This window comes from Melioribacteraceae bacterium (assembly GCA_035362835.1).
Classification (GTDB): domain Bacteria; phylum Bacteroidota; class Ignavibacteria; order Ignavibacteriales; family Melioribacteraceae; genus DSXH01.
In genome coordinates, this window is the sequence record DAOSDY010000004.1 from 1 (window position 1) to 57,671 (window position 57,671).

Annotated in this window: 41 protein-coding genes, 1 tRNA gene and 2 rRNA genes; 32 read left to right on the plus strand and 12 right to left on the minus strand. The window is 40.0% G+C overall.

Annotation, left to right across the window (positions count from 1 at the left end; all coding sequences use genetic code 11):
* The 11 genes from PLZ15_12980 to PLZ15_13030 form a co-directional block, all read left to right on the plus strand.
* Positions 1-338 (plus strand): 23S ribosomal RNA (locus PLZ15_12980); the annotation flags it as partial.
* 100 nt (positions 339-438) lie between these two features.
* Positions 439-555 (plus strand): 5S ribosomal RNA (rrf, locus tag PLZ15_12985).
* 207 nt (positions 556-762) lie between these two features.
* A complete protein-coding gene (locus PLZ15_12990) occupies positions 763-1,323 on the plus strand; it encodes an RNA polymerase sigma-70 factor (GenBank protein ID HOI30664.1) in 561 nt (186 codons plus the stop codon).
* 89 nt (positions 1,324-1,412) lie between these two features.
* Entirely contained in the window at positions 1,413-2,411 is a 999-nt protein-coding gene (locus PLZ15_12995; GenBank protein ID HOI30665.1) for a FecR domain-containing protein, read from the plus strand.
* 158 nt (positions 2,412-2,569) lie between these two features.
* Positions 2,570-5,296 (plus strand): TonB-dependent receptor, encoded by a 2,727-nt coding sequence (locus tag PLZ15_13000; GenBank protein HOI30666.1) that lies wholly within the window; start codon positions 2,570-2,572, stop codon positions 5,294-5,296.
* 79 nt (positions 5,297-5,375) lie between these two features.
* Positions 5,376-7,274, plus strand: a complete 1,899-nt coding sequence (locus tag PLZ15_13005) for a TlpA disulfide reductase family protein (GenBank protein ID HOI30667.1) — start codon at positions 5,376-5,378, stop codon at positions 7,272-7,274.
* Positions 7,275-7,429: 155 nt separating this feature from the next.
* Positions 7,430-9,226, plus strand: coding sequence for a protein-disulfide reductase DsbD (dsbD, locus tag PLZ15_13010; protein ID HOI30668.1), 1,797 nt, complete (start codon positions 7,430-7,432; stop codon positions 9,224-9,226).
* Positions 9,227-9,378: 152 nt separating this feature from the next.
* Entirely contained in the window at positions 9,379-9,969 is a 591-nt protein-coding gene (locus tag PLZ15_13015; protein ID HOI30669.1) for an RNA polymerase sigma-70 factor, read from the plus strand.
* A 153-nt stretch (positions 9,970-10,122) separates the two neighbouring features.
* The gene (locus tag PLZ15_13020) at positions 10,123-11,169 is read left to right on the plus strand and encodes a FecR domain-containing protein (protein ID HOI30670.1); all 1,047 of its coding nucleotides are present in this window, start codon (positions 10,123-10,125) and stop codon (positions 11,167-11,169) included.
* A gap of 154 nt (positions 11,170-11,323) precedes the next feature.
* Positions 11,324-14,002, plus strand: a complete 2,679-nt coding sequence (locus PLZ15_13025) for a TonB-dependent receptor (GenBank protein HOI30671.1) — start codon at positions 11,324-11,326, stop codon at positions 14,000-14,002.
* Between the two features lie 27 nt (positions 14,003-14,029).
* Positions 14,030-15,202, plus strand: a complete 1,173-nt coding sequence (locus PLZ15_13030) for a TlpA disulfide reductase family protein (protein HOI30672.1) — start codon at positions 14,030-14,032, stop codon at positions 15,200-15,202.
* 458 nt (positions 15,203-15,660) lie between these two features.
* Here PLZ15_13030 and PLZ15_13035 read toward each other — a convergent pair whose 3' ends face one another.
* From PLZ15_13035 to lon, 4 genes are all read right to left on the minus strand, one after another.
* Positions 15,661-18,060 (minus strand): prolyl oligopeptidase family serine peptidase, encoded by a 2,400-nt coding sequence (locus PLZ15_13035; protein HOI30673.1) that lies wholly within the window; start codon positions 18,058-18,060, stop codon positions 15,661-15,663.
* Positions 18,061-18,169: 109 nt separating this feature from the next.
* Positions 18,170-19,822 (minus strand): DNA polymerase III subunit gamma/tau, encoded by a 1,653-nt coding sequence (gene dnaX / locus PLZ15_13040; protein ID HOI30674.1) that lies wholly within the window; start codon positions 19,820-19,822, stop codon positions 18,170-18,172.
* Between the two features lie 192 nt (positions 19,823-20,014).
* On the minus strand, positions 20,015-20,530 hold the full coding sequence (locus PLZ15_13045; protein ID HOI30675.1) for a GAF domain-containing protein: 516 nt from the start codon (positions 20,528-20,530) through the stop codon (positions 20,015-20,017).
* 39 nt (positions 20,531-20,569) lie between these two features.
* Complete coding sequence (lon, locus tag PLZ15_13050; GenBank protein HOI30676.1) at positions 20,570-23,023, minus strand: endopeptidase La; 2,454 nt, start codon at positions 23,021-23,023, stop codon at positions 20,570-20,572.
* Between the two features lie 248 nt (positions 23,024-23,271).
* Here lon and PLZ15_13055 point away from each other — a divergent pair, with 248 nt between their 5' ends.
* The 6 genes from PLZ15_13055 (at position 23,272) to PLZ15_13080 (ending at position 31,493) form a co-directional block, all read left to right on the plus strand.
* A complete protein-coding gene (locus tag PLZ15_13055; protein HOI30677.1) occupies positions 23,272-24,039 on the plus strand; it encodes an inositol monophosphatase family protein in 768 nt (255 codons plus the stop codon).
* Between the two features lie 208 nt (positions 24,040-24,247).
* On the plus strand, positions 24,248-26,482 hold the full coding sequence (locus tag PLZ15_13060) for a DUF5916 domain-containing protein (protein ID HOI30678.1): 2,235 nt from the start codon (positions 24,248-24,250) through the stop codon (positions 26,480-26,482).
* 124 nt (positions 26,483-26,606) lie between these two features.
* A complete protein-coding gene (gene cmk / locus PLZ15_13065) occupies positions 26,607-27,302 on the plus strand; it encodes a (d)CMP kinase (protein ID HOI30679.1) in 696 nt (231 codons plus the stop codon).
* A 64-nt stretch (positions 27,303-27,366) separates the two neighbouring features.
* Positions 27,367-29,199 carry a 30S ribosomal protein S1 gene (rpsA, locus tag PLZ15_13070; GenBank protein ID HOI30680.1) on the plus strand — a complete coding sequence of 611 codons (1,833 nt, stop codon included), beginning with the start codon at positions 27,367-27,369 and terminating at the stop codon, positions 29,197-29,199.
* A gap of 179 nt (positions 29,200-29,378) precedes the next feature.
* Positions 29,379-30,734 carry a tRNA (N(6)-L-threonylcarbamoyladenosine(37)-C(2))-methylthiotransferase MtaB gene (mtaB, locus tag PLZ15_13075; GenBank protein HOI30681.1) on the plus strand — a complete coding sequence of 452 codons (1,356 nt, stop codon included), beginning with the start codon at positions 29,379-29,381 and terminating at the stop codon, positions 30,732-30,734.
* 15 nt (positions 30,735-30,749) lie between these two features.
* On the plus strand, positions 30,750-31,493 hold the full coding sequence (locus tag PLZ15_13080; protein ID HOI30682.1) for a hypothetical protein: 744 nt from the start codon (positions 30,750-30,752) through the stop codon (positions 31,491-31,493).
* A 52-nt stretch (positions 31,494-31,545) separates the two neighbouring features.
* On the opposite strand, the gene PLZ15_13085 is transcribed toward PLZ15_13080, so the two are convergent.
* Together PLZ15_13085 and PLZ15_13090 are read right to left on the minus strand one after the other, a co-directional pair.
* On the minus strand, positions 31,546-32,775 hold the full coding sequence (locus PLZ15_13085) for a hypothetical protein (protein HOI30683.1): 1,230 nt from the start codon (positions 32,773-32,775) through the stop codon (positions 31,546-31,548).
* A gap of 15 nt (positions 32,776-32,790) precedes the next feature.
* Positions 32,791-35,724 carry a TonB-dependent receptor gene (locus tag PLZ15_13090; protein ID HOI30684.1) on the minus strand — a complete coding sequence of 978 codons (2,934 nt, stop codon included), beginning with the start codon at positions 35,722-35,724 and terminating at the stop codon, positions 32,791-32,793.
* 256 nt (positions 35,725-35,980) lie between these two features.
* Here PLZ15_13090 and truA point away from each other — a divergent pair, with 256 nt between their 5' ends.
* The 7 genes from truA to PLZ15_13125 all read left to right on the plus strand — a co-directional run bounded on the left by truA (position 35,981) and on the right by PLZ15_13125 (position 41,137).
* On the plus strand, positions 35,981-36,715 hold the full coding sequence (gene truA, locus PLZ15_13095) for a tRNA pseudouridine(38-40) synthase TruA (GenBank protein ID HOI30685.1): 735 nt from the start codon (positions 35,981-35,983) through the stop codon (positions 36,713-36,715).
* Position 36,716: 1 nt separating this feature from the next.
* Positions 36,717-37,466, plus strand: coding sequence for an SDR family NAD(P)-dependent oxidoreductase (locus PLZ15_13100; GenBank protein HOI30686.1), 750 nt, complete (start codon positions 36,717-36,719; stop codon positions 37,464-37,466).
* Positions 37,467-37,627: 161 nt separating this feature from the next.
* Positions 37,628-38,029 (plus strand): GxxExxY protein, encoded by a 402-nt coding sequence (locus PLZ15_13105; GenBank protein HOI30687.1) that lies wholly within the window; start codon positions 37,628-37,630, stop codon positions 38,027-38,029.
* Between the two features lie 151 nt (positions 38,030-38,180).
* A complete protein-coding gene (locus PLZ15_13110; protein HOI30688.1) occupies positions 38,181-38,633 on the plus strand; it encodes a DUF2231 domain-containing protein in 453 nt (150 codons plus the stop codon).
* Positions 38,634-38,645: 12 nt separating this feature from the next.
* Positions 38,646-39,233 (plus strand): hypothetical protein, encoded by a 588-nt coding sequence (locus PLZ15_13115; protein HOI30689.1) that lies wholly within the window; start codon positions 38,646-38,648, stop codon positions 39,231-39,233.
* A gap of 9 nt (positions 39,234-39,242) precedes the next feature.
* Positions 39,243-40,025, plus strand: a complete 783-nt coding sequence (locus PLZ15_13120) for an enoyl-CoA hydratase-related protein (GenBank protein ID HOI30690.1) — start codon at positions 39,243-39,245, stop codon at positions 40,023-40,025.
* Positions 40,026-40,105: 80 nt separating this feature from the next.
* Complete coding sequence (locus PLZ15_13125) at positions 40,106-41,137, plus strand: hypothetical protein (GenBank protein HOI30691.1); 1,032 nt, start codon at positions 40,106-40,108, stop codon at positions 41,135-41,137.
* Between the two features lie 41 nt (positions 41,138-41,178).
* On the opposite strand, the gene PLZ15_13130 is transcribed toward PLZ15_13125, so the two are convergent.
* Genes PLZ15_13130 through PLZ15_13140 form a run of 3 tightly spaced genes read right to left on the minus strand, consistent with a single transcriptional unit; the run spans position 41,179 to position 45,069 of the window.
* Positions 41,179-42,537: a pitrilysin family protein gene (locus PLZ15_13130; protein ID HOI30692.1), complete on the minus strand. Its 1,359-nt coding sequence runs from the start codon at positions 42,535-42,537 to the stop codon at positions 41,179-41,181.
* Entirely contained in the window at positions 42,534-43,799 is a 1,266-nt protein-coding gene (locus PLZ15_13135; protein ID HOI30693.1) for a pitrilysin family protein, read from the minus strand. Before PLZ15_13135 ends, PLZ15_13130 begins: the two co-directional genes overlap by 4 nt.
* Positions 43,800-43,857: 58 nt before the next feature.
* Positions 43,858-45,069, minus strand: coding sequence for an ectonucleotide pyrophosphatase/phosphodiesterase (locus tag PLZ15_13140; protein ID HOI30694.1), 1,212 nt, complete (start codon positions 45,067-45,069; stop codon positions 43,858-43,860).
* A gap of 360 nt (positions 45,070-45,429) precedes the next feature.
* On the opposite strand from PLZ15_13140, the gene PLZ15_13145 reads away from it, so the two are divergent.
* The gene (locus PLZ15_13145; GenBank protein ID HOI30695.1) at positions 45,430-48,714 is read left to right on the plus strand and encodes a carboxypeptidase regulatory-like domain-containing protein; all 3,285 of its coding nucleotides are present in this window, start codon (positions 45,430-45,432) and stop codon (positions 48,712-48,714) included.
* A gap of 69 nt (positions 48,715-48,783) precedes the next feature.
* Here the strand turns inward: PLZ15_13145 and PLZ15_13150 are convergent, their stop codons facing one another.
* Positions 48,784-49,281, minus strand: coding sequence for a YajQ family cyclic di-GMP-binding protein (locus PLZ15_13150; GenBank protein ID HOI30696.1), 498 nt, complete (start codon positions 49,279-49,281; stop codon positions 48,784-48,786).
* 201 nt (positions 49,282-49,482) lie between these two features.
* Between PLZ15_13150 and PLZ15_13155 the strand changes: the two genes are divergently transcribed.
* Both PLZ15_13155 and PLZ15_13160 read left to right on the plus strand, forming a co-directional pair.
* Complete coding sequence (locus PLZ15_13155) at positions 49,483-50,700, plus strand: YjbH domain-containing protein (protein ID HOI30697.1); 1,218 nt, start codon at positions 49,483-49,485, stop codon at positions 50,698-50,700.
* Positions 50,701-50,726: 26 nt separating this feature from the next.
* A complete protein-coding gene (locus tag PLZ15_13160) occupies positions 50,727-52,013 on the plus strand; it encodes a hypothetical protein (protein HOI30698.1) in 1,287 nt (428 codons plus the stop codon).
* 114 nt (positions 52,014-52,127) lie between these two features.
* On the opposite strand, the gene PLZ15_13165 is transcribed toward PLZ15_13160, so the two are convergent.
* Positions 52,128-52,379, minus strand: coding sequence for a GIY-YIG nuclease family protein (locus tag PLZ15_13165; GenBank protein ID HOI30699.1), 252 nt, complete (start codon positions 52,377-52,379; stop codon positions 52,128-52,130).
* A 7-nt stretch (positions 52,380-52,386) separates the two neighbouring features.
* Positions 52,387-52,461 (minus strand) — tRNA-Pro (locus tag PLZ15_13170).
* 87 nt (positions 52,462-52,548) lie between these two features.
* Here PLZ15_13170 and PLZ15_13175 point away from each other — a divergent pair.
* The 5 genes from PLZ15_13175 to PLZ15_13195 all read left to right on the plus strand — a co-directional run bounded on the left by PLZ15_13175 (position 52,549) and on the right by PLZ15_13195 (position 57,614).
* The gene (locus PLZ15_13175; protein ID HOI30700.1) at positions 52,549-53,643 is read left to right on the plus strand and encodes an OmpA family protein; all 1,095 of its coding nucleotides are present in this window, start codon (positions 52,549-52,551) and stop codon (positions 53,641-53,643) included.
* Positions 53,644-53,857: 214 nt separating this feature from the next.
* On the plus strand, positions 53,858-54,400 hold the full coding sequence (gene pyrR, locus PLZ15_13180; GenBank protein HOI30701.1) for a bifunctional pyr operon transcriptional regulator/uracil phosphoribosyltransferase PyrR: 543 nt from the start codon (positions 53,858-53,860) through the stop codon (positions 54,398-54,400).
* A 16-nt stretch (positions 54,401-54,416) separates the two neighbouring features.
* On the plus strand, positions 54,417-55,337 hold the full coding sequence (locus tag PLZ15_13185; GenBank protein HOI30702.1) for an aspartate carbamoyltransferase catalytic subunit: 921 nt from the start codon (positions 54,417-54,419) through the stop codon (positions 55,335-55,337).
* A gap of 15 nt (positions 55,338-55,352) precedes the next feature.
* Complete coding sequence (locus PLZ15_13190) at positions 55,353-56,642, plus strand: dihydroorotase (GenBank protein ID HOI30703.1); 1,290 nt, start codon at positions 55,353-55,355, stop codon at positions 56,640-56,642.
* 138 nt (positions 56,643-56,780) lie between these two features.
* Entirely contained in the window at positions 56,781-57,614 is an 834-nt protein-coding gene (locus PLZ15_13195) for a fibronectin type III domain-containing protein (protein HOI30704.1), read from the plus strand.
* Positions 57,615-57,671: the final 57 nt, after the last annotated feature.

Sequence of the window (57,671 nt, forward strand, 5' to 3'; positions counted from 1 at the left end):
TAAAGCGGTACGTGAGCTGGGTTCAGAACGTCGTGAGACAGTTCGGTCCCTATCCTATGCGGGCGTAGGAAACTTGAGAAGAGTCGCTTCTAGTACGAGAGGACCGAAGTGAACGCACCTCTAGTGTACCAATTGTCGCGCCAGCGGCAGCGTTGGGTAGCTATGTGCGGACGTGATAAGCGCTGAAAGCATCTAAGTGCGAAGCACACTTCAAGATTAGGTTTCCCTTACGCAAGTAACTAAAGACTCCTTGGAGATTACAAGGTTGATAGGCTGCAGGTGCAAGCCCGGTAACGGGTTCAGCCGAGCAGTACTAATAAGTCGTGCGACTTAGCCATTTAATTTTGTTTCAAGATAGTTGCTGGTTTTATGACTCAGTTCTTTCAATCTTTCATTTATTTTTTGACAGATCAGTTTCCGCTCCGCGGTAAAAGTTTTTCTGGTGGCTATTGCTAAGGGGAAACACCTCTTCCCATTCCGAACAGAGAAGTTAAGCCCTTATACGCCGATGGTACTGCATGCGCAGGTGTGTGGGAGAGTAGGTAGCTGCCAGGATTTTTTATTTTAATCCCTCTTCGTTCTTCGTTGAGGGATTTTTTTTGCTTTTAATTTACTAACTGTCAATCCACATAAGTTGTAAATAAATTTTTCTTAACCCTTTGTCGTTCTCCGATGAAGGGTTTTTTGTTTTAAAAATAATTATCTGATAGTTTTTTTATCCGATAATTAATAGATTCTGCCGGACTTAATTTAAAATTGGCGATGATACCCGACAGCATAATTGATCTAACCGATTCCGGCCTCTTTAACCTTGTTAAAAAAGGCGATGCTGTTGCATTTAAAGAACTCTTCAAACGCTACTGGTCCAAACTCTATATCTACTCTTTCAATATCCTTAATGAAAAAGACCTGTGCGAGGATATTGTCCAGGAGATCTTTACCGACCTCTGGCTAAGACGAGATGAAATTCAAATCGATGACCTCCGGAATTTTCTCTATCAGTCCGTGCGCAACCAGATATTCAAACATTTCCGAAGAAGCCGATATAAATCCGAATTGATTAATCAGTTAAATCTCTTCCTTGATGAAACCGGAATTGAAGAGAACTACGATCTCCGCGAACTCCGGGAAAAAATTGATCTTACAGTTTCTAAACTCCCCGAACAGCGGAGGATGATTTTCCATTTAAGCCGGAACGAAGAACTTTCTAATAAGGAAATTTCAGAAAAGCTGAATATTTCACTTCAGACGGTCAAGAATCAAATAACAAAAGCCCTCAAATTCCTCCGGAAATCAATCAATAACCTCAATTCTCTCCTCTGATATTTTTTTAATAAACGGGTAGTACCTTTTATCCTCCCGGGGTACTTAAGAATAGTTAATATAATTCTACTCTAAAATTTGGAATAACTATGGAAAAGAAGAACCTGACACTTCTGATTGAAAAATACCGGAACGGTAAATGCTCGGCTGAAGAGAAAATGATGCTTGAGAAATATCTGGACTCCTTTCAAAAAAGTGAAAGCGGCTGGAACGAAAATAATATGGGCAATATTCAGGAGGCCGAGGAGAGGATCTTGGCCGGTGTAATGAATAGAATCAGTTCAGCTAAACGCATCAATCTCTATTCACTCGCGAATTCAAACACACTTCTAAAAATTGCCGCTTCCATCGTTTTACTGGTCGGTGCGTTCAGTCTCTTTCTCTATCTGAACGGCGGTTTCTCTTCATCATCTTCAAATATTACCTGGAATGAAAAAATTACTAATACTGGCGAAAAATCGATCCTTACATTTCTTGACGGAACCAAGATAACTCTTAATGCCGGAAGTAAAGTAAGGTATCCCTCAAATAGCGACAGGGAGATTAGAGAAATTTATCTTGAAGGCGAAGCCTATTTCGATGTAGCTAAGGATCCTTCAAGGCCTTTCATTGTTTATTCCCAAAATATTGCGACTACTGTTTTCGGCACTTCATTCAATGTTCAGGCATTCCCGGACGAAAATGAAATTATGATCTCCCTGGTAGAGGGTAATGTTAAGGTCTCCAGAACCAATAATAACATTACGGAAGATCTCGTCTATTTAAAACCGGAACAGCAGTTAACCTACTCAAGAAAAGATGATATAAGCAGGATTGAAATTTTCGACCTCCAGGAATCGGTAGGCTGGAAGGACAACATTATTAAATTCAATGACGAACCTCTGTTAAAAGCTTTTACAAAATTGGAGAGATTCTACGGTGTTAAATTTGAACTCGATAATCAGTCTAAAGCAAATCTGAAAATAACAGCTAATTTTAAAGACGACTCCTTTAAAACAGTTGCCGAAGTAATAAAGAAATTGACAGGCCTTAAATACAAAACGGTTACCGAAAAAAATAATGTTATTAAGCGGATCGTTTTTTATTAATCGAAAATTAAAAGGAGGGCTTTTTATGAGAGTCGATTCAACATGAAAAATTTAAAAAGCCATGACAATGGGTAAGATTGCCATGGCTTAACAAAAGTAAACACCTGTTTCATTAGTTGTATAATTAACTAAGTGTTCACTACCACGGGAACAAAAATATGAAAAATAATATTCTGCGGATAGTTAAAATGACGGCACTCTATTCTTTCTGGGGGATTCTGCTTCAAACACTATTCATCGGATTTCTCTTTGCTTCTTCTCCGGCTGAAGGCCAGAATCTTAAAGATGTTAAAGTAACAGTAAAAGCTGTTAATGTTACTTTCCAGGAAGCACTTGTTATACTTGAACAGAAAACAGATTTTAATTTCAATTTTGTCAGGGAGGAAATTCCTTTAAAAGAAAATGTTACACTAAGTGTTACAGATGAATCCCTCTATAATATTCTCGAAGTTTTTGCTCAGGATTACGGTTTAATTTTTAACAGAATTAACAACCAGATTACTATTAAAAAAGCTGAAGGATGGGAAAAAGATAAAATAATCTCTACAGTAGAAAATGGTTCAATTAGGGGAAAAGTTACAGATGCTAATACTAAGGAACCACTGATTGGAGCGAATATTTTTATAAAGAATACAAGTATTGGAGTCACGACAGGAATTAAGGGGGATTACTTAATTGAAAATTTAAAACCAGGAGAATATACAATAGTTATTAAATATGTCGGTTTTTCTACTCAACAAGAAATTGTTACCATAAGCTCCAATAAGACTGTTGAGTTGAACTTCTCTTTAATATCTTCTTTGGTTAATCTTGACGAAATAGTAGTTGCCGGTTCATTAAGCAAAAGAGAAATTCGTGCAGTTGCAAACCCAATTACAACTGTTACCTCAAATGAAATTGTTTATCGAAATTCAACATGGTTGCCAGCGGTACTTGAAGCTATTCCTGGTGTCCAATTAACCTTTGGAGCAGAATCAGAATTAAGTGCACATAATATTATGAGTTATATTTCAATGCGTGGTGGAATTCCAGCATCATCTAGTTTAGTTAAGTTTTATATTGATGGTATTGAAGTGTCGGACGTAACATACTTAGAATTGTTGACTCCTAACATGATTGATAGAATTGATGTGCTTAAAGGACCAATGGCTTCAACACTTTATGGTTCGGGTTCAGCAGGCGGTGTAATTCTGATTACTACAAAAAAATCAACAAGTTCTAAAACAGTTGTTAATTTTCGAAGTATGTTAACATCAACTTCAAGTGATTATTTAACAGACATCCCATTGAAGCAGGATTACAGTTTAAATTTTTCAGGTGGATCAGAAAATTTTGGTTATCTCATTGGAGTCTCAAATAATCGAATTCCTTATTCACATTACCCGGTTACTAATGCAATTGATGATATTAAGTGGAGTTATGATGCAAATTTAAATGGAAAGATTGAAAACGTTGTTGCTAACTTGAAATTCCAGGTTGTACGAAGCGAATATGGCTCATATATCGACCCATCCAGGGACAAATATCTTTTATCAAAAGGGATATCACTAGCACCCGTATCATTCAATGACTTAAAAACGAAAACTAAAGGATTATTAGGCAGCCTTCATTTATCTCAAGTTATCTCTGACGATTGGTATCATGATTTAACTGCAGGGTATATTACAAATAATTCTGATGAAAACTCAAATACTCTTATCAGTGGCGGTTATCGGAACAATTTGAATTCTTATAATAAATACAATCTAAGATACTTCTCTAATTTTAAGTTCCCTTTAAGTACTGATATTAGCATTGATATAACAGGTGGTCTTGAGTACACATATACAACCATTACTACGGGTTATAATATTTTTAAAACTCCTTATAAAGATTACTTAGACCAACAACCAGTTTCCGGAAGTAAATTAGTTGTCCCTACTACAACAACGGGAATTTTTGGGGAGGTTGTCTGGGGATTCTTTAATGACTTATTCTTAACAACTGGTCTTAGATTGGAAAACAATTCTGGTTACGGAGAGAATGTTGGTTCATATCCGCAGCCAAGAATTGGATTAACATATAATTTTGCCTTCGATAGAATTAATATGAAACCAAGATTTTCTTGGGGTGTTTCTTCAAATCCCTTGCCGCCAGACTATGCAATAGGAAAGAATATGAATTTTCTTATACAACTACCCAATCCGGAACTAAAACCACAGAGACAATCTGGATTTGAAATTGGCGCTGATATCTATTACGGAGAAAATATTGTTTTAAATGCAACTTATTATAATCAAAAAGTTGAAGATTTGGTTTCGTTTAACCTGGTTGATAATCCAAATACACCTCAACTTGAAGCTCAATATCAAAACACAGCCGCTGTTGATAATAGTGGTTTCGAGTTATCAGGTAAACTTGTTTATGAACAATTTACTCTTGACTTATCTTATTCCTCGGCAAAAACCTTATGGGGTAAAGGAACAAAACCAATTCCTGGGGCTCCTTTCGTAAAAGAAGGGGAGATTTTTCCATATTTGCCCGATGGATCATTCTTTGTAAGATTATCTTATCAAATTCCAGCAATACTTAACTGGTCGAAAAAGGGTGGAAGCATCAGTCTGGAATACAGATATAATGGTAGCACACTCAATCCGGATTACTTAGAATATTATCGAGCGTTAAGTAAATGGACTCCACCTACTCCTTACCCAAATCAGAATTCCTATTTCAAACTATTTGATGGATATTCGAAAATTAATCTTCGTGCAAATTATTATACCGCTGATTTCTTAAATCTATTCTTTGATGTCTATAATCTGACCAATAATCAAGAACCAGCTTGTGGAAGTGTATATCCTTTCCCTGGTCGAAGTGTAAGTTTTGGTATAAATATTTCCTACTAAGCAATTCACTGTAACAAGGTGCACATTATTAATATGTGCACCTTGTATTCACAATTAATAAAATTTTATAGGTGCAATTATGAAAAGTCGGAACTTCTTATTAATAATTTTCTTTTCTTTCTATTCAATTGTTTGTGCACAAAATGCAACATTATTTCAATATACTCCGTTAAAACCTTTTGCAAAAGAAAAAATAGAAATCAGATTTAATACCATTGGGACTAGTTTTGCAAATGCAGACGCGTTAGAGGCCGAAGCGATGTTTTTTAGCAATAAGTTCGATAGTCTAAAAACGATTAGTCTTGCTAAGGATGGAAAAGGATGGAAAGGTTATTTTATACCAGATCCAAAAACATCTCTGATTGCTATGAAATTTATATCTGGTAATATTGAAGAATCGAACGGTGGGCGAGGATATATAATTGTTTTGAATGATAAAAAAGGTCGTCCCGTAATAAATTCATTTGTATCAAAAGCTTTGTTGTTTACATCAATCGGAGCCCTGGTTGGCATTGATGTAGATGTAAAACAAGCCAATAATATTTTCGAGGATACATTTAAAAAGTATCCATTGTTAAAATCTGAATATCTTAATGATTATTTAACAACATTAAGTGCAGTAATTCAAAATAAAGAAGAACTCGAAAACAAAATAAAAAGTGAATTAATCGTAATTGAAAAAAAGAAACATTTATCAGAAGAAGAAACATATGTCTTATCGACATGGTATGCCAAAATAAACGATACAGCCAAAACAAATTATTTCACAATCAAAGCATTGCGAGAATATCCTAATGGAAGAGTAGCTGCCAATATCTCATTGTCTAATATTAGCATTGAAAAGAATTTTAACAATAAACTTCTTCTCATTGAAAAATATTTAAATGAATTTGCAAATGCTGAAAACTATGAAGGTTCATTAAATCAAATCTTTTTTGGGATTCTTGGCCAAAATAATATTAAAGATGCTGTTGTGTTACTATCAAGATTTCCGAATACATTTAATCCGTCACACTACGTCAATTTAGCATCTTCTATGGTACGTTCAAATTATAATGCCGATTCAACATTAATATGGATTAATGCAAGCGTTCTACTCGCCGGGAATGAATTAAAAACACCAAAATATCGAAAACCGAAAATATTTTCGGATTTTCTCTGGTTAAAGATGAGAGAAAGCACTTATGCTGTTGCGTTGCAAACTTATGCGGAATATCTAGGAAAAAATAATCAAATTGCTGCTGCAATAGAGACTTATGAAAGATCTTTTAATTATCTCTATTCAAAATGGCTGGTTCCTCAATTCTTTTTAGAATATTACAAATTATTGACAAAAGAAAAAATGCATGATAAGGCACTACAACAAATCATCCACTTTATGGAACAGGGCTTGGTAAATGATGAAATAAAAGAATTGTTAAAACAAAATTATATTGGGAAAAATGGAAATGAATCGGGATTCCCGGAATTTCTGGACTCGACACTAAATATGTTCAAAAAGAAAATATTTCAAAAGTTAGAAAAAGAAATACTTAATCAACCTGCACCTCTGTTCACTTTATTAGATTTGGACGGTAAAGTAGTTTCATTAAAAGACTATTTTGGCAAGATTGTTGTGTTAGATTTCTGGGCAACATGGTGTGGACCGTGTATAGCATCTTTCCCGGCAATGAAAATCGCACTTGAAAAGTATGAAAAAAATGGAGACGTGAAATTCTTATTTATTAATACTCAAGAAACAGTCGAGAAAAAATCAGAATACGTAAAAGAATTTATGTCAAAAAAGAATTTATCATTTCATGTATTAATAGATGAGAGTAATGATGTTATGTCAAAATATAAGGTTATTGGTGTTCCAACTAAATTTGTAATTGATAAAAAAGGTACAATTAGATTTAAAAGTACAGGATACTTTAGTAAGCCCGACGAATTCGTTGAAGAAATAGGTGCCATGATTAATATTGCAAGCAAATACTAGATTTTTATTAATACTAACATACAAATAAGATCTTTTTACCTCTTCAAGTAGATAGTGAAACTTTGGAGAGGTTTTTATTTGTTCCTATTTTTGGATAGTGGTTTTCTTATTTTCAGTTGTCTTAATACTAAAGAATAAATTTATTGAGGTAATCTATGACGTTAAAGAATCTTCTTGTTAATTCATTTTCCTTACTTTTACTCTCATCTGTTCTTCTCTTCTCCCAGCCCCAGGTTGTAAGTGTAAGTCTGGATAAAAATATATTAAAAGCTCAGGCCGGTTCAAGTTTAAAAGTGGTACTCAATGCTAAGATTGATAATACATGGCATATCAATTCTAATAAACCGAACGATGAGTTCCTTATCCCCAGTGTAATAGCCGTAAAAGGGAATGGACTAAAACTCTCATCCGTGAAATACCCGGTTGCTCATGATATCAGCTTATCATTCTCCGATACTCCGGTCTCTGTCTACGAAGGTGACGTAAAATTCGAGCTTACTATTGCCGTCGATAAATCAGCCGCTCCCGGCAAACAGAATGTCGAAGTCAAGCTCAATTACCAGGCATGCAACGACCAGTCCTGTCTTCCTCCTACTTCTGTAAAAGCGGATCTGGAACTTGAGATCCTTCCCGCTGCAAATGCCGCAGTAGAGGAGCCGAGAGTAATCGACCAGACTGAAGAACCTGTTCAGTCTATTGAACCGCCGGTTACTCAGAAAGTAGAAGAAACTATTCTTCCTCAGGAAGAAATTAAAAAGGAGGAGGATTCTCTCGCCTCTACACTCGAATCGAGCGGAATTTTCTTAAGTCTCTTCTTCGTATTCCTCGGCGGGCTCGCATTAAATCTTACGCCGTGCGTCTATCCGCTAATCCCGATTACCATCGGTTATTTCGGCGGGCAGGCGGAAGGGAAAACGAGCCGTCTTTTTCTCCTCGGAATTCTCTACGTTCTCGGTATGGCGCTTACATATTCTGTTATCGGTGTAATAACTTCCCTAAGCGGTGCGGTATTCGGAACATTGCTTCAGAATCCGTTTGTAATTGCCGGTATTGCGCTCCTCTTTATCGTACTCGCGTTAAGTCAGTTCGGCGTTTATGAATTTAAACTCCCCGATAAACTCGTTATGAAAGCCGGCGGTGCTAAAGGCGGTGTAATGGGCGCTTTCTTTATGGGTCTAACAATGGGAATTGTTGCCGCCCCCTGCATCGGACCGTTCGTTCTCGGATTGGTTACATACGTTGCCGCTAAAGGAGATCCGTTCTACGGATTCCTTATGTTCTTTGTACTCGCGCTCGGACTTGGATTTCCGTACCTGCTTCTGGCACTCTTCAGCGGTAAGATTAAGAAATTACCACGCGCAGGCGACTGGATGGAAGGCGTTAAACATATCTTCGGTTTCCTTCTGCTTGGTATGGCGTTCTTCTTCGTCGATCCGATTCTCCCGAAATCTATTCAGGGCTATGCTTTGCCAGTCTTCGGAATTATTGCCGCCGTTATTCTCTTATTCGTCGATAAGACCGCTAATCAAATAAAGGGATTTAGAATATTCAAAACAGTTTTCTCTGTAATAGTTCTTGCAGTTTCTATCTGGGCTTTAATTCCTTCAGAGAAACTCTCCCCGGAATGGCAGCAGTTCAGCATCGCTTCCTATGAAGAATCTTTGAAGAACAACGAAGCAATGCTTATTGATTTTTACGCCGACTGGTGTATTCCATGTAAAGAACTGGATGCTTTAACATTCTCCGATCCGCGGGTCATAAAAGAATTGGAAAGCTACACTTCATATAAAGTGGATATGACTCAGATGACGGAAGCTAACGAGGAGCTCCGCAAGAAATTTAATGTTATCGGTATGCCAACAGTTCTTATTATTAACTCAAAGGGCGAAGAGGTTCACCGGCTCACCGGATTTGTTAATGCCGATGAATTCCTCAAATTGCTAACCGATTAAAATCCTTTTAAGCCCGGCACCTGTGCCGGGCTTTTTTATTTTTATACTCTCATTTTATTCACTTCTCTATCTCTTTTAATGAATATTTGTTAGATTTAACATGCCTTGTTAATCATTGCAATTTTTTAAAACCATTTACAATTCGTGGTCGAATGATTTTCCGTAAACAAAAAACAGATGAAGAGCTGTTGCTTCTTATAAGCCGGGATGATCACAAGGCGCTTGAAATCCTTTTTAACAGGTATTATCAGGCACTCTGCTTCTTTTCCAACCGTTTCCTTAATAATAAATACCTGGTTGAAGAAGCCGTCTCCGATGTATTCCTCAATATCTGGCTTAAAAGGGGAAGGATTCAGATTACATCGAGTATTAAAGCCTACCTCTATACAGCAGTCAGAAATCAGTCAATTAATTATCTCAAAAAGAAAGATTACAACTTCGAGGATCTCGAGGTTGTGGATAAAGAAAAGGTTATTGCTAGTCTCTCCCCCGATCATTTTATCTATCATGAAGAACTTAAAAACGAAATCGAAAAAATAATCCTCAACATTCCGGAAAAAAGACAAATCATTTTCAGGATGAACAGGATTGACGGACTGAGCTACAAGGAAATTGCCGAAGTCCTTTCAATTTCTGTCAACACTGTTCAGAATCAGATGGGGCACGCCGTTAAATACCTTGCAGAACATCTCCCCAGAATCAAAAAATTTTTTATCCTCCTTCTTGCTTCTTTACTCCGTTAATACGCACTTGTCAAACCCGGGTTCTCTTTTAAGCCTGGTTTTTGACCTATAATTATTCATTTTAATAATCAGGCTTTTTTAAAAGAGGATAGTAGGTCCCTGCAGCTTTACTTGTCTAATTAATATAAATCCTATTCATATACCGGTGAAAATATGAACGAAGAAAAATTTTATGAATTAGCCGCCAGGGTCCTATCTGGTGAAGCTTCTTTTGATGAACGCGATGAATTGAATAACCTTTTGAAGGATGAAAACTTTAAAGAAAAATTCAATCTGATAAGAAAAAACTGGAACGGTGATAACTTACCGGAAGGAAAAACTTTTTTCAGGGTAGAAGAGGGCTGGCAGAAACTTACAGGAAAAATCCGTAAATACGAACCCGGTATCGAAACTGAACCGGAAGGCCTTCCGGTCTGGCCAATGTTCCTTAAGAGCAGGTATGCTCAGGTAATGGCCTCAATACTCATCGTGGTTCTCGCAGGCTACTGGCTCCTCTCTCTTACCGGAGTTGTTTCGAACGAAGAAACAATAACATGGAACAGCAAATCGACCGTATCCGGGCAGATCTCTATAATCACGCTTTTCGACGGTACGCGTATTACTCTTAATTCCGAAAGCAGACTTAAATACCCCGGTAAATTCGGTACTGCATCGCGGGAAATTTTCCTCGAAGGGGAAGCATACTTCGAAGTTAAGTCCGATCCTTTACGCCCATTTAAAGTTCACTCCGATAATGTCTCCACTGAAGTGCTCGGTACAAAATTCAACGTGAAAGCCTACAGGGAGGAAAGTGAAATAAAGATTTCGCTAGTGGAGGGAAAAGTAAAAGTTAATAATGAATTTAAGAGTTTGAATAAAGAACCTGTCTATTTAAAACCGAACGAACAGCTCAGTTTCAACAAGTCGAACGGAATTGTTACTCTCGATAAATTCGCGTTGCTTCAAACTATAGGGTGGAAGGATAATATCCTCGTTTTCGACAACGAACCTCTCGCCAAAGTTCTGATTGCCCTCCGGCGTTCTTTCGGTGTCCAGTTTGAACTGGAAGACACCACTTTTAACAGGTTAAAGATCAAAGCCAATTTTGAGAATGAATCCTTCTGGACAATTATTAAAGTAATCAGGAATGCAACTAATCTTGAATATAGGACAGTAAGTAAAAATGACGAGCTGCAGAAGATCATATTTTACAACAAATAAAGGAGGTTAAATCTATGAGGGTTTTTACCGTTATAGGCGGTTAAAAAAAGCCGTGACAATGGTCGAGATTGCCACGGCTGGAATCGCTAAACAATCCCCCGATTAATCGGGGACGGGTAAATAACAATTGTTTAACAACAGACGGGTAAAAAATATGAAAAAAAACATTATACGGATAGTCAAAATGACGGCTTATTATTCACTTCTGGGGTTCTTTCTTCAAGGCTTTATTTTCAATCTCATTTTTGCATTCACCCCCAGTGAAGGCCAGAATCTGTCTCAAATCAAAGTAACCGTAAACCTTAATAAAGTATCTTTCGAATCCGCTCTTCAGCATATCGAAAAACAATCGAGCCTGAAATTTTTCTACGTTAAAGATGAAATCCCCGTCGATGAAAAAGTTACCATCGATGTTACTAATGAATCCCTCTACGATGTTTTGAAAACTCTTGCTTCTCAGTATAATCTCGTCTTCCAGAGAATTAACAGTCAGATAGTTATCAAAAAAGGAACAAGTTATGAAAGGGAAGACGAACTCGTTGTACAGGGGAATGGTGCCATTAGAGGCAGGATTACAGATTCCCGAACCGGCGAAGGTCTTATCGGCGCTAATATTTTAATTCAGGGAACGTCTCTTGGAACTACAACCGACGACAGAGGCAATTACCGCCTGGAAAAATTGGATGCCGGTACATATACCGTCGTTGTTCAGTATCTTGGATATCTGACGCGTACCGAATCCGTAAATGTCGTTGAAAATAGAACTGTCGAAATTAACTTCCAGCTCGAACAGTCTGAAATACAGATGTCAGAAGTAGTTGTTACTACAAGTACGGTTATTCCAACTCCTGTTAAGAAACTGCCGAATACAATCAGCGTTGTTACTGCGCGCGACCTCGAAAGAATGAATCCTACTAACGTTGCGGAAGTTGTAAGGCTTGCCGTTCCCGGAGCGTTCTATTCGGACGAAGGTGTAGGTACAACTTACGGCGCTTTTTCAGTTCGCGGTGTCTCATCTATTCAGGGAGCTGCCTCAACTCTTAAAGTTTATGTTGACGGAGTTGAAGTTTCCGATCCGGCTTATGTAACTTATATGGACCCGAGTTCTATTCAGCGTGTGGAAGTTGTGCCGGGTCCCCAGGCTTCAACTATTTACGGCTCACGTGCTATTAGCGGTGTTATGCAGATTTTTACAAAACAGGGTGTGCAGGGTAGAACGAGATTGTCTGGAAAGGTCGGCATGAAGACTATGGACGGCAAATATGTCGGAAATAAAACTCCCCTCGGTCAGGAAAGCTCTCTTAATGCAATGGGCGGCTTCAGCATTTTTAATTTTAATGCCGGTGTGAATTACAAGAATGAACCTCAATGGATCGATCTTTTTGAAGAACAGGCGCTTAATTTATCCGGCTCGGGTAGATTTAATACGGGCGATTTTTCAGGCGGGGTATCAATCACTTATTCAAAAAGAAATAATGTTAGCGGGTGGGATCCTTTAACCTATAAACGCGATAAAGAATTAAACCGGCCTTTAACCGCGCCAAACCGCGTTACGGAAAGTACATATGGAACTTACTCACTTAACTTAATCTATAAAGCTGCTGAAAACTGGACACATAACTTAACTGCCGGTTATAATGCATTATCCAGATTTAGCTATGATCGAAGTCCGAATGCTACTACGAAACTTTATTCGGTTAGTGAAAGCACCGATCAGAGATATTCAATGGCTTACAATACATCCTATCAATTTGATATTAATGAGATGTTCAATTCCGCAATAACAGCCGGTTTGGACTGGACAGAATATTCATTGCCTTTCTTCTCCGGAAACGTTGCGGACAGACAGAATTATGAATTTGTCGATTCGAATCCCGGAAAGAAGAAGAACTTCGGATTCTTTGCACAGACTCAGACTTCTTACAACGATTTCCTCTTTTTAACTGCAGGTCTGCGCGCAGATAAACGCCCCTCTGCTGCCGAGGAACCTTATACATGGTCGCCGCGACTCGGTTTGAGCGGTGTCTATGAGATGGAGGACTGGATGTTCAAAGGTAGAATTGCGTGGGGTCAGTCGGTTATCGTTCCGGATGAAAGATATATAGCCGGTGCAGAGACTGCAACTTCGGTTGTACTCCCTAATCTGAATTTATTGTCTCAGGTTCAAAGAGGATATGAATTAGGCGCCGATGTTTACTATATGAATCTTTTCACAGTAAGTTTAACTTACTTTGATCAAAGGCCGCTCGACCTTATTGAAATGGTTAACCTCGGACGGGATAGCCAGAACCGTGTTATGTATCAGTATCAGAATTTAAGTGAAGTTAAAAACCAGGGATTTGAAATTAAAGGAATCTTTAACCCTTTAAGCTGGTTAACCTTCAATGTTAATTATGGAAAAACAACAAGTACTGTATTAAAACTTGGTCCGAATTATACAGGTACGCTTAAAGTAGGAGGAGAAATAGTTGGACGGCCCGAATACACAATCTCCACAAATATTGAAATCACTCCAGTCGAAGGAACGACTATTACTCTTAGTGCATTCAGATTCGGTGAGTGGATCGCGGCTGACTTCTACGGATATCTCTATGATGTTTACGGCGGAAAATATAATGCTGCTGTAAAACCGTATCCGAACGGGTATTATATTACTTATCCGTCATTCACCAAGATTAACGCCGGTGTCACTCAAAGAATTTCTGAAACACTCTCCGGATATCTCCAGATCGATAATCTTACTAACGACGATAGCTTTGAGAGAATCAATACTGCGGTTACTCAGCCCCGGACAGTTACAATCGGTGTTATGTTTAACGGATTAACATTATAAGGAAGGGACTAATAGATGAGAACAATTATGATTAAAATTAAAAAGTTAAGTTTAGTCCGCTTCCTGCTGGTTCTATCAGTAATTATTTTGCAGGCCTGCGGTTCCGGTGATAGTAATAATTTTGTTATTAACGGAAAAGCATCGGGACTCGAAGGCGCAAATATCATTCTGCTTCATTCTCTTAAACCGGGAAAGGTGGACACACTTGGCCGGGCAATTGTTAAGGACGGTCAGTTTAATATTTCAGGAGAACTTCAATCCCCGGTCTTTGCACGTTTAGTTATCTCTTCTCCGCAATATTACTCATCCTTCTGGCTTCCTCCTTCGGAAGTTGAAATTGATCTTGATACCGCAAGGGTTGATGAAGGTATGGGCAAATCTTTAATTCCTCTTGTTAAAGGATCCGTTGAGCAGGAAGTATATGATTCTTTTTCAGATCAGTATGACCTGATCTCGCGGGATATCAGAAATGAAAGCAAACTGCTTCAAAAAACAACCGACCCTGAGGAAAAGAAAAAAATCACCGAGAAAATTGATAAACTCAGAGATGAACTGACTGAAAAATCGAACGGAATGATTCTCGATTTTGTAAAGAAGAATAACTCCTCTGTTGTATCTGCTTACTTAATGGCCAGAATATTAAATGACCAGTACCACAAAGTAGAAACTCTGCAGTCGGTTATGGATAATTTTACTCCTGAAGTAAAATTATCCCCGTATTATCTGGAGAATAGGGATGAACTTGACCTGCTGATGCGGATTCAACCCGGTAAACCTGCCCCTGATTTCTCGCTTCCCGATATGCAGGGGAATGATTTCCAGTTCTCTTCTCTAAAAGGCAAGGTCGTCTTGATCGATTTCTGGGCCTCCTGGTGTAAACCTTGTATCGCCTCTATTCCCGCAATGAAAAACATATATAATACGTACAAGGAAAAAGGATTTGAAATTCTCGGCCTCTCTAACGATAGTAAAAAAGATGCCTGGCTTAAGTCGATTGAAATCAATACAATTCCATGGAAAAACGTTGTTGACCGATTTCCTCAGCCGCCGGCTCCTTTCGGACCCGCTGAAGTAGCTACACTCTACGGAATTTCCTATCTCCCCACAACAATTCTTGTAGATAGAGAAGGAATTATTATTGCTAAAAACCTCCATGCGGAGGAACTTGAAACAAAACTGAAGGAGATTTTTAAGAACTAAAAATTCTTTTAATCATAAGGAGGTTTAAGGTTTATACTGTATTACCTTCTTTGCCCTCATACATCTCCGCCTCCTCGGAGTATTCCCCAACTCTGAGGAGGTTTCTTTTTATGAACAGTATTATGAACAATAATTTTGGATACTTTTTTCCGGATACATATATTTACTCCGCTTTCGTGGGAATATCATTTAATCTGTAGAGGACTGATTGAGTATTACTGATCCTGTTAATCAGAACGCAGTTGAATTGGAATGGATGAATCAATTCTCCTCCGGAGATAAAACCACTTAAAAACTATAATTTATATTCATACTTTTTTGCTCGAAAAATAGAACTGTTATGAAAATCTTTCATTAATTATATTTTACTAATTCCAACAAATTCTTCAAATCCTGTAGGATTAAGGAAAAGAAAAAGCCCATCAATGATGGGCTTTTTTTATAATCTCTTGTTGCCTCTACTTTTTATTCTTTACATGCTTATCGAACCACTCAAACATTTCGGCAAGCACATGAAGTACCGATTCTCTCGCGCGGTATCCGTGACTTTCGTGCGGAAGCATTACAAGCCGTGCTGTTGCCCCGTGTCCTTTAACCGCCTGGTAGAATCTCTCCGACTGAATAGGGAATGTGCCGGAATTATTATCGGCCTCGCCGTGTATCAGGAGTATCGGTTCATTCACTTTATTGGCGTGCATAAAAGGGGAGAGGTTGTAGTAGATCTCCGGAACCTCCCAGTATGTTCTTCTTTCACTCTGGAATCCGAACGGTGTAAGTGTCCTGTTGTATGCGCCGCTCCGGGCAATTCCTGCGGCAAAGAGATCGCAGTGCGCCAGCAGGTTCGCAGTCATAAATGCGCCGTAGCTGTGTCCGCCTACTCCAACTCTTTTAGGATCGCCGATTCCCATCTCGTCGAGCTTATCAATTGCGGCTTTAGCGCTCGATACAATCTGATCTATGAAAGTATCGTTCATGGTTTGCGGGTCGCCAACTACAGGCATCTGAGCGTCATCCAGAAGTGCGTAACCCTGGGTTACGAAGAAGAGTTGTGAATAACCGCGGAAGAATGTAAAACGGTATTGCGAACCTCGAACCTGGCCTGCTGTTGATGCGTCGCTGTACTCAATCGGGTATGCCCAGATTACGACCGGAAGTCGCTGTCCTTCTTTATAATTTGGAGGAAGATACAATGTGCCGGAAAGATCTACTCCGTCTGCTCTTTTATATCTTATCAGCTCCTTCTTCATCCCGGTTAATTGAGGTGCGGGATCCTTAAAATCTGTTAAAGGTTTTCTCTCATTCGTTTTTAAATCTACAAGAAAATAGTTCGGTACTTCAGTCTTGGATTCGTAACGTGTTACTATCTTATTTCGTGAGTTCCCGGCAAAATCAATTATCATTTCATATGTCTTTTCCTTACACCTGTACAATCTTTCTTTTTCAAGTGTAGAAAGAATCATCTTATCCAGAAATGGTCTGTCGCCGTCCGGCGATGCGCCTGCACCCGTCAAATAGATAGTCCCGTTTTCATAAATGATTACGGATTCGCCGTTCGTAAGTGTTTTTGTAACAGGACGCCCGGGATTCCCGTATGCGTCCTGCATGCTTAGGTCAAAAATCTTCCTTGCCGGAGTTTCCGGTTTATCGGCATTTAAAAGAAATGTGGTTGCCCATCTCTTCTTCCAGTTGTATTCGGAGACAAATATTAAACCGTTTTCTTCAAGCCAGCTCGTACCGCTGTATCTGTGCTCAAGTTTTAGAATCTCTTTTGGAGACTGATTGAAAGGTGCGGATAGTGTAACGAGTTTATCTCTTAAAGGGGCTTCAACATCGGAATCGCCTCCGTCCAATGCTTCGACCCAGATTAATGTAGCGGGGGAAAGGGGCCGCCACTCTATACTGCGCGGACCTAATGGAACGCCGTTAAGCGGAATATCATCCGATGGCGGAAGGTCGGCAATCAGATGAACCTGCTCGCCTTTCTTATTCCAGACTTCAATTGAATGCGCAAATCCGTAATAGGGAATCTGATAGGAATAAGGTCTCTTAATTCTATCGGCAAGAATGTATTCGCCGTCAGGTGAAAAATTTACTGAAGTAAAAATGCCGGGCTTGTTCAGTTTTGTTCTTGTACCGTTTGAAATATTTATAATCTCCAGCTGCGATGTTGCGTAATAATCGAAAAGAACTTCATCGTTATAGGAAGTTAATAGATCCTGATAGGTTCTTCCTTTTGCAATCTTTCCGCCGGTTTCCTGTATATTCGGTCCGATCGGCACCTGATTAGCTTCTGGAGCCGCTCCGCGTTTTTCAGGTATCATATAAACAAGTAAATGTCTATTATCAGGCAGCCATGAGAATCCCTGACCGATTGTGAGGTTGAGTCCTTTGTTGATGAGTGACTTCGACTTGCCAGTTTTTGTATCAACCAGCCAGAGTTTAATTCCGTCGTTTAAAAACTGGGGGAGTGCAAACCATTTATCGTCGTTTGACCAGAGCGCTCCTCCGAACTTACCGCCTTCCGGAAGATCTGTCTTTACTTCTTTTCCTGTTTCAAGATTCCTTATTGTAAATCTCAATGCAAAGGAAGTCCTCTGCATACTGTTGTTGCTTGGAGTTATTCTCACTCCGGCTATCCGGAGTAACGGCTGGGACAGATACTCGATTGTCGGCATCGATTCCATTTCTGTAAGCAGCATGTATGTCCCTTGCGGACTAATAGAAGCGGAAGGAGTAAGAGGAGCGTCTACAATATCAATTACTTCCTTTGACGGTACTTTGTACTGCGTTTGTGCTATTAATATAAAAGGAATTAGAAGAATTGATATTAGTGTGAGGATTTTAGCAGACCTGTTCAATTCAACCTCCTGATTTTTATTTATGATTGATAAACCTGTTATCAATTTACCCGGGGGTACAAAAGGCGGGAAACGGAGTTTCAATTATTTATGAAATTTGCAAATCTGTCTATTTGTTTTTTATTTCTCTTCCGCCTAATTGATTAATTACTGCGCTGACTAGCGGATTTTCGTCTGAACCTGATACGGCTTTGTTCGACTTTGAATCGGATTTCCTCGATGCACCGCCTCTCTTCTTCCCGGCATTGTTGAATTCAATCTTCTTGCCGAATACTTCTTTTGTTTTTTTATCGAGGTAGGACTTGTTATCACTTATTATGTCCCAGTCATCGTTATGTTCTACTTCAATATTCAACTTATCATTGGAAAGATTGATGGGATTGGAATTAGTTAGAATCGAACCGAAAAACAGCTTATCGGTTTTAACCTGTTCAACAAAAAACTCCCATTTGGCAATGATATCTGTAAATTCGGATGAGTCGCGCGCTGTAGGCGCAACAAAGTTTTTTACTTCCGGTATCAGGACCTCATTTTTATCAACTATCCTTAAATTAGAAACAGGCTGATCTGGTTTTTTAGGTGCCGAACCTCCGCCGGGATTCGGCTGGTAGGACCGGACAGGTTCCGATACTGCACCTGAATTTAATTTTGTGATCAGGTCGGATATTGTCGCAGACCGTTCGAGGCCGATCAGATGACATAAGGCAATTTCAATCTTAAGTTTCTGATTGGCAGTTGAGCGCAGTTCATATTGTGTCTTGTTTATATAATTCAGAATTCTTAACAGGTCTCCTTCCGTGAACTTTTCACTGTACTCGAGGTATCTCTCTTTGTAGATCTCTGCTGCTTCTATCAGGTCGTTGTTTTTACGTATTACAACTGTCAGTATGTTTCTGAAATGCTCATTAAGCCCGTTCAGGAAGTCGACGAAGTTCCATCCGTTATCGTAAATTTTCTGGGAGGTCTCAAATGCCGCTTTGTAATTTTTGTCAACTATCGAATCGGAAATTACAAAATAGATCTCTTCGTCAATCAGGTTGAGCATTTTGGAGATTACGTCGCTCTGGACTTCGCCGCTGCTGAATGAAATCATCTGGTCGAACAGAGTCTGCGCGTCTCTCAATGCGCCGTCGGCTTTCTTAGCGATGATAGATAGGGCTATGTCGTCTATCGTTATCTTCTCGGCATCCGCGATTTCCTTAAGAAGCTTCTTAATCGCTCCCATCTCGATCCGCCTGAAATCGAATCTCTGGCAACGTGAAATAATTGTTAGAGGAACTTTGTGTACGTCGGTTGTTGCGAAAATAAATATCGTATGCTCCGGCGGCTCCTCAAGTGTTTTAAGAAGTGCGTTAAAAGATTCGGTCGTTAACATGTGCACTTCATCGATAATGTATACTTTGAACTTTCCTCTCGTCGGTGCGTACTTAACCGATTCACGCAATGTCCGTATCTCGTCTATTCGCCTGTTCGAAGCTCCGTCTATTTCAATTATATCGAGTGTCTGCGATGTCTGAAACGAATTACACATCTCGCATTTGTTGCACGGCTCACCGTTCTGAGGATTGAGGCAGTTCAATACTTTAGCTAATATCCTTGCGGTTGTTGTCTTACCGATTCCGCGGGGACCTGCAAAAAGATATGCGTGCGCTACCCGGTTGTTCAGAATGGCGTTCTTTAATGTAGTGGTTATATGTTCCTGCCCTACTACTTCTGCAAAAGTCTGCGGGCGCCATTTTCTTGCTGTTACAATGTAATTCATAGGTCTTGTGGTCTATATAATGTCAAAAATAACCAATTAATAAAAAACAAGATACAAACAAAAGCTAAAAACAAATTATAAAAAGTTTCTTCGATATCTAAATCGCAGATGAAAATAATTTTGGCTGTTATATTGTCTTATTGGTGAAATTCTTAATAGCGAAGTAAATCAATCCTATTCCATCATACGTCTTTAATTGATAATTGGCTTTTGGTAATTTAATCCAAGTTTATTTACGAGAAGATTACATAAATTTTCTAAATTTATTTTATCTGTATTATTAAATGCCGAAAAGTTATAACTGTCCAGATCTAGCACACCGAATACTTTATCATCCTTAATAAGCGGTACTACAATTTCGGAATTTGATCCGCCGTCGCATGCTATGTGACCAGGAAATTCATGAACATCCGCTACAATTAATGTCTCTTTCTTTAGTGCGGATGTCCCGCAGACTCCTTTGCCCAGTTCAATAACAGTGCAGGCAACCTTCCCCTGGAATGGACCGAGATATAAACGGTCATCATTTAAGAGATAAAATCCTACCCAGCTTATCTTATCGAATGCCTCTTTTAACGCGGCAGTAACATTTGCTAAGCTGGAAATTAACGGCTCAGCCGGATTTATCAAACTTTCAATCTGCGGAATAATCTGCCTGTAAATCTCCTCGTCGGAATTATCCTTATTTATATTAATGCTTTCTGACATATATCAGTAATCAATTCCTAAATGCCGATTTAATCTTTGTTATTTCTTCTTATTATTTGTCTGCTTCTTTGCTTTTGGCTTCTGGTTATCCATTATCTTTTTCACACTGCTCTTCGTTTCAAAAACATACGGCAGCGCTTCATTAATTGTAGCTACTGGAATTATTTTCAATCCCTGTTTAACCGCATCCTTAATTTCCGTAAGGTCTTTTTCGTTTTCTTTTGGAATCAGGACAAGTTTCATACCGTTTCTCTGGGCCGCGAGCAGTTTCTCGTTCAATCCGCCTATCGCAAGAATTTTACCGCGCAATGTAATCTCTCCTGTCATGGCAACATCATTCCTTGCAGGTTTGCAGCTGAATGCCGAATACATTGCCATTGCCATCGTAATACCTGCCGAAGGTCCGTCTTTCGGAATTGCGCCTTCGGGAAGATGAATATGAATTTCTTTCCCTTTTGTGAAATGAGGTTCCAATCCGAACTCTTTTGCGTTCGAACGGAGATAACTCAATGCTGCCTGGGCCGATTCTTTCATAACATTCCCGAGTTGACCAGTAAGAGTTAGTTTTTCCGCGCCGGTCATAACTGTTGCGTCAACCTGAAGAATCTCTCCTCCTACACTCGTCCATGCCAGTCCGGTAACGCTTCCTACGCGGTGTTCCTTTTCTGCTTTAGGACTTCTGAATCTCGGAACGCCCAGGAATTTTTCGATCATCGTTTCATCAAGAGAAAATTTCTTAACCGGTTTTTTCTTTTTTCCGTTCCCCGAATTGGAAAGTATTATTTCCCGGGCCGTCTTTCTCAATACAGATGCAATTTCTCTCTCCAGGTTTCTTACACCTGCTTCACGTGTATAACCGGTAATAATCTTTTTAATTGCCTCGTCCTTAAAATCAACTTTATACTTTTTCAGCCCGTGAACATCTATCTGTTTCGGTATAATATGTCTCTTGGCAATTTCAATCTTCTCATACTCTAGGTATCCCGGCAGTTCAATTATTTCCATCCTGTCCTGAAGCGGCAGGGGAATGTTGTATCTAACGTTTGCCGTCGTAATAAACATTACCTGAGAAAGATCGTAATCAACATCAAGATAGTGATCGTTGAATGTATGATTCTGTTCGGGATCCAGAACTTCAAGCATTGCGGAGGAAGGGTCGCCCCGGAAATCCATACTCATCTTGTCGATTTCATCCAGCAGCATAACGGGATTAACAGTCTTGGCCCGTTTCATCGATTGAAGTATCTTCCCTGGCATCGAGCCGATATAAGTTCTTCTGTGGCCGCGAATTTCAGCTTCGTCGCGTACACCGCCTAAAGAGATCCGAACAAAATTTCTTCCGAGCGCTCTGGCGATCGATTTACCGAGAGAAGTTTTGCCGACACCCGGAGGGCCTACAAAACAAAGAATCTGTCCGCGCATATTCCTCACAAGATTCAATACCGCTATATGTTCAACAATTCTCTCTTTCGGCTTATCAAGCCCGAAATGATCTTCATCTAGAATATTTCTTACATTCTTTATGTCGAGGTTATCCTTCGTCCTTTTATGCCACGGCACATCTATAAGCCAGTCGAGGTAATTTCTTATAACTGTTGCTTCGGGTGAACTTGGAGGAGTCTTTTTCAGTTTGTTGAGCTCCTCAATCGCTTTCTCCTGAACCGGCTTAGGCATCTTGGCTTTAATTATCTCATCCTTCAGTTTTACAAATTCAGGAGAGATCTCCTCCTCGTCGCCAAGTTCATCCTGAAGAATCCGGATCTGTTCCTGTATTATAAACTTGCGCTGTGTCTTGGCGATATTCTCGTGAACCTTTCCTTCAATCTCTTTTTCTATCTTAAGTATCTCAATCTCCGAATTCAGGATTTTTATAATTTCATAGAGCTGCTCCTTTATCGAAAACTTCTGGAGTATTCTCTGTTTTACATCCATAGTCTGATTGATATTCGCTGCTGCATAGAATAATTTTCTGTCGGGTTCATCGATGCTGTCGAATGAATTAACCGCTTCGGGGGGAATCGATTTATTAATCTTTACATATTCCTTAAAGAGGTTCGACATTTGCCTCATCAGGGCGTTCATCTCGCGGGGCTCTTCGTGCTCGGCCTCAATTACTTCGATCTCTGCTTCAAAGAAATTTGCACGTTCGGTAAATTGAACTATCCGGCCCTGAATCACTCCGTCGACAAGAATTTTAAGCAGGCCGTTAGGAAGTTTTAATATCTGAATTATTTTAGCAATCGTTCCTTCCCTGAAAATATCCTCTTTTGCAGGTCCTTCTATATTCGACTTTTTCTGTGCTGCCAGAAAAATATATTTCGAACCTTCAAGCGCGTAATTCGCGGCGTTGATCGACTGCTCCCTGCCTACCAGTACAGGAAATATCATATATGGAAATATTACGTTATCCCTCAAAGGGAGTACGGGTAGTACTTTCGGTATATCTTCAACCATTGAATAATCCTGCGGGTGCGTCTTTATTTCATCACTCATCAAATCTTACTCCAATTCTATCTTTTTGACCCAAAGATACCAAATAAACGATGGGCTATCAAGGTTGATAAATAGTGTTAACCTCATTCTGCTGAGAAGAAAAAATGATTCTGAATGTAGAATGTTGTAACAATTAGACACAATACAGAAAGTAAAATATTTTATGAATATTAAATTCCGTTGAAATAGAATAATTGATTCGGATCTGTTTTGCTATATTTGACTTCAAGAATTCAGAGGGTTTTTAATTGATAGATAAAATTATTGAGATTGCCAGGGAAGCCGGAGAGATTGTCCGCGAGGGTTTTGGAAAGAATTTTTTGATAGAGACGAAGGGAAGTCTTACGAATTTGGTTACTGAATATGATAAGAAATCCGAAGCAGCCATAATAGAATTTATTAAGAAGGAATTTCCGTCACATTCTGTCCTCGCCGAGGAAAGCGGAAATCATAAATCCGGCACTGAGTATTTGTGGGTAATAGATCCTCTGGATGGTACAACAAATTTTGCCCACGGCTTACCGATTTTTTCGGTTTCAATAGGAGTTCAGAAAAACGGCGAGACAATTTGCGGTGTTGTCTACGATGTTATGCGCGATGCTCTCTATAGTGCCGAACTTGGATGCGGTTCTTTTTGTAATGGCAGAAAGTTGAATGTCAGTACCAACTCCGACGTTAGAAGATCAGTGCTTGTAACCGGTTTCCCTTATAACGTTGCTGAAAACCCCGACCACGCTTTCGAACACTTTATCGCATTCCTTAAAAACGCAAGGGCTGTCCGCCGCCTCGGATCGGCCGCAATCGATTTCTGTTATACTGCTGAAGGAGTATTCGACGGATTCTGGGAAGTCTTCCTTCATCCGTGGGATATGTGCGCCGGTAAACTCCTTGTGGAAGAAGCCGGGGGGATTGTTACCGACTTTAATGGCAATGCGATTAATATCTTTTCAAAACAGATTCTGGCTACAAACAAGCTGATTCATGAGAACATGATCACAATTCTTAATGAGAAATAATCATTCAGGGTTTTGAATTCACTTTCAGTTTCTTAATAACAAAAGTAGATCTCACAATTATTCCCGAACTTACCCGAAGCGGGTAATTATTTTTACCCCCTCTCCTAAAAAATATTTTGAGCTTTCAGGTAACATTTTGATGCTGAATACCATCTAAATATTGTGTCAGTTTTCTTCAACTATTAAGTATCATTCAAAAGGGGGGAGTATGAGAAAAAATATCCTGTTTTTACTTTTTTTTATTGCCGGCCATCTTCTTGCATTTAATATAAATTCCGGAAATAATCCTTCGGAGAAACCGGTTCTCCAGATAAAAAAAATCGATAAATCTTTAGAGCTTACGGGTAAACTCGACCATCCGATCTGGAAACTTGCTGAGCCGGTTGAACTTACTTATGAAATCCGTCCCGGGGATAATATCCAGGCTCCAGAGAGAACTCTTGTAAGAGCCCTGTACGATGATAAACACATCTATTTCGGTTTTGAATGTTACGATAAGAATCCTTCCCAGATCCGCGCGAATATAACAGACCGCGACAGAATGTTCGACGATGATTATGTTATAATTGTACTCGATACTTACGGTGATTTCCAGAAGGGATATGAATTCGCCGTAAATCCTTACGGCATTAAAGGTGACTTGCTTGCTACAATGAATAATGAAGACGCAAGCCTCGATCTTATTTGGCATTCGGCTGCTTCTATTAATGAAAACGGATGGACTGCCGAGATTGCTATCCCTTTTACAAGTCTCACTTTCCCGGATAAGGAAGATCAGAATTGGGTAATTGGAATTGTCCGAAATCTTCCCCGCACCAGCAGGGTTCAGATCTCCTGGACTAAGATCGACAGAAACATTCCGGGCTTTCTGCCTCAATCCGGTTTAATTCAGGGCCTTAAGGGAATTAAATCCTCAGCTAATGTCGAACTTCTTCCGTATGCGATAGGACAAAAAGGTGGACAGCTTGCCAACTTCAATGATCCTAAATCAGGTATCAAATTTAATCCGCTGGAAGGAAGAATTGGAGGAGGAATTAAATATTCGCCCGGTCCCGATTTCTCTCTCGATGCCGTTATCAATCCCGATTTCAGCCAGATCGAATCCGATGCTGCTCAGATTAGCGTTAATACAACTTTTGCCCTCTACTACGATGAGAAAAGACCTTTCTTCCTGATTGGTAACGAACTCCTCCAGACTCCGATGTATTACTCAAGATCAATTAACGACCCTCTGGCAGCTGCACGTATTAACGGTAAATCCGGCTCGTTGTCATATATGTATATGAGTGCGTACGACAGAAATACCGTTATTGTTGTTCCGGGGGAAGATAGAAGCAATACAATCCCTACGGATATTAATTCACTCGCGAATATCGGACGCCTCCGATACGACCTCGGTGATGAAAACTATATCGGCTCTATGATACTTACAAGAAATTTTGACGGCGGGCATAACTACGTCGCCGGTCTAGACTGGAATTATAAATTCTGGAGTAACTGGTATTTCAGCGGTGAAGGTTTTTATTCTCTTACAAAAGAATTAAATAACCCGCAGCTGTTCAGTTCCCAAAGAGTATTCGGAAACTCCGGCAAAAATGCCGCGTTCAACGGAGAGGAATATTCCGGAAGCGGAATTCATCTCGCCCTTTCTCACCAACAGAGATCCTATAACTTCTCATTCGTAATAAATAATTTCACACCTACATATCAGACATATAACGGACTTTTTTCATCCAATAATTACAGACAGTTCTTTCTAAGTAATCAGTTTGTTTTCTATCCTGAAAAATCATTTGTTGAAAGGGCAACTATAGGGCTTCAGGGTGAATTGAGGTTTAACTTTGACGGATTGAAAAAAGAACAATCGCTTGTTCCGTATGTTTCATTTACATTAAAAGGGCAGACCGGTATCTACGCGAATTACATTCTTGTTAATGATGAAAATTTCTTCGGAAAAAGTCTCAAAAATGTTAGAAGATTTTATGCCGAGATTAGCACCCGCCCCATTAAGGAAATTTCCTTATATGTCGGCGGGAATTTCGGAAAATTCATTTACAGGTCGAGTCTGCCCGTTATCGGTACAGGTCATAATATCGATGCTTCAATCACTCTAAAACCGACTGCCCGACTAAATCTTTCCTTCGCATATTCGCGGGCAAGGCTTTCGAATGAAGAATCGGGGAATCTGCTTTATGATGGAAATATCTTCAGAACCGTAGGTACATATCAGTTCTCGCCGGAACTCTTTTTCAGGACTATTTTCCAGTACGATTCCTTCTCCAAATCGATCCAGGTTTATCCTCTTTTCAGCTATAAATTAAATGCATTTACTACCTTCTTCGCCGGTGCTACAAGCGACTATACCGATTATAAAGGTGATATCGGAATTGCTAATACAAGTCAGCAGTATTTCGTAAAAATCCAGTATTTGCTCGGAATTTAGCTTTTTTAGACTTCCTTCGTTTTTTCTCTCAGAATCCGGCCTCGAATAGGCCGGATTCTTTATTTGTGCCCTTTCCAACTTTTAATTTGCAGCCCCCGTTTAATTTTAATATTTTTGCAAGCCAATGTCGAAGAAAATTATTATTGCCATAGACGGTCCGGCCGGTTCAGGTAAATCCACTGCTGCAAAGAACTTAGCCCGCAAACTGGGTTTTACTTATCTGGATACCGGCGCAATGTATCGGGCCATTACATTTTTATCAATTCAGAATGGAATTGTTGAAAATGTTCCGGCTGTCATCGAAATGACAAGAAGTCTTTCGCTTAAACTGAAATATGAAAACGGTATTACCAGAGTTTTTGCAAATGATGCTGAAGTTACAGAACAGATCAGAAGCGCCGAAGTGAATTCTAAAGTAAGCGAAATTAGTACGATTCCCGAAGTCAGGGCTGAGATGGTTAAAATTCAGAAAAAGATAGGCCAGGAGGAAAATCTGGTTGCTGAAGGTAGGGATGTTACTACCGTTGTTTTCCCGGATGCCGACGTGAAGTTTTTTATTACCGCTTCGATTGATGAACGTGCCAGAAGACGCCTGCGCGATTTTCAGAACAGCAGCGTTGATATTTCCTATGATGATGTGAAAGCAAATCTTGAGAAAAGGGATAAGATCGACAGCGGCAGGGAGGTATCTCCTTTGAGAAAATCTGAAGATGCATTTGAATTCGATAATACCGGTTTAACCCCGGAAGAGGATCTTGAATTCCTTTATAAAAAAGTAAAAGAGATTTTAGCCGCCAAAAAACAATATATGTTAAACTAAAACGCAATACTGCTTCAACTTTAACCGGCGGCGTTATAGAAGTAAGCAGATGGTAGGAGGACTGATGTCCGAGTTAGAAAAAGATACTCTTAAAAAAGTATCTGACCCCGGTAAATTTATCAATATCGATGAATACTCGCCGGAAGAATTACATGCATTATCTAAACTTTATGCCGAGTCGTTTCGCGATATCAAAGAAGGCGAAATAATTGCCGGCACTATAGTCGGTATCACCGGTGAAAACGTCGTGGTTGATGTCGGCTTCAAATCCGATGGTACTATTTCTAAATCTGAGTTCAATGCAACCGAGGAAATTAAAATCGGTAACAAAATTGATATCGTTATTGAAAGCGTTGAAGATGAAGAAGGAAATCTTGTTTTAAGTAAGAAACGTGCCGACTTCCTCAAGATTTGGGGAAGGATTATGGATGCATTTGAAAATGAAAAGATCATTCCCGGTAAAATTCTTAAAAGAATTAAAGGCGGAATGGTTGTTGATCTTATCGGTATCGAAGCGTTCCTTCCCGGTTCACAGATCGATATCCGTCCGGTCCGCGATTTTGACGCTTTCGTCGGCCAGACAATGGACTTTAAGATTGTTAAAGTAAATATCCCTACAGAGAATATTGTTGTCTCTCATAAAGTACTTATTGAAGAAACTATCTCGGATCAGCGTAAAGAAATTCTTGAGAAACTTGAGAAGGGTCAGATCCTCGAAGGTATCGTTAAAGCAATTACCGATTTCGGCGTATTCGTCGATCTCGGCGGCGTTGACGGTCTTATTCACATAACCGATCTCAGCTGGGGCAGAATTAATCATCCGAGCGAAGTTGTTAAACTTGATGAGAAGATTAAAGTTGTTGTAACCGATTTCGATAAAGAGAAGAAGAGAATATCACTCAGCTTGAAACAGCTCCTTCCGCATCCGTGGGAAAAGATCCAGGAGAAATACAAGATCGGCGATAAAGTAGCCGGACGCGTTGTATCCTTAACCGACTACGGCGCCTTCATCGAGATCGAAAAAGGTATCGAAGGATTGATCCATATCTCCGAAATGAGCTGGACTCAGCATATCAGCCATCCTTCTCAATTCGTTTCGATGGGACAGATCGTTGAAGCCGTAATCCTTAGCCTCGATAAAGATGAAAAGAAAATCTCTCTCGGTATGAAACAGCTTACTCCGGATCCGTGGCAGGACCTTCTTAAAAAATATCCTGTCGGCTCATCCCATTCGGGTGTCGCCCGTAATCTTACGAACTTCGGTGTATTCGTTGAACTCGAACCCGGTATCGATGGACTCGTTCACATCTCCGATCTCTCATGGACTAAGAAAATCCGTCACCCCGGCGAAGTAGTAAAGAAGGGTGAAAAGATCGATGTGGTTGTCTTAGGCGTTGATACTGAATCGAGAAAAATATCTCTCGGCCATAAACAGATTAATGAAAATCCGTGGGATAATTTCGAAAAAGAATATGCCGTTGGTAGAAAAACTGATGGGAAGGTTGTACGCATAATTGAAAAAGGATTGATTGCCGAACTGCCTCTTAATGTGGACGGATTCATTCCCGCAACTCAATTGTCTACTTCTAAGATTAAAAATCTTTCCTTCTGCTTCCCGGTCGGCGCTAAACTCGAACTTAAAGTGGTCGAGTTCGATAAAGAGAATAAGAAAATTGTACTGAGTGCAATCGGTGCACTTAAAGAGAAATCCGACGACGAAATCTCCCAGTACATAAACGAACATAAACTGGAAAAAGTAACTGTCAACGATATTCTGCAGGCAGACGCAGGTAAATTTGATTCATCCGATTTTAATCTGTATGAAGACAAATCCACTCCGGCTCCTCCTGCCGCTCCGGCAGTTGAAGAAAAGAAAGAAGAACCGAAAGCTGAATAATTTTCCGGCTTTCATTTAAAAATATTCGGGCTGTATTTAATCATTGCTGCTTATCGATTGAATGCAGCCCGTCCTTTTTCTATTAATACTCTTGATCTTGCTCTTGTTCTTGATCCTTATCTTGCTCTTGCTCGTGTTCATCATTCAATAACAAGTTATTAAAAAAAAATATAGATAATATGTCATCCAAAGTTGCATTCCATACTCTCGGCTGTAAACTGAATTTTGCGGAGACTTCCACAATAGGGAAACAGTTCCTGCAAAAAGGTTTTTCGATTGTTGATTACAGCGAAAAAGCGGACGTGTACGTTATCAATACTTGCACTGTAACCGAACATGCTGATAAAGAATGCAGACAGATTGTACGCCGGGCGCTTCGCAATAATCCGGAAGCTTACGTTATCGTAACCGGCTGTTATGCCCAGCTCCGGCCGGAAGAGATTTCGAAAATTGATGGCGTGGATGCTGTTCTGGGGAGCGGCGAGAAATTTAATCTCTTCAATTATATACCGGAATTTAAAAAGAAGTATTTATCGTGTATCTATGTCTCTCCTACAGAAGAACTCAATTCCTTTAATTCCTCCCATTCAACAGACGCGGACGACCGGACCAGGGCATTCTTTAAGGTTCAGGACGGCTGCGATTATAAGTGCAGCTTCTGTACAATTCCGCTTGCTCGCGGTAAAAGCAGGAGTATGAACCCCGAAGAAGTGATTGCACAGTTTAAAGAACTCCTCGAATGCGGTTATAAAGAGATTGTTCTTACAGGCGTAAATGTAGGCGATTATTCCTCAATAAATCTTGATCATGCTCTTGCTCTTGATCATGATCAGGAAAAAAATAAAGGAACAGATCTTTACCGCCTTCTTAAAATGATGCTGGAAGTAGAAGGTGATTACCGGATAAGGATCAGTTCTATCGAACCGAATCTTTTAAATGATGATATCATTCAGCTCGCAATCAACGATCAGCGGCTCGTTAATCATTTCCATATACCTCTTCAGAGCGGATGCGATAAGGTACTTCGACTCATGCAGCGCCGGTACCGGACTGATGATTACAGGAATCTGATTCTCAAACTCGCAAGTAAGATCGAAAATGTAGGCATCGGTGTCGATGTTATCGTCGGGTTCCCCGGTGAAACAGAAGAGGATTTTCTCGATACATATAATTTCCTGCGGGATCTTCCGGTTTCTTACCTGCACGTTTTTACATATTCCGAACGGCCGAATACAAAAGCTATCGAAATGCCCGGACACGTAGATGTAGCCGAAAGAAAACGCAGAAATAATATGCTCAGAATTCTCAGTGAGAAAAAGAGAAATGAGTTTTACAGAAGTATGGTCGGCACGAATCTGAAAGTCTTGGTCGAGCATGAAAATATGGATGGATTTATGAAAGGATTTTCCTCAAATTACGTGCGCGTAAAAATTCCTTTTTCCGCGGACTTTATAAATAAGATCGTTGAAGTAAAAATTACGGAGGTTGATGAGAACATTTGTACTGCCGGAACTTTAGAAAATGTTTTCTCATAAAATGCAGGTCTTCAAATGAAAAAATTCTTTTTCTTCTCAATTCTTTTTACTTCAGTCATTCTTTCGCAGAATTCTACCGAATCTATCTTATCGTTGAAAAGTCAAATTAACTCTCAAAGCAGTCAGTCTTCATTGAATTATCAGCCATCTGCTCTCCAGGATCAGAGCCAACCTTCGCGTAAAAATCCCGGTCTTGCAATTCTATATTCGTTGCTGCTCCCCGGTATGGGGGAGTTGTATGCCGGCGGTTATGATACAGGAGTCTATTTTACTGTGGCTGACGGCCTCCTCTGGGGAACACTCGCAGGATTCAGTATCTACGGCAACTGGCAGGAGAAGAATTATAAATCATTCGCCGAAACAAATGCCGGAGTTATTCTCTCTGGCAAAGAGAGCGAATTCTTTGCTAATATCGGCTCATATCTTTCTGTAGAGGATTATAATAAAGTACAGGAACTTAACAGGGAATTTGCTAAAGCATACGATACTCAGAAATTCTACTGGAAGTGGGAGAATAACGAAAAGAGAAGGGAATACCGCGAAATGTGGTCATCCAGCGAAAGCGCTTTTAATAATCTCCGTTTTGCCGCCGGTGCTCTTATTCTTAACAGGCTAATAAGTGCCATTAATGCTGTCCGGCTTGTATCTGCATATAATAAAAATCTTCAGCAGGAATTAAGCTGGAATGTTTATTTCTCTTTAATGAATAAACCTGATTTGCCTCAATCCTTTCAAATCAACTTTATCAAATCGATGTAAAAAAAAAGAGCGGCTGTAAGCCGCTCTTTTTAATTCGTGCCTTCAGTAACTATTAGTTAGCCGGAAGATTTGGATTAGCGTTTCTTTCACCTCTTGGAATCGGCATATAACGCCATACGTTTCCAGTTAAGTGCCATGTTCCTGTTCTGTGCTGATCCATTAAACGGGTTCCCGTAACAAATAATTCCTTATCGCGCTCAACTAATACGCCTGCAATGTCAACAGTAGCAAGAGCCGGAATCTGGTAGTTTGCTCTTACTTCATTAACTAATGCTAAAGCGTTTGCAGAGCCGGAACCTCTCAATGCGCATTCAGCTAACATAAGATGGTTTTCCTGCCATGACATTACCGGGAATGCATTTCCTTTTTCAGGATACTTTAGCTGCCAGTAGTATGTAATACCGTCGGTACCTAATACGGTGCCCAGTTTTACTCTGTTGGCTTCTTTTGCTTCTGCCGTAATGTAACCGTTCATTCTGCTGTTTACAGCAATCTGAACACGGCCGGCGCCAGCAAATCCCCAGTAATAAATGTTGCTTACATCATTGTGGGCTGCTGTGAAAGTGGCGTCGCCTTTGGTCATACCCTGCGCTGCGTATGTTGCTGCATTGGCATAATCCTTAAGTGCCAGATATGCTTTCGCGATTAGTGAATTAACCTGACGCTTCTGTAAAGCTGCTGTGGATGCCGGAAGTGGATTGTATTTTAATGCTTCCTTCATCATGTTGATTGCATCGTTCAGCAATGTTGTCTGGGGAATGAACTGTCCTGCGTCAATTGTTGCGCCGGGTTCGTTCGCGTTTAGTCCGAATGCAACAGCCAGGTAATATCTGGCGAGTCCGCCGTAAAGATTTCCGATAAATAATCCGTCATCTTTTGTTGCTGTGTTTGTAAAAGAGATTTCTCCGAGACGTCTTACGAAATCATCGGCGTATTTCCTCATTTGTCCTACTGCCTGGTAAATTCCGGCAACGGTAGCATTGTCTATAAGTATCTCCCCTTTATCGATCTCTTCGAAAGTTGGGAAGCTTGCAGTTGCTATTTTTCCGGTATAGATCATCTGGTCCGACTGCAGATCCATTAAGCATGCGATCTGGCTGGCAGTCGTAGAGAATCTCTGTTTTACACCGTTTGCCACGAATGTAACCTGCGATTCCGATGTTAATAGTTCATCCTGTGCGCGGTCTATAACCGGTTCAATGTTGGTTATATAATCCTCGCATGCAGAAATGAACAAGAACAAAAACGGAATTATCAAAAGAAAGATTTTATTTTTTCTCATTTTGTGTTCTCCTCTTTATAATCCTAGCCTAACCCAGAAGTTGACTGTTCTTGGATTCTGCAGTGTTAAGAAATCATTTCCTCTTGCGATTGTTCTTGAACCGGTGTAGTTCAATTCAACGTCTGCACCTGAATATTTTGTGAACCTTGCAAGATTTCTAACCGATATGCCGGCGGCAAATGTTTTTACATAACTTGTGAGATCGAAATCCCTTAGAAGATTTGTAAAATCATAGCTTAAGCTTACTTCGCGGATAATGAAGTAGTCGGCATCTTCAATGTAGTTACCTGCATATCTCCAATCCAGACTTGCGTATTCTTCTGCAGCTCTCTTGTATTCTTCTGTTCCTGGTGTAAGAGGAGTAACTCCTGCCGGAGCCGAACTCGGCAATCCGGTCGATGTGGCTGCTACTATAGGAGGAAGACCCAATAACTGAGTCAGATAATTGTAGTGTGTTCCGTTACCGCGTCTGTTTGCGAATAACTGAGTATTGTTAAAGATCTTAAGATTCAATGCCCATTCAGTAAATACATAGAGATTGAAATCCCTTAAGAACTTGAAGTTGATTGTGAATGACCCTGTATGATCAGGAACCGGGTTACCCAATGCTTCCTGGGTAGCTGACCTTGCTGAAGCAGTATATACACCTGATGCGTTGTAGGTCGGTCCCGTTGAGTAATATGTATAGAATTCATACTTCGGAAGACCTTCTTTAATTACGTTGTTAACACTGAAGATCGGCTGTGCGCCGCCCAGATCCTTAACTTCGTTTGTCTGATAGTTCCAGATCAATCCTAACTGCAGACTGTAATCAGGTGTTCTGAATGGTGAATACTGAATGAAAGATTCAAATCCTGATGCGTCAACTGCACCCACGTTGAACGGTTGTGTTGAAGCTGTTAAACCGGTCGATGGTGCGTTAACTTTTCCGATAATGGAATTGGATGCTTTTTGAATGTAATAAGTGAATTCGAAAGATAATGAAGTGAAAAGTTCTGCTTCAAATCCGAATTCATATTCTTTAACTCTTTCCGGCTGAATTTCTGGATTACCGATTACGGATATAACTGCGCCTGCGCCGTAACCGCCTGTTTCAGCAGACCATAACAACGGAATACCGTCCAGGTTTCCAGGAAGCACACCGCTCTCTCCGTATGCTGCTCTCAGTTTGAAAAGATCAAATAATTCTGGGAAGAAATCATATTTGTCCATTCGAACTGCAAGAGATGCTTTTGGATATGTAATGGATGGAGCTTCTTTACCGATTGAGCTTGCATAGTCTTTTCTGATACCGAGTGTTAGGAAGTATTGATCGAGATAACTGAATGAATGCTCTGTGAAGATACCGCCGTCTTTAGTTTCTCCGAATCCTTCTCCGTATCCTTCAATAACGCCTGCCGCGCCAAGAGTCGTAATAAGATCTGAATTGAATCTTGCGCCTAGTACGTTTGTCGATTTGTTGATTCTGTTGAAGAACTGACCGCCTACAATTGAACGGATGTTGATCATGTCGAACAGTTCATATGTATAAGCAGCGTTGAAATCGTATGTATACTGTTTGTTGAATCTTTCGAAGATACTCTTCTGGCCTGCGGTGATCAATCCGCCGAAGTTAACTCCGTAAGGGAATAATCTTACCTGGCGCCAGCTGCTGTTGTCTACGCCGAATCCGAGATTTACTTCCAGGTTCTTTATCGGGTTGTATGTAGCGAAAACAGAACCGATAAACTGCGTGATCTCGTGAGAGTCTTTGAATTTGTAAATGTCAACTTCTTTTACGAAACCGAACGGTCTGAGATCGAGAATTGTATTTCCTAATGCACCGTAAATGATGTTGTCATTATTCGGTCTATAGAGCATATTCTCAATATATCCGGTGCTCAATTTAATAGTAAGATTTTCATATGGGAATGTTGTTAGGTTCAATCTTACTGAGCTTCTGTCCCCGGAGTTGCCCGGCATAATACCGTCTTCATACCTGTTTTCAAATGAAGCAAAGTATCTCATCCAGTTGTTTCCGCCTGCTGCATTGAAATAATGCTCGCGGATCGGTCCGGTTTTGAACTGACGGTTTATTGCCTCAACCGTTTCGAAGTTTTCTTTTTCGTACTTATAGGATTGTTCGTTGTAACCGTAATTGAATCTGTAATCGATTGAAATTCCTGCACCGGCCTGCTGCATTAATTTACCCTGTTTGGTTGTAATTAATACAACACCGTTGGAACCGTTAGCGCCGTACTGAGATGCTGCTGCGGGTCCTTTCAGGAATTCGATCTTGTCGATGTCATTCGTGTTGAGGTTGGCAAGCGTGCTTATACCCTGGCCGCCGGTTGCATAACCGATAACTTCCTGGTTGTCCATTCTAACGCCGTCAACGTAAATAACCGGCTGACCGTCACCGTTTAATCCGCCGCCGCCGCGTACGAAGAACCGCCATCCGCCGCCAACGTTTCCTGTTGCTGCTGAAAGCTGAACACCGGCTACCTTACCGCCTACTAATTGCGAAAGCCCGCCGTATGTGTTTACCTGCTGTAAATCTGCTGCAGATACTCTTCCTACAGAAACTTCGGCAACAGCTTTCGAAGTCTTGGATGCGATACCTGTTACAACAACCGCTTCACTCTGGAATACGTCTTCTTCAAGAACAAAGTCCTGAGAAATTGAATTACCCGTTAAGGTAATATTAACGGATGTTGATTTGTAACCGACAAATGAAACTGTTAATGCTACAGTCTGACCCGTAGCGAGGTCTCTGGGAACTTCAAATAAATATTTTCCCTCCATATCAGTCGCGCCGCCTATGTTTAGCACCTTAATGTAAACGTTGGCGCCGATCAATTGCTCTCCCTGAGCATCGGTTACTTTACCCATTACCCGAAAGGTGTTTTGACCCATTATTAATGTAGGCAAAACTAAAATGAGTAAAAGAGGCAGTATTAGTCTTTTCATGTTACCTCATGTTGTAGTTTGTTGTTTGGTTAATTAAAGTAGAACAGGATTTAGAAATATTTAATGTGTTGCGCATTAATTCCCCTCTATTTGGATAGCGCTTTCTTCTCTTCCCCTTAAGATTTGTCTAAAGCACTATCTTAACGCTCACAATCTAAAATTTAGTATCAATAAAAACAATAGGATTAGAATGGAGTGCATTTTTTTTACTACATTTGTCCGGCAATCGTTTTAAAGTATCCTGAAAAAAATTATTATGAACAATTATAAGTTTATAATTAAGTACGACGGCTCTGATTATGCCGGCTGGCAGATTCAGCATAATGCCCTTACTGTTCAGCAGAAAATTACTGAAGCAATTCAGACCATTATTAAAGAAGATGTGAATCTTATTGGATCCGGCAGGACTGATGCCGGTGTTCATGCACTCGGTCAGGTTGCAAACTTTAGAACGAATCAGGATCTCGATTTACCGAAATTCCATTATTCTCTTAATTCAATTCTTCCGGTCGATATCGCGGTTAATAAAATTGAAACTGTAAGTGAAAATTTTCATTCCAGATTTGATGCAAAAGAAAGAAGCTATATCTATATATTCAGCCATGTCAAAAATCCTTTCTACTATAAATATTCTTATAATTACCGGCAAATGGAAAATATCGATTTCAACCTCCTTAATAATCTGAGCGGAGTCTTGAAAGGGAAACACGATTTCACTTCATTCTGTAGAAAGAATGATGAACAGGAAAATAAATTCTGCAATGTATTGGATATTCACTGGCGGAAAGGAAGCGAACTCTCTCTATTCTATATTAAAGCCGACAGGTTCCTGCACGGAATGGTAAGGACAATTGTCGGTACACTGCTTTATGCAGCGGTAAATAAACTTGACCACAGTTATCTTTCCAGCCTGATCGAAAAAAAAAACCGGTCCGATGCCGAGGAATCTGTCCCGGCAAAAGGTTTATTTCTATTTAAAGTGAGGTATTAATATGATCGATCTTTCAAACAAAGTTTCAATTATCACCGGCGGATCGCGCGGTATCGGTGAGGCGTGTGTTAAACTGTTCGCCGGCGCGAACTCCAAAGTTGCTTTTACTTATAAGAACGCAAAACAAAAAGCCGAAAATCTTGAAAAGGATTATCAAGGAATTGTTAAAGCTTACCGTGTTGATATGGAATCGGAAGATGATATCAATAAATTTGTGGATGATGTTGCCTCACGATTCGGAAGGATTGATGTCCTGGTTCATAATGTCGGTATCTGGAACGACGGTGCACTCGATTCTATGTCACTCGATCACTGGAATGAATTGATCAGGATTAATCTTACATCAACTTTTCTGCTCTGTAAAGCATGCTCAAATTATATGAAGCGGAATAAATTCGGGAGAATGATTTTAATAACTTCTACGGCAGGACAGAGAGGGGAGGCGTTCCATTCACATTACGCTGCTTCGAAAGGAGGAATGATCTCCTTTACCAAATCACTCGCGGTTGAACTCGCTCCGTTTAATATAACTGTTAATTCCGTTGCCCCCGGCTGGGTCGATACAGAGATGAATGACGGAGTCTTCGCTGATAAAGAGTATAAAGAGAACGTGAGAAAAGGTATTCCTGTCGGCAGAATAGCTACCGCAGAGGATATTGCCGGACCAACTTTATTTCTTGCCTCGGATCTTGCACGCCATATTAACGGCGAGATCCTTAATGTGAATGGCGGCAGCGTACTTTGCGGATAAATTCCTTTGTGAAATTTTATCAGGAAAAATATTGCCACAAAGTCACGAAAGCACTAAATAGCACTAAGGACATTTGTGAGATCTTGTGTCTTCGTGTTTTAGTTGCAAAAAAATAATTTATTATCTGACCAACTGAACGGAAAAGATAAAGGATTATAAGAATGGTAGAGAAAAAATATGAACCTCTTTCTGATGAGATTGAAATTATTGCAAAAAAAGTTGTTGATTCTGCATATTCAGTTCATAAAAATCTTGGACCAGGATTACTTGAAAAGGTTTATGAAATTTGCTTTTGCTACGAATTAGAAAAAAGAGATTTAATATATTCCCGTCAAATTGATATCCCAATTGTTTATGACAATATAAAATTTCAGGAAGGATTACGTTTGGATGTCTTAATTGAGGACAAAGTTATATGTGAGATAAAAGCAGTAGACCTGATAAATCCAGTTTGGGAAGCACAAGTATTAAGTCATCTAAAATTAACAAACAAAAGATTAGGATTTCTTATTAATTTCAATGTTGTGAATATTGGAAGTGGAATTAAGAGATTTATTTTATAAACACTTAAAAAAAATATTTTTCCACAAAATCACAAAAGCACCAGGTAGCACTAAAAATTTTTTGTGATATTTTGTGTTTTAGTGTCTTAGTGGCAAAAAATATTGAGTAAGTAATAACAAAACCACCCTATATAAATAAAAGGCTTTTTTAATGGAATTTTTAGCTGGACTTCATCCTAAGGTAATTCATTTTCCGATTGCTTTTTTTATTCTCTATTTCATATTTGAAACAGCGGGAATAATACTTAAAAAAGAATATCTCAATAAATCCGCGTTTATCATCCTTGCTCTCGCCGTATTTTTTTCGATCGTTGCCGTCCTTACGGGAAATCAAGCGCACGAAATGGTAAAACAGATTCAGGCCGACGCCGCACTATACAATGAACTTATTGATAAACACGAATTGTTTTCGACTATCACTCTCTGGTATTTTCTTGCTCTCCTTATTGCACGAACCTACTTGACAGTTAAGAAAAAATTTGCTGATAAATTACGCTATCTCTTCGTACTCCTCGGACTGATTGGAACTGTTCTGATTTATCTTACAGCAACTTACGGCGGTGAATTAGTTTTTAAATATGGAATTGGTACAAAGTTATTTTAATTTTGCAGTGTTATGAAAAAGATTCTTCTTCTATCACTATTATTATCAGTTTCCCTTCCGGCGCAGGAATTAAAATTCGGCACCGCTAAAGGTCTGTTTATGGGAATTGGTGTCGGGCCCAGGATACCGCTGGGTAACTTTTCCGAAAGCCAGAATATCGGTATCGGTTTCGATGCCACTTTTTCTTATACCGATAACACTCTTATCCCATTCTTTTTATATACAACCGTCGGCTATCAGCATTACCCCGGCAGACAGGATTTTTACAAGCGGACCGATTACTCATCACTTTCGAGTAATGTCCTTACTCTCTCACCGGGAATCCGTTATTATTTCCCGCCCCTTATAGAAAGTGTTCTGCTTCTGATGCCTGTGGTGGATGCCGGACTGAAATTCGCTTACTTCGAAAAATCCCACCAGTTCAAACTTGATAGAGGTAAATCGAACTATGTTGAGGAGGTCGGAAAATTCGGCTTCCATATAGGAGCCGGCTTTTCAATGTTCCTGTTAGATGTTATTACATATTATAACTACCTGAATAATAATGAATACATCTCCTTTAACCTTCGTGTCACTATTCCAATCTTTGTAACTTTTTAAGAGGTTTTTATGAATTATCAGAATCTATTATTTGAAGTAAAAAATAAAATCGCCTTTGTCACAATCAACCGTCCCGATAAATTAAATGCCCTGAACCACGATACACTACTCGAATTAAAATCGTGTTTTGAAGAGATTGCAGGTAATGACGAAATTGATGTAGCCGTTCTTACCGGAGCCGGGGAGAAAGCATTTGTAGCCGGCGCCGATATCTCTGAACTGAATAAATTAAATGAATCGGCCGGAACTAAATTTGCTCTGTTCGGCCAGGAGATCTTCACACGCATTGAAAAACTGAATAAACCTGTTATCGCTGCTATAAACGGATTTGCCCTCGGCGGCGGATGCGAACTTGCCCTCGCGTGTCATATCAGAATCGCTTCCGATAAAGCTAAATTCGGTCAGCCCGAAGTAAACCTTGGTATTATTCCTGGTTACGGTGGAACTCAGAGACTCGCAAGACTTGTTAATACAGGATTGGCTGCTGAGTTGATTCTTACAGGCGACATAATCGGAGCCGAGGAAGCTTTGCGTATCGGATTGGTTAATAAAGTCTATCCTGCCGATCAATTGATCTCTAAAACTGTTGAACTGGCAGAAAAAATCTCGTCTAAAGGTCAGATCGCTGTCGGTCTATCGCTTCAGGCAATTGTCGGTACAAATGAATTTTCGGAAGCTGAAGGATTGAAACTGGAAGCTGAGCTCTTCGGTAAATGCTGCGCTACAGAGGATTTTAAAGAAGGAACTTCTGCCTTCCTTGAAAAAAGGAAACCCGGATTCAAGAAAAAATAGAAACAAAACTTATCATATTAATTGAATAGGCTTTCCCTTTGTCGCCTAATTGGATGAAGATCGGAATTCCCGAAGGATAATTGAATAATCTGATGTCTCTCAAGAAAAAATTTTTAAAATATCTCCTGGCATTCACAATATTCTTAATGATTGTTAATGTTATAATCGAAATTTTCTCTAAATCCCCTCTACCCGAAGACGGAGTATTTCACGAATTAACGATCCGTCAGATCGATTCGGTCTTTGTTGATGTACTCGACCAGTACGGAATCGAATCGAAATGGATTTCTTCAAAAAATATTAAAGTTGCCGACGAGGATTCTTTAACAAAGAGATTTACGGTCATGCTTCCGTCGGATCTGCCGATTCCCCTTATAATCCGGGATGTTCACCGTAGAATAGAAAATGATATTACCGGCTTTGCTTCCGAGGAGAAGAAGATATTCGGAAATACGGAAATAAGAATCTATACAAATGAAAAATTGAAACTGATGGCAACCCTTATTCCCGACCCGCAGATAATTCGCGACAGAAATAATATTACGTTTATTTTTAGAGATGCCGCAGATCTTAGTCAAACCGATTTCAACCGGTTCCTTTCATTCCCTTACAAATTTTCACTGACATTAATACCCGGAACTTCAACAGCAAAAATGGCCGATACACTTAAGAATTTCTCGAAAGAATATACAGTTCTTCTCAACGACGAAATTGATGAGGATAAATACAGAATTGCGGGAAGGGATAATAAGGTGCTGCTTAAGAATTCAATCAATAATATTATTAAAGATTTTTCAGACGCCTCCTACTTTGTAATTGATCAGGGGAGCCGGCTGCATAATTCAATCAGCTATAATTATGTTAGGGATGAATTCAAAAAAAGAAACAGAGAACTGATACCGCTTTCGGAGTTCATATTACTCGACGCGGAAGGAGAGAATGAAATTGTCTCTAAATTTAAATTCCACTGTATGGATGGATCCGGAAGCAGACAGAAGAACTTCCTGATCACCTTCGAAAACTATTTAAAGATTCAGTCTGAACTTGAATTGTTCAAAAAGAAGGGGCATAGAATAGTTCCTCTTTCGCTGGTTGAATTTGAAAAGGAGTAAAATAAAATTTGCCTTGTTGAAGATTAAATCCCTTGACCAGATTAAACAGGATTCCCGTAAATATCAAGTTCGGAAGGTTCCATATCCAGTTTACTTCCAAGCTGCCGTACTATCTTTTCTTTATCGCCCGTTATAAGTATTACGGATTTCTCAGGCAGCACATATTCCTTTGCTGCCTTTAATATCTCTTCCTCTTTTACATTCTCAATCATCGATTGATAATGATGGTAATAGTCGATTGGAAGGTTGTGTAAGATTAGGGGTGAAATGTTCCGTGCAATCTGTGTGTATGTCTCGAACCTGGAAGGGAATTGCTTTATCAGGTACGACCTGGCAAATTCAATTTCAGCTTGTGTAATATTCTCTCTTATTAATTTCATCTCGTTCAGGATTTCTACTACTGCATCGGCGGAATTATCGATGTTAACTGCAGTGGATATTTCAAAGTATCCCGATTCCTTGTTGTAGTTTAATGCGGAACCGGCTCCGTAAGTATATCCGCGTTTTTCCCTTAAATTAAGATTAATCCTGCTCGAAAATTGACCTCCTAATATGGTGTTCATTAATCGCGCGGCGTGATAATCCTCCGAATTCCTGTTCTTAATCAAATTACCCACCCTTATCTCACTCTGCGCCGATTCTTTTTTGTCGACTATATAGAGCCCCGGTAAAACAGCAGGAGAAAATAATTTCTGGCGCCTCAGTTGATTGTCAAAATTCCAGGCGGATAGATACCTGTTGATAAGATTGAGAATTTCATCTCCGGTAATATTTCCGGTTAAAATAATTTTAAGATCAGAGCGGAGGAATTCATTTCTGTAAAAGTCTTTAATCTCTCCGTTTGCAATAGATTTAACGGATTCTTCGAAACCGATTTCAGGATTTGAATAATTTGTCCCCGCGAAAATTCTCTTTTCGAAAGCTGAGTTTGCTATGTATGATGGCTCATCTTTGAGCTGTAATATTTTATCGAGTGTTTTTTTCTTTTCACGGTTGAAATCATTCTCTTCGAAACGCGGTTCGAGAATTATTTTTGAAATGAGCTCAAATGATCTTTCGAAATGCTCTTTCAGTGATAGAATCGAAAATGTAAATGCGTCGTGACTGATCGATATTCCGGTTATTGTCCCGAGTTTTTCGAGCTCATTGTTAAGCTGCAGGGCGTCGTACTCGGCTGCCCCTTCGTCAATTAATAATGAGGTTAGAAAAGCAAGCCCGTTTTTACCTTCTGGATCGTATATGCTGCCGGCGGAGGAAATGAATATCGCCTGTATAATCGGGAGTTTCTCTTTTTGTACATAATAAACTTCCAAACCCCCGGTTGCTTTTATTAATTTTATCTCCGGAATCTCAAATGGAACTAAAGCCGAAGGTAACGGTGCTGTCTCTCTTTTTATCATTGCTCTTTCTGTTTGGGAATTATGTTCAGTTCTGTGTAAGGTTTATTTAAGATTTTTTCCGCGGCATTAATCACATCCCGTGCAGTTACTTTTTCATACCTGTTGAGATCGAATATAAATGAATCCGGTTCATTCAGGAAGTAGTTGTAATGATTAATATGGTCTACTATAGTGTCCAGTTTCTGAAGAGAATATATGAAAGCGGATTTGTAGCTGTTCTTTGCCCGCAGCAGTTCTTCATCGCTTATTCCATTTGAAATCAGGAAGTCGATTTCTTTCAGTATCTCAGCTTTAATCTTCTCTATTTCCACTCCCGGTTTTGCGGTAGATACTATAATAAAAGATCCGGCTAACCTCGCCGAATATTGAAATGAAGAAACATCCAGGGCAATCTGATTATCGTATAAAAGGTTTTTTTGAAGCCGGGAATTCTTTGTTGAGCTTAATATGTCCGCGAGAATATCGAGTGCGGCATCGTCTGGGCCGAATGCTTTGTCCGAATGCCATGCCATGTATAAACGTGGAAGCTGAACGCTATCTTTGTGAATTATTCTATTGGTCTCTTTTAATTTCTGCCCGGGAGAATTAATAGACGGAATTGAATTGCTCCGCTGAATTTCGCCGAAATATTTCCCGATTAATTTTACCGAGGTATTAATATCGAAATTACCGCCGAGTACGAGCGAAGCATTATTCGGAGCGTAGTAAGTACTGAAAAAATTCCTTACATCATTAAGTTCGAATTTTGCGATGTCGTCCATCCATCCGATCGTAGGCCATGAATAAGGATGATCATTCGTAAAAAGGTTCGAAAAAAGTATTTCCCATGCTTGTCCGTACGGCTGATTTTCGTAACGCTGCCTCCGTTCATTCATCACAACATCTTTCTGGTTATCGAGCTTATCCTGTGTAAGTGCCGGAAGCAGAAATCCCATTCTGTCCGACTCAAGCCATAACAGCAGCTCTAAATAGTTTGCCGGTACCGATTCATAATAGTTGGTTCTGTCTATAGAAGTAGATCCGTTCAAAGTTCCGCCGGCTTCCTGGATATATTTGAAGTGTCCTTCCTTAGGAACATTCTGAGAACCCTGGAACATCATATGCTCGAATAGGTGTGCAAATCCGGTCTTTCCCGGTTTCTCATTCGCCGACCCGACTCGGTACCATATGTTTATTGAAACAATAGGTGAGGACGGATCAGGATATAAAATTACTTCAAGTCCGTTAGGCAGACTGAATTTTTCGTAATTAATTTTTAACAACGAGTTGTTGATCACATTAATATCGATAAACTGCTCCTTGCACTTATTAGTTATAATTTTATTTAAGAATAAATTCTATTCTCTCCGCTTTACCGTCAATATTTGAACGCGGGGCTATATTAAAAATTCTGCAGAGGAGGGGATAGATGTCTATATTCCAGATTGTACCTGTACGGTAACCGCTTTTAAAGTCCGGTCCGATTGCTAAAAATATTCCGTGCATATCTGTATGATTATTGTCGTAACCGTGATTGCCGAGTGAACTGTAATCCGATTGTCTGTTTGTAATTACTGCCCAACCCATGTCTGCAATCAGTAGCAGTTCACCAATGAACGGGTGATTCTTGTAATGAAAATATTCCGGCATCTCTTTCTTTTTATAAACTTTGTAACGGTTCTCGTTTTTCTTAAGCAGCTGATAAACTTCCTCAATATTATCTTTCGTTACATCTACTGTCATAAACGGACCGTTGTCAAAAAATTTGCAATTCATACCTTCAAGAATCTTTTCTATGTTGATTGTCCGTTCCTTCGAAATGTCCGTCATACCATGGTCGGATACAATTATAATATTTACGCTGTCTCTCATGTTAATATCGGTCAGTTTATCAAACAGGAGTCCGATCATTCCGTCGAGTCTTTTAATCGCGTTATTAACTTCATCAGAATCTGTTCCGTGCCTGTGCCCCTGAGTGTCGGTATCGTCAAAATAGAGTGTAATGAAATAAGGGCGATCATTTACTGGAAGCTTAAGCCACTCTACTACGCCATCAACACGCTTTTCATATGGACGGGCATGTTCGTAATGGTGGTAGTAAGTGGGCCTGCGGTGTTCTAACGTCATCTCCGAGCCGGGCCAGAAATAGCTCGCGGTTGTAATACCGTTTCTTTCGGCTGTCTCCCAGAAAGCTTCGCCAAGGTACCATCGGCTGTCGCGGACGGCATTTGTATCTCCCATTCTATAGATAGTGTTGTTAAAAGGATCTCTGAATGTATTTGCGATTATCCCGTGGTTTTCGATATACATGCCTGTAATTATCGATTGATGGTTCGGAAATGTCTTAGAAGGGAATGCTGGTCTTAAAGAAAGTGCGGATACTCCGTTATTACGTATCATTTCGAGGTTTGGGGATAATCCTCTGTAAAGATAATCCCACCTGAATCCGTCGAATGAAATTAAAATTACATACGGTTTTTCGGATGCTGCCGTCGAATTACTGATCAGGAATAATAAAATTAATGTAAATACTGTTTTGAGGGCCTTTTTCATTTCTTTTACCGTTTTTTATCCGTACAAATATAATGGAAGTTGATTGAATAAATTCGACTAACTGATAATTAAATAGAATCGTTTTTCATTATAAAAAAAACGGGACAAAAGCCAATATTAAAAAATCATAAAATCTTTAAAAATCCTTTTGACATTGGATAGATTTTCCTATTTTCTAAGTGCAAAAAAACGTACACCTTCCCATTTGGCGCTTTGGGTGAGTAAAAAGAATTTTTAATACAAGATCGGATATGACCACAAATTACGATATGCCTAAAAATTTTGTTTTCTTCAAAAATTTCCTATCGAATCACAAATATTTTTTAACTAATAAACTTATTAACCTAAGAGGAGTAGTGTATGAGTCGAATTAAACAATTGTTTTCTTTTGTTGCTCTTTTGGTTGTTTTGTTTAGCTATCAGTCTATATTTGCTCAGGGCGTTACCACGTCTGCAATCGGCGGTTTGATTGTTGACCAGAATGGTAATGCACTCCCCGGTGCAAATATTATAGCTGTACATGAACCATCAGGTACGCAATATGGAACAAGTTCCCGTGATAACGGAAGGTTTAATATCATGGGTTTAAGAGTAGGCGGACCCTACAAAGTAACTGTTTCATTTGTCGGTTTTGAAAACCAGGTAAGGGAGAATATCTACCTTTCACTTGGTATTACCACAGACTTGGATTTTACAATGAGAGATGTATCGGTTGGATTGGGTGAAGTCACCGTCACCGGCCAGCGCGATGCTATCTTCAGCTCCGAAAGAACCGGTGCTTCAACATCTATTTCTAAAGATGCTATTCAGGTTCTTCCTACTATCTCCAGAAGGATCGGAGATTTTACAAGATTAACTCCGCAGGCAGCCGGAAGTTCTTTCTCCGGTCAGGATAACCGTCTCAACAATATTACAATCGACGGTTCCTATTTCAATAACTCATTCGGTCTTGCCGGTCAGCCCGGTGATAGAACCGGTGTTTCCCCGATTTCAATTGATGCTATCGAACAGGTTCAGGTTAACATCGCGCCTTTCGACGTCCGTCAGGGTAACTTCGTCGGTGCTGGTATCAATACTGTAACAAAGAGCGGTGATAACGAATACAGAGGCGCTCTTTATTACACATTCAGAGATGAAAGTCTTGTTGGTACCGAAGCTAAATTACTTACTGTTAACCCGGGTACATTCAGCTACAATCTCTTCGGCGGAACTGTAAGCGGTCCTATCATTAAAAACAAACTCTTCTTCTTTGCTAATTTTGAATCCGATGCTCTTACTGAACCTGGTACAACATTTCTTGCAAATACCGGCGGCCAGACTGTCGGCGGTAACGTTACTAGAGTTCTGAAATCTGATATGGATGCTTTAAGCAGTTTCCTCAGCTCTAAATTCGGGTATGATACAGGACCGTACGAAGGATACGACCACGAAACTCCTTCGTTAAGATTCATTTTTAAATTGGATTACAACCTGAATGAAAACAACAAATTCAGCTTGCGTTATACCCATCTCGATTCCGATACTGATGTACTTCTCTCAAATTCATCTTCATTAGGATTTGGTAACAGAAGAACCAGTACTCAGGCATTGAACTTCCGTAATTCCAACTATATGATTATGGAAAATATCCGTTCGATAATCGGCGAGTGGAACTCAGTTCTCAGTAAGAACCTGACAAACAATTTGATTGTTGGATATAACTACAGCGATGAAAGCCGCGATTCTAGAGGTACTTTCTTCCCGTTCGTGGATATTCTTAATGCAGGTTCAACCTATACTTCATTCGGTTTCGAACCTTTCACTCCTAATAACGAACTTCGTTATTCCAGTATTCAGTTACAGAATAATTTAACTTATTATGCCGGAGATCATACACTTACTTTCGGTATCAGTGCTGAAAGCTATGAGTCTGAAAACGTATTCTTCCCGGGTTCACAGAGCGTTTATGTGTACAGCTCACTTAATGATTTCTATACAGACGCTAACGACTATTTAGCAAATCCAAACAGAACCACTTCACCTATTACACTGCGTCGTTTCCAGTTAAGATGGGCAAATATTCCTGGAATGGAAAAACCGGTTCAGCCTCTTGAAGTACTGTATGCCGGTGCTTACATTCAGGATGAATGGCAGGCAACTAAAGATCTTAAATTCACAATCGGTTTAAGACTCGACGTTCCGTTCTTTGGCGAAACCGGATTCCAGAATGCAAATGCTGACGCACTCGTATTCCAGGATGAAAACGGTAACCCTGTTCAGTACGAAACCGCAAAACTTCCTGACGCGAACATCCTCTTCTCACCAAGAATCGGTTTCAACTGGGATGTTTACGGCGACCGTTCCACACAGTTGCGTGGCGGTACCGGTGTCTTCACTGCAAGACCGGCTTATGTCTGGATTTCAAACCAGATCGGTAATACAGGCGTTTTAACAGGATTTGAAGCAATTGATAATACAAAGAACAGACCGTTCAATCCGGATCCGAATAAATATAAACCGGCAAACGTTACAGGCGCGCCTGCTACAAGTTATGAACTCGCTTTAACAGATCCTGATTTCAAATTCCCTCAGATCTGGAGAACTAACTTTGCAGTCGACCAGAAATTACCGTTCGGTTTAGTTGGTACAGCTGAACTGATTTACAGCAGGGATGTAAACGGCGTTTACTATATTAATGCTAATCTCCCGACTCCTCAGTCGGCATTCAAAGGTTTTGTTGATACACGTCCGAGATGGACAACCAATAGAATCAACAATGCTACAGGCAACCAGGTTGCAAACGCAATCGTACTGAAGAATCAGGATGTCGGATATTCATATGATATCGCATTCTCACTCGAAAAACCGTTTGCTAACGGATGGTTTGCAAAAGCTGCTTACCGTTACGGCGTTTCCAAGAATACAGTTGATCCAGGATCAATTGCTTTCGGTTCCTGGAATAACAATCAGCATGCTGGCAATCCTAACAATCCTGGCGTTGGTTATTCTGCTAACTCACCGGGTCACAGATTCTTTGCTGCTTTATCCTACCGTGCAGAGTATTTCAACTTCGGCGCAACAACATTCTCACTCATTCTCGATTCATATACCGGTGGAAATGCAAGCTACGTATTCAGCGGCGATCTTAATGGCGACGGCGGAACAAGCAACGACCTTATCTACATCCATCGCAATAAAACAGAAATGAATTTCGAAACTTATTCAGCCACTGTCTCCGGTAAATCTGTTACCTTTACAGCCGCTCAGCAGGCAGAAGCATGGGATAAATTCATTAAACAGGACGAATACTTAAACGAAAACAGAGGCAAATACGCTGAACGCAATGCTGTATTCCTCCCGATGGTTACACGTGTCGACTTCGCAGTTACTCAGGAAGTCTTCACTGAATTATTCGGTAAGAGAAATGCTCTTCAGTTCAGAGCGGACATCCTCAACGTTGGCAACTTCCTGAACAAAAACTGGGGTGTTAGCAAGAGCTTTGTTTCTACATCACCTCTCATCTCCCGCGGTGCTGATGCTGCAGGTAAAGCACTCTACAGACTGAGAAATATCGGAGATAAACTGATGACTACTTCTTATCAGGATAATGCCGGTATCGGTGACGTTTACAGAATTCAGTTCTCAATCAGATATATGTTCAACTAATATTCTGTTGAAAAGAAAAAGCCCGCTTCAAAAGCGGGCTTTTTTATTTTAAAGATCGGAGGTTTTTCGCTATTTATAATTCGTAAACTGGACCGGGAAATCGAGATCCGCTTCTTTTACTAGTTTAATAATTGCCTGAAGGTCATCAATTTTTGATGCGGTTACCCTTATCTGTTCGTCCTGTATCTGGGCGTTTACTTTCAGTTTGCTTTCTTTAATCATTTTTGTGATCAGTTTTGCATTCTCTTTGGATATGCCCGATTGAAGATCTATTACTTGTTTAATTCTACCTCCGGCCGCCGGTTCGGGCTCTGAGTACTTTAAAGCCTTTATCGAAATTCCGCGCTTAATAAATTTTGTCTGTAATATATCTACCGATTGTTTACGGGAATACTCGTCCTTCGTATTGATCGAAAGCTGTTTGTCTTTCTTGTTAAGTAGCAGCTCCGTTTTGGAATCTTTAAGATCGTAACGTTGCTGAACCTCTTTAATCGTTTGATTGATGGCGTTGTCTACCTCCTGAAAATCAATCTCTGAAACTATGTCGAATGAATGATTTGATGCCATGGAATTCCTTTTTTAAAAAATTGGACTTTTTACGACATAAAAATAGTAATAACAAACAATTAAAAGTAACCTTTGATATTCTAAAATGTAAAGTTTATATTATAAATGAATTTTATTGAATCTGAATTTCTGCTGCTCAACTCCTTTTCAGAAGATTAATATGTGTAAAGCTCAAAGTTTGCTAATTATATTTTCAGAGGGATGGTAAGAAAAGTTAAGTATTTTATTCTGATAATGATTGTTGTTTATTCGCATGTTCTTTCTCAAAGTGATCTGCAGATCGCCGGAAATATATCCGGTGAGGGATTAGAGAATGTATCTGTCAGGGATACAGAATCGGAACTGTTCATTGAATTTGAAAACAGGGTCTATCGTTTCGAAATTGATGCGCTTGTTCGGGTCCTGAAATTAATTTCACCGGAAATCGGACAGTACCAAAAAATCAATCTTCTAATTAAAAACAAGAATGTTCCGGTAACTCAAATTTCTGTCTCTGCAAAAGATCTTCTAAGTTGGAATAAAGGAGAAATCAGTAATACCGAATTTTCGGAATTAATTCAGATTGATCTTGATAATCATTTTGATTCATGGTCCAAAGCTGCAAAGTCCGGCTATCAGAATTCGTCAAACCTGCGTTTTGATATTGTACTCAAGCCGACTTACAGATTTCAATTCGGAGTTTTTTCAAATCCTGTCCTTTACCAGTTAAATTTTGCTCCGCATATCGAATTCGGATTGTGGAAAGGGATGACAGGACTATTCGAAGTTACATTCCCGATTCATAATGATTTTACACCTTCAGAAGATTCAATTAGAGCGAGCAGGATTGTTCTCAATCAGACTGCTCGATTGGGGAATTCGACTTTTATTTCGGGTTCGATCGGTTATTTCACTTTAAACAGGTACGGTTTCGATCTTGAGACCAGAACATTCTTTCTCAATGGTGATTTATCTTTGGGATTGAATCTGGGATATACTGGTTACGCTTTCTTTGCAGGGAAAAAATTGTATTACTCGGATTTGTATCAGTGGACCGGTTCGTTGGGGATAGATTACAGGATAAGGGAATACGATTTATCCCTGGCTGTGACAGCCGGCAAATTTTTATTATTTGATAATACAATTCGCTTTGACATTTACAGAGATTTTGGTGAAATTCAGGTGGGCTTTTTTGCAATGCGTTCTCTTGAGGGTATTTCTAATGGAGGGTTTAGTTTATCTATTCCTTTGTTCCCTTCGAAATACTGGAACCCCGGTTTCTTCAGAATTCGAACTACTGAATACTTAGATTATTCTTATAGAGTTAAAATTGCTGATCAGATTGGTTTAAAATATGATACCGGATTCAGTCTCTCCGGTTTCATTGAAAAACTGAATCCAGGATTTATTAAGAATTATTTAGGTAAGAGATTAAATTAAAATTCTATTATATATAGGAGTGTATCATGAATAAGAAAAAGATACATTGGTTAAGCGTATTCGGTTCAGTCATTCTGGTTTTCTTTTTCCTTTTTCTTGCCGGATGCGAAAGTTCACGTGTTGGTCCGGAACTACCGAGACCTAATACGCCGCCGCCGCCGGCTCAGCCAATTATTCTTGCTGCTAGTGTAAAGGATGCTTCTAATCTTTCGCCGATTGTGGGTGCGACAATTAGAATCACCAAAGCTGATAATTCACTGGTTACGACTTTATTGACGGATAATAGCGGAAAATATTCCTATAATGTTACCACTATTACTGAAAATACATTGATTGTAAGCGCCTCTAAAGACGGTTATGGATTCGGAAGTAAAACGGCGGAAATTAAAAAAACCGTTAATACCGCTCTGGTTGATGATATTCTCTTAAAAAAACTTGTTGTAGCGTCTGCTCCGGTTACACCGGCAACTGGCGGAACTGCAACCACAACAAGTACACAGACAGTTTCAACTACACCTTTAACTGTTACTGTCCCGCCCAATGCTGTCCCGCAGAATATAACACTAACTGTTGCGGCCGTTCCTGCTGCATCTGTTCCGTTACCCCCAGCTCCAAATCAGGCTATACAGACTGCAGCCGTTTTCGGACCATCGGGAACGCAGTTTGCAGTTCCCGTGCAGGTCTCAATGCCGCTACCAAACAAGCAGGCAGCTGGTAAGACATTCACATTACTTAAACTGAATGAAACTAATAATACCTGGACAAACACCGGAATAACTGCAACTGTCGATGGGTCGGGTACAAATGTTACAGCTTCACTATCGAGCTTTTCAACTTATGCCACTGCTGATGATATTGTTCTTAATACTACGACAGGTACACCTTCAACTCAGGATATTGAAACAGTTACATTATCAACCGGTACAACCTCCAAATCATACAGCCAGACAAGCACAAGTTCTGTAACAGTGACCGGAACAGTTAGCAATCAGTGGATTACGGACGTTGTAAACTTAGCAACAAGAAATAAGAATTTAGGAACAACTACTAAGACTCTTCAATTTAATTTCCCTGCATTGCCGAGTGAATATCTCAGGAATGGAGTTCAGTATAATCCTGCTAGCCCTAATGAAGCTGGCGACTGGACTTACAGATGGTATGTTGTAAGAACATCAGTTACAACCACATCAACTGCTTCCGGAGGAACAGCGCCGAATAATTATTCTGCAACAGTTCAGATAATCGAACAGTCAGTTACTATAGATGCGGCAAGATCAGGCTGGGTCTGGGTTAAACACGATCAGGGAGGATAATCAGATTTTTAAGAGGGGAGTTTATTTGTTAAACTCCCTTTGTTTTTTGAATTGGAACAATTGTCGGGGTGGGGAGATTCGAACTCCCGACCTTGGCGCCGAAGGCGCCACGCGCTAACCGGTTGAATGTTGATCGGAAAGGAATCTGCCAATGCCTCTCTTCTTGATTTTTGTTTCAAGGCGGATTGCTTCGGAGTTGGAGAAAAATTCTTTGGAAAAAACAAGTATCCAGGGAGCTCCAAATTTAGTAGATTTGTTCTGACCGGAATTGTGTTCGATTATTCTTCTGGAAAAATCATTGGTATGACCGACATAATACTTGTTCTTTGATTGGCTGAACAAAATATAAGTTGTAAAGAGGTTCATGTGATTGTCGGGGTGGGGAGATTCGAACTCCCGACCTCTTCGTCCCGAACGAAGCGCGCTAACCGGGCTGCGCTACACCCCGAAATGACAATTGCAAAAATAGAATTTTTATTGCAAGATAAAAAATCAAAAACGTTTTTTAATTAGTCCTCTCCTAAAGGAGGCAGATATGAAAAAATCATGTTTTATTTTCCTGTTACTGGCTGCGTTATTCATTACTGATTCTCTTCAGGCACAATTAGCCAGGGATAGCTGGGGATTCGGATTCGGTTTCAAGTATCCGCGCTTTCTTAGCATTAATACTACTGTATTAAATGCCAATTACGGCGGATTCCTTTCCATCCAGAGAAATTTTTCCGAACATGTTGGCCTTAGATTAAGCGGCGGTTATTCTCATATGGGAAGTGAATGGGTGGATCCTACTGCAACAGTTCAATCAAGTACTACCGATTTAATCGGAGGAAACCTTGATCTCCTATTTTACCTTGCACCGTGCGCATCGGTCTCCCCTTATATTTTTGGCGGCGCTGGTGTCTCTTATAGAATGCTTGATAACAAATTAACCTTATCACTGGATGATAATGCAGTCGCCGGTCAGCTGAACAGCGGTATCGGTATTGAATGGGAAATCGGATCCGACTGGGAATTGATTACGGAATTCGGATATAATCTTTTTCTAAATTCAGAACTCGAAGGAGCCGTGGGTGCCGGAGAAGTTAACGGAAGAGATTCTTATCTCTCGGCAAATCTTGGTTTCCTCTGGTATTTCGACAAAGGGGAACCTTCCAAATATTGTCAGCTCTACAGCGGATTATCACAGCAGGTGCCTGATCCGGTTGACTACGACCGAATCGAAGAGATGATTAAGCGTCATATCCCTCAGGAAGTAGTTAAAGAGGTTGTTGTTGAAAAACCTGTTGTTACGTCCGGTAAATGGGTGCTTGTTGGTGTCAACTTCGATTTCAACAGTGCTAAGATTTCACCTGAATCCTACCCGATTCTCTATGATGCTGCCAAAACTTTATTATCGCAATCTGATGTGAGAGTTGAAATTCAGGGATATACAGATAACATCGGTTCAGAATCTTACAATATGAAACTTTCCCAGATGAGAGCCGATGCCGTGAAGGCCTATCTTCAATCCAAAGGCATTGCGGCAAGTCGTTTAAGAGCAGTTGGCTACGGTGAGTCTAATCCGGTTGCGGATAATAAGACTGCCGACGGCAGGGCGATGAACAGAAGAATTGAATTTAAAATTCAATAAGTTTTAAAATCAAGCCACCCTTTAGGGTGGCTTTTTTATTAATTGACTATTTACTTTTATCAGCGATTAATCTAATTTGACAATGAAAATTTTTGTCCTTTAATGTTATCCGGAGAGATAAAAAGGAATGAATCATATTACTATTTTTACAAAAATGAGAACCTCGAAGGCGTAAGCCAACGGGGATTTTTTTTATCAGCCCGGAGTACCCGATATGGATATTAAAGCTAAAATAATCGATGAAGAGGGATTGAATAGAACCGTTACACGCCTGTCACACGAAATCCTTGAAAGAAATAAGGGCTCTAGAAATATTGTCTTAATTGGTATGAGGACCAGAGGCGAATTCCTCGCCGAAAGAATAAAATCGAAAGTTGCAGAAATTGAAAAGTTTGAACCGAGCTTTGGAGTCCTCGATGTTACTCTTTACCGGGACGACTTCCGTACCCGGCTAAAGCAACCTGAAATCTCTGTTACCAATATTACTTTCGATGTTAATGAAAAAGACATCATTCTTATTGATGATGTCCTTTATACCGGACGAACTGTTAGAGCCGCCCTTGATGCGGTTATGGACCTTGGAAGACCGAATACTATTCAGCTCTGTGTACTTGTAGACAGAGGTCATAGAGAATTACCGATTAAAGCCGATTTCGTCGGAAAGAATATACCAACTTCTATTAACGAAGAAGTGAGAGTACGTCTTAAAGAAATTGACGGAGAGGATGCAGTCTATTTAGTTAATGCACCAAAGTAAAATTGAGAGAGTTTTTATGAGTCTATCCAGCAGGCATTTATTAGGTTTGAATGGCGTTCCGGGGGAGGATATCCAGATGATTCTGGATACTGCTACTACCTTTAGAGAAGTTCTTGAACGCCCTATTAAAAAAGTACCGACCCTTCAGGGAAAAACAATTGTAAACCTCTTCTACGAAAATTCAACCAGAACACGGATTTCATTTGAACTAGCCCAGAAGAGACTTTCAGCCGATACAATCAACTTTTCTACTTCTACAAGCAGTACTAAAAAAGGGGAAACCTTTAAAGATACCGTCCGGAATATTGAAGCTATGAAGGTTGATATGATCGTTGTTCGGCACCAGTCGGCCGGCGTTCCTCAATATCTTACAAGAATTTCCAAAGCGAACATCATTAATGCCGGTGACGGACTCCATGAACACCCGACACAGGGATTACTCGATATGTATTCTATAAGAGAACGTCTCGGAAGGCTAGAAGGATTGAAAGTTTGCATTGTAGGGGATGTCGCTCATAGCCGTGTTGCTCTATCCAATATCTATGGACTGAAAACGATGGGAGCTGAAGTATCTGTTTGCGGTCCTTCTACAATGATTCCATATGGAATTGAATCTCTCGGGATTAAAGTGACTCATAGTATAGATGAAGCGATTTCCGGTAACGATGTTTTGAATGTTCTCAGAATTCAGCTCGAGAGAAATGCCGGTATTAGAATACCGTCGCTTAGAGAGTATCATCAGTATTTCGGTATTACAACCGAACGGATAGAAAAATTGAATAAAGATATTTTGATTCTGCATCCCGGACCGATAAACCGGGGTGTTGAAATCTCGTCGGAAGTTGCCGACGGACCTTACCAGGTTATTCTGGATCAGGTAACAAACGGAGTTGCAATCCGCATGGCAGTTCTTTATCTGCTAGGTACCATGCATTAATATTTTGGGTGAAAAATGAAAATCATACTTAAACAGGTTCAATTGTTAAATCCTGCTCAGGATCTTGATCAGAAAAATGATCTCCTTATTGAAAATGGGATTATTAAAAAAATCGGCGGACTTAAAGAAGAAGATTTTAAATCCTCAAGAGTTTTTGAATTCGATGGTAAAATCTGTGCCCCGGGATTCTTTGATATGCACGTTCATCTGCGTGAACCTGGACGTGAGGATGAAGAGACAGTTGAAACGGGCAGCAATGCTGCCGCTGCCGGAGGATTTACAGGAGTTGCCTGCATGCCTAATACAAATCCCGATATTGATTCTGCCGAGATTGTTAGATTTATAAAAGAGAAATCGAAAAACCACCTGGTCGATGTTTTCCCGGTCGCTGCCGCTACTCTCGGCAGGAAAGGGGAAGCCCTCTCTCCAATGTTCGAACTGGTTGAATCCGGCGCTGTCGCTTTTTCAGACGACGGAACTCTGATCAAAACTGCCGCAGTCCTCAGAAGCGTAATGGAGTATACTAAAATGTTCAATACTCCTGTCATTGAACATTGCGAGGATGAATCGATGGCTGACGGTGCAATGAACGAGGGCCTTATCAGCACTACTCTCGGACTTCCGGCAATTCCAAATGTTGCCGAGGATCTAGTTGTTGCTCGTGATATTATGATGGCCGAATTTACCGGAGCTAAAATCCATATTGCTCATATCAGTACAAAGGGAGCCGTTGAACTGGTCCGTCAGGCGAAGAAAAAAGGGATTCGGGTTACTGCAGAAGTCACTCCTCATCATTTCTCCCTTACAGACGACAACGTAAAAACTTTCGATACAAATTATAAAATGAGTCCGCCGCTTAGAACACGCGCTGATGTTGATGCTGTTATTAAAGGCCTGAAAGACGGTACTATCGATTGTATCGCAAGCGACCATGCACCCCACTCAATTGAAGAAAAGGAGATGGAATTTATTTATGCTCCGAACGGTATATTGGGTCTGGAAACAACTCTTGGCCTCGCTCTAAGCGAGCTCGTTCATAAAAAACATTTAACGTTATCTCAACTGGTCGAAAAACTTTCTATCAATCCAAGAAAGATTCTGAATATCCCGCTTCCTTTAATTAAAGAAGGAGAGACGGCAGAACTTACTCTTTTCGACAGGGATCTGATCTGGACAGTCGATATCTCCAAATTCAAATCCAAATCCAGGAATTCTCCTTTCGATAAAAGATTGCTTACAGGGAAGTCTCTGGCAGTAATCAATAAAAGAAAAATGTTTGTCGAAGGCGGCTTTATAGAGATCTGATTTTCAAATATTCTAATCACTTCTGTATAATAAAAAGTACACAGAATTATCCGGATTCCCACTTTTCCCCTTTATTCAAGAGAATTTTCTGGCATTCCTCTTGAATTACTTTAGATAAAAATAACCAAGGAGGGGAAAATGAAACCAGTAAAATTATTCTTAGCGATACTCATCTTTGCAGCAGCAACTTTATTCACAGGATGTGATGAATTCGGGGACTATTTCTATGATGATGTACCCCCGTCACCCCCTGAAGGAATTTATACTGTCACCGGAGACGAAAGAGTTGATCTTTTCTGGGATGAGAATCCCGAGGGTGATGTAGCCGGGTATAATGTTTATTATGCATATTCATATGATGGTAAATATACTCTGCTCGGAAGCACTTATAATACTTCCTACATCGACTACGGAGCCAAGAACGGTACCACTTATTACTATGCGGTAACAGCTTACGATTACAATAACAATGAAAGCGACCTGAGTTACGAAGTTATTTACGATACTCCGCGTCCTGAAGGATTTAATCAGGCCCTATTCGATTACAACCGTTCTCCAAATAATTCCGGTTACGATTTCAGCAAATACCTGGTTGTTGCTTATAATTCCGATGATGCCGATTTCTTCTTCGAAAATTACAACGGTACATATTATCTAAATGTTTGGGATGATACTGATATTCAGGATATGGGTTTAACCGGGGATATCTGGGATATTAGCTATGCTCCATCTTCCGGTTGGGTACCGATGCTGCCGAACGAAAATGTGAAATATGTTGAAGCTCGGGTTGGTCATACTTATGTAATATGGACATGGGATAACCACTTTGCTAAAGTAAGGGTCAGAAGTATTTCAAACGACCGGATGGTTTTCGATTGGGCTTTTCAGCTTGTTGAAGGAAACAGGGAATTGAAGAGAACCACTTTCTCAAACGGAAGAAGCAATCATACCATTCTGAAAAAGAACCGGTAAGGTGATTGGTGTCTGCAAAAGTTCTTTTGGAAGCATACCAGCAATGGTATGCTTTTT

What these genes read in the sequence shown, in the direction of transcription:
- PLZ15_12990 (HOI30664.1), top strand. Translation starts at nt 763, where the DNA reads ATGATACCCGACAGCATAATTGATCTAACCGATTCCGGCCTCTTTAAC.
- PLZ15_12995 (HOI30665.1), top strand. Translation starts at nt 1,413, where the DNA reads ATGGAAAAGAAGAACCTGACACTTCTGATTGAAAAATACCGGAACGGT.
- PLZ15_13000 (HOI30666.1), top strand. Translation starts at nt 2,570, where the DNA reads ATGAAAAATAATATTCTGCGGATAGTTAAAATGACGGCACTCTATTCT.
- PLZ15_13005 (HOI30667.1), top strand. Translation starts at nt 5,376, where the DNA reads ATGAAAAGTCGGAACTTCTTATTAATAATTTTCTTTTCTTTCTATTCA.
- dsbD (HOI30668.1), top strand. Translation starts at nt 7,430, where the DNA reads ATGACGTTAAAGAATCTTCTTGTTAATTCATTTTCCTTACTTTTACTC.
- PLZ15_13015 (HOI30669.1), top strand. Translation starts at nt 9,379, where the DNA reads ATGATTTTCCGTAAACAAAAAACAGATGAAGAGCTGTTGCTTCTTATA.
- PLZ15_13020 (HOI30670.1), top strand. Translation starts at nt 10,123, where the DNA reads ATGAACGAAGAAAAATTTTATGAATTAGCCGCCAGGGTCCTATCTGGT.
- PLZ15_13025 (HOI30671.1), top strand. Translation starts at nt 11,324, where the DNA reads ATGAAAAAAAACATTATACGGATAGTCAAAATGACGGCTTATTATTCA.
- PLZ15_13030 (HOI30672.1), top strand. Translation starts at nt 14,030, where the DNA reads ATGATTAAAATTAAAAAGTTAAGTTTAGTCCGCTTCCTGCTGGTTCTA.
- dnaX (HOI30674.1), bottom strand. Translation starts at nt 19,822, where the DNA reads ATGAATTACATTGTAACAGCAAGAAAATGGCGCCCGCAGACTTTTGCA.
- PLZ15_13045 (HOI30675.1), bottom strand. Translation starts at nt 20,530, where the DNA reads ATGTCAGAAAGCATTAATATAAATAAGGATAATTCCGACGAGGAGATT.
- lon (HOI30676.1), bottom strand. Translation starts at nt 23,023, where the DNA reads ATGAGTGATGAAATAAAGACGCACCCGCAGGATTATTCAATGGTTGAA.
- PLZ15_13060 (HOI30678.1), top strand. Translation starts at nt 24,248, where the DNA reads ATGAGAAAAAATATCCTGTTTTTACTTTTTTTTATTGCCGGCCATCTT.
- cmk (HOI30679.1), top strand. Translation starts at nt 26,607, where the DNA reads ATGTCGAAGAAAATTATTATTGCCATAGACGGTCCGGCCGGTTCAGGT.
- rpsA (HOI30680.1), top strand. Translation starts at nt 27,367, where the DNA reads ATGTCCGAGTTAGAAAAAGATACTCTTAAAAAAGTATCTGACCCCGGT.
- mtaB (HOI30681.1), top strand. Translation starts at nt 29,379, where the DNA reads ATGTCATCCAAAGTTGCATTCCATACTCTCGGCTGTAAACTGAATTTT.
- PLZ15_13080 (HOI30682.1), top strand. Translation starts at nt 30,750, where the DNA reads ATGAAAAAATTCTTTTTCTTCTCAATTCTTTTTACTTCAGTCATTCTT.
- PLZ15_13085 (HOI30683.1), bottom strand. Translation starts at nt 32,775, where the DNA reads ATGAGAAAAAATAAAATCTTTCTTTTGATAATTCCGTTTTTGTTCTTG.
- PLZ15_13090 (HOI30684.1), bottom strand. Translation starts at nt 35,724, where the DNA reads ATGAAAAGACTAATACTGCCTCTTTTACTCATTTTAGTTTTGCCTACA.
- truA (HOI30685.1), top strand. Translation starts at nt 35,981, where the DNA reads ATGAACAATTATAAGTTTATAATTAAGTACGACGGCTCTGATTATGCC.
- PLZ15_13100 (HOI30686.1), top strand. Translation starts at nt 36,717, where the DNA reads ATGATCGATCTTTCAAACAAAGTTTCAATTATCACCGGCGGATCGCGC.
- PLZ15_13105 (HOI30687.1), top strand. Translation starts at nt 37,628, where the DNA reads ATGGTAGAGAAAAAATATGAACCTCTTTCTGATGAGATTGAAATTATT.
- PLZ15_13110 (HOI30688.1), top strand. Translation starts at nt 38,181, where the DNA reads ATGGAATTTTTAGCTGGACTTCATCCTAAGGTAATTCATTTTCCGATT.
- PLZ15_13115 (HOI30689.1), top strand. Translation starts at nt 38,646, where the DNA reads ATGAAAAAGATTCTTCTTCTATCACTATTATTATCAGTTTCCCTTCCG.
- PLZ15_13120 (HOI30690.1), top strand. Translation starts at nt 39,243, where the DNA reads ATGAATTATCAGAATCTATTATTTGAAGTAAAAAATAAAATCGCCTTT.
- PLZ15_13130 (HOI30692.1), bottom strand. Translation starts at nt 42,537, where the DNA reads ATGATAAAAAGAGAGACAGCACCGTTACCTTCGGCTTTAGTTCCATTT.
- PLZ15_13140 (HOI30694.1), bottom strand. Translation starts at nt 45,069, where the DNA reads ATGAAAAAGGCCCTCAAAACAGTATTTACATTAATTTTATTATTCCTG.
- PLZ15_13145 (HOI30695.1), top strand. Translation starts at nt 45,430, where the DNA reads ATGAGTCGAATTAAACAATTGTTTTCTTTTGTTGCTCTTTTGGTTGTT.
- PLZ15_13150 (HOI30696.1), bottom strand. Translation starts at nt 49,281, where the DNA reads ATGGCATCAAATCATTCATTCGACATAGTTTCAGAGATTGATTTTCAG.
- PLZ15_13155 (HOI30697.1), top strand. Translation starts at nt 49,483, where the DNA reads ATGGTAAGAAAAGTTAAGTATTTTATTCTGATAATGATTGTTGTTTAT.
- PLZ15_13160 (HOI30698.1), top strand. Translation starts at nt 50,727, where the DNA reads ATGAATAAGAAAAAGATACATTGGTTAAGCGTATTCGGTTCAGTCATT.
- PLZ15_13165 (HOI30699.1), bottom strand. Translation starts at nt 52,379, where the DNA reads ATGAACCTCTTTACAACTTATATTTTGTTCAGCCAATCAAAGAACAAG.
- PLZ15_13175 (HOI30700.1), top strand. Translation starts at nt 52,549, where the DNA reads ATGAAAAAATCATGTTTTATTTTCCTGTTACTGGCTGCGTTATTCATT.
- pyrR (HOI30701.1), top strand. Translation starts at nt 53,858, where the DNA reads ATGGATATTAAAGCTAAAATAATCGATGAAGAGGGATTGAATAGAACC.
- PLZ15_13185 (HOI30702.1), top strand. Translation starts at nt 54,417, where the DNA reads ATGAGTCTATCCAGCAGGCATTTATTAGGTTTGAATGGCGTTCCGGGG.
- PLZ15_13190 (HOI30703.1), top strand. Translation starts at nt 55,353, where the DNA reads ATGAAAATCATACTTAAACAGGTTCAATTGTTAAATCCTGCTCAGGAT.
- PLZ15_13195 (HOI30704.1), top strand. Translation starts at nt 56,781, where the DNA reads ATGAAACCAGTAAAATTATTCTTAGCGATACTCATCTTTGCAGCAGCA.